This is a genomic window from Streptomyces verrucosisporus, assembly GCF_017114865.1.
Classification (GTDB): domain Bacteria; phylum Actinomycetota; class Actinomycetes; order Streptomycetales; family Streptomycetaceae; genus Streptomyces; species Streptomyces fenghuangensis.
Window position 1 is genome coordinate 1 of sequence record NZ_JADEYH010000034.1, and the last position, 49,999, is coordinate 49,999.

48 protein-coding genes are annotated in these 49,999 nt (G+C 72.5%); 14 read left to right on the forward strand and 34 right to left on the reverse strand.

Translation table 11 applies throughout. The features are described from left to right. Positions 1–163: 163 nt before the first annotated feature. The 3 genes from IQ279_RS24540 to IQ279_RS24550 form a co-directional block, all read right to left on the reverse strand. Positions 164–721, reverse strand: coding sequence for an imidazolonepropionase-like domain-containing protein (locus IQ279_RS24540; protein ID WP_206351497.1), 558 nt, complete (start codon positions 719–721; stop codon positions 164–166). 21 nt (positions 722–742) lie between these two features. Beyond that, positions 743–1,942 carry a cyclic dehypoxanthinyl futalosine synthase gene (gene mqnC / locus IQ279_RS24545; protein WP_206351498.1) on the reverse strand — a complete coding sequence of 400 codons (1,200 nt, stop codon included), beginning with the start codon at positions 1,940–1,942 and terminating at the stop codon, positions 743–745. Positions 1,943–2,112: 170 nt separating this feature from the next. After that, a complete protein-coding gene (locus IQ279_RS24550) occupies positions 2,113–2,988 on the reverse strand; it encodes a menaquinone biosynthetic enzyme MqnA/MqnD family protein (protein WP_307792518.1) in 876 nt (291 codons plus the stop codon). Between the two features lie 241 nt (positions 2,989–3,229). Here IQ279_RS24550 and IQ279_RS24555 point away from each other — a divergent pair, with 241 nt between their 5' ends. Further along, positions 3,230–3,433 (forward strand): cold-shock protein, encoded by a 204-nt coding sequence (locus IQ279_RS24555; protein ID WP_093660436.1) that lies wholly within the window; start codon positions 3,230–3,232, stop codon positions 3,431–3,433. Positions 3,434–3,723: 290 nt separating this feature from the next. On the opposite strand, the gene IQ279_RS24560 is transcribed toward IQ279_RS24555, so the two are convergent. The 6 genes from IQ279_RS24560 to IQ279_RS24585 all read right to left on the reverse strand — a co-directional run bounded on the left by IQ279_RS24560 (position 3,724) and on the right by IQ279_RS24585 (position 9,321). Then, on the reverse strand, positions 3,724–5,187 hold the full coding sequence (locus IQ279_RS24560; RefSeq protein WP_307792519.1) for a dicarboxylate/amino acid:cation symporter: 1,464 nt from the start codon (positions 5,185–5,187) through the stop codon (positions 3,724–3,726). 547 nt (positions 5,188–5,734) lie between these two features. After that, entirely contained in the window at positions 5,735–6,091 is a 357-nt protein-coding gene (locus tag IQ279_RS24565) for a DUF4229 domain-containing protein (protein WP_307792520.1), read from the reverse strand. 27 nt (positions 6,092–6,118) lie between these two features. Beyond that, positions 6,119–6,643, reverse strand: coding sequence for a GNAT family N-acetyltransferase (locus tag IQ279_RS24570; RefSeq protein WP_206351500.1), 525 nt, complete (start codon positions 6,641–6,643; stop codon positions 6,119–6,121). A 63-nt stretch (positions 6,644–6,706) separates the two neighbouring features. After that, a complete protein-coding gene (mqnE, locus tag IQ279_RS24575; protein WP_206351501.1) occupies positions 6,707–7,870 on the reverse strand; it encodes an aminofutalosine synthase MqnE in 1,164 nt (387 codons plus the stop codon). Between the two features lie 162 nt (positions 7,871–8,032). Further along, the gene (locus tag IQ279_RS24580) at positions 8,033–8,491 is read right to left on the reverse strand and encodes an Lrp/AsnC family transcriptional regulator (RefSeq protein WP_206351502.1); all 459 of its coding nucleotides are present in this window, start codon (positions 8,489–8,491) and stop codon (positions 8,033–8,035) included. 104 nt (positions 8,492–8,595) lie between these two features. Then, the gene (locus IQ279_RS24585; RefSeq protein WP_206351503.1) at positions 8,596–9,321 is read right to left on the reverse strand and encodes a UbiX family flavin prenyltransferase; all 726 of its coding nucleotides are present in this window, start codon (positions 9,319–9,321) and stop codon (positions 8,596–8,598) included. A 170-nt stretch (positions 9,322–9,491) separates the two neighbouring features. Between IQ279_RS24585 and IQ279_RS24590 the strand changes: the two genes are divergently transcribed. After that, positions 9,492–10,685, forward strand: coding sequence for a hypothetical protein (locus tag IQ279_RS24590; RefSeq protein ID WP_206351504.1), 1,194 nt, complete (start codon positions 9,492–9,494; stop codon positions 10,683–10,685). A 178-nt stretch (positions 10,686–10,863) separates the two neighbouring features. Next, entirely contained in the window at positions 10,864–11,484 is a 621-nt protein-coding gene (locus tag IQ279_RS24595; RefSeq protein ID WP_206351505.1) for a rhomboid family intramembrane serine protease, read from the forward strand. A gap of 82 nt (positions 11,485–11,566) precedes the next feature. Here IQ279_RS24595 and mqnP read toward each other — a convergent pair whose 3' ends face one another. Together mqnP and IQ279_RS24605 are read right to left on the reverse strand one after the other, a co-directional pair. Beyond that, complete coding sequence (gene mqnP / locus IQ279_RS24600; protein ID WP_206351506.1) at positions 11,567–12,487, reverse strand: menaquinone biosynthesis prenyltransferase MqnP; 921 nt, start codon at positions 12,485–12,487, stop codon at positions 11,567–11,569. Continuing rightward, positions 12,484–13,935, reverse strand: a complete 1,452-nt coding sequence (locus tag IQ279_RS24605) for a menaquinone biosynthesis decarboxylase (RefSeq protein ID WP_206351507.1) — start codon at positions 13,933–13,935, stop codon at positions 12,484–12,486. Before IQ279_RS24605 ends, mqnP begins: the two co-directional genes overlap by 4 nt. Before the next feature lie 143 nt (positions 13,936–14,078). Here IQ279_RS24605 and IQ279_RS24610 point away from each other — a divergent pair, with 143 nt between their 5' ends. Then, positions 14,079–14,516: a PLD nuclease N-terminal domain-containing protein gene (locus tag IQ279_RS24610; protein ID WP_206351508.1), complete on the forward strand. Its 438-nt coding sequence runs from the start codon at positions 14,079–14,081 to the stop codon at positions 14,514–14,516. A gap of 36 nt (positions 14,517–14,552) precedes the next feature. On the opposite strand, the gene ccsB is transcribed toward IQ279_RS24610, so the two are convergent. The 6 genes from ccsB to hemL form a co-directional block, all read right to left on the reverse strand. Beyond that, the gene (gene ccsB, locus IQ279_RS24615) at positions 14,553–15,674 is read right to left on the reverse strand and encodes a c-type cytochrome biogenesis protein CcsB (RefSeq protein WP_206351536.1); all 1,122 of its coding nucleotides are present in this window, start codon (positions 15,672–15,674) and stop codon (positions 14,553–14,555) included. Between the two features lie 5 nt (positions 15,675–15,679). After that, on the reverse strand, positions 15,680–17,515 hold the full coding sequence (gene resB / locus IQ279_RS24620; RefSeq protein ID WP_206351509.1) for a cytochrome c biogenesis protein ResB: 1,836 nt from the start codon (positions 17,513–17,515) through the stop codon (positions 15,680–15,682). A gap of 1 nt (position 17,516) precedes the next feature. Beyond that, a complete protein-coding gene (locus IQ279_RS24625) occupies positions 17,517–18,281 on the reverse strand; it encodes a cytochrome c biogenesis CcdA family protein (protein ID WP_206351510.1) in 765 nt (254 codons plus the stop codon). A 5-nt stretch (positions 18,282–18,286) separates the two neighbouring features. Next, a complete protein-coding gene (locus tag IQ279_RS24630; protein WP_206351511.1) occupies positions 18,287–18,904 on the reverse strand; it encodes a TlpA family protein disulfide reductase in 618 nt (205 codons plus the stop codon). A 232-nt stretch (positions 18,905–19,136) separates the two neighbouring features. Next, on the reverse strand, positions 19,137–19,793 hold the full coding sequence (locus tag IQ279_RS24635; RefSeq protein ID WP_241028695.1) for a histidine phosphatase family protein: 657 nt from the start codon (positions 19,791–19,793) through the stop codon (positions 19,137–19,139). 146 nt (positions 19,794–19,939) lie between these two features. After that, positions 19,940–21,271 (reverse strand): glutamate-1-semialdehyde 2,1-aminomutase, encoded by a 1,332-nt coding sequence (gene hemL / locus IQ279_RS24640; RefSeq protein ID WP_206351512.1) that lies wholly within the window; start codon positions 21,269–21,271, stop codon positions 19,940–19,942. Positions 21,272–21,398: 127 nt separating this feature from the next. Between hemL and IQ279_RS24645 the strand changes: the two genes are divergently transcribed. The 3 genes from IQ279_RS24645 to IQ279_RS24655 all read left to right on the forward strand — a co-directional run bounded on the left by IQ279_RS24645 (position 21,399) and on the right by IQ279_RS24655 (position 23,260). Then, the gene (locus IQ279_RS24645; RefSeq protein WP_206351538.1) at positions 21,399–22,019 is read left to right on the forward strand and encodes a hypothetical protein; all 621 of its coding nucleotides are present in this window, start codon (positions 21,399–21,401) and stop codon (positions 22,017–22,019) included. 58 nt (positions 22,020–22,077) lie between these two features. Continuing rightward, entirely contained in the window at positions 22,078–22,413 is a 336-nt protein-coding gene (locus IQ279_RS24650) for a YnfA family protein (protein ID WP_101256365.1), read from the forward strand. Positions 22,414–22,480: 67 nt separating this feature from the next. Further along, the gene (locus IQ279_RS24655) at positions 22,481–23,260 is read left to right on the forward strand and encodes an SDR family NAD(P)-dependent oxidoreductase (RefSeq protein WP_206351513.1); all 780 of its coding nucleotides are present in this window, start codon (positions 22,481–22,483) and stop codon (positions 23,258–23,260) included. Between the two features lie 76 nt (positions 23,261–23,336). Here the strand turns inward: IQ279_RS24655 and argS are convergent, their stop codons facing one another. Beyond that, complete coding sequence (argS, locus tag IQ279_RS24660; protein WP_206351514.1) at positions 23,337–25,112, reverse strand: arginine--tRNA ligase; 1,776 nt, start codon at positions 25,110–25,112, stop codon at positions 23,337–23,339. Positions 25,113–25,291: 179 nt separating this feature from the next. Between argS and lysS the strand changes: the two genes are divergently transcribed. Then, positions 25,292–27,040 carry a lysine--tRNA ligase gene (lysS, locus tag IQ279_RS24665; protein WP_307792521.1) on the forward strand — a complete coding sequence of 583 codons (1,749 nt, stop codon included), beginning with the start codon at positions 25,292–25,294 and terminating at the stop codon, positions 27,038–27,040. An 81-nt stretch (positions 27,041–27,121) separates the two neighbouring features. Here the strand turns inward: lysS and IQ279_RS24670 are convergent, their stop codons facing one another. Continuing rightward, positions 27,122–27,889, reverse strand: a complete 768-nt coding sequence (locus IQ279_RS24670) for an SDR family NAD(P)-dependent oxidoreductase (RefSeq protein ID WP_206351516.1) — start codon at positions 27,887–27,889, stop codon at positions 27,122–27,124. A 75-nt stretch (positions 27,890–27,964) separates the two neighbouring features. Here IQ279_RS24670 and IQ279_RS24675 point away from each other — a divergent pair, with 75 nt between their 5' ends. Next, on the forward strand, positions 27,965–28,573 hold the full coding sequence (locus tag IQ279_RS24675) for a TetR/AcrR family transcriptional regulator (protein WP_206351517.1): 609 nt from the start codon (positions 27,965–27,967) through the stop codon (positions 28,571–28,573). A gap of 94 nt (positions 28,574–28,667) precedes the next feature. Here the strand turns inward: IQ279_RS24675 and IQ279_RS24680 are convergent, their stop codons facing one another. From IQ279_RS24680 to IQ279_RS24690, 3 genes are all read right to left on the reverse strand, one after another. Further along, positions 28,668–30,074, reverse strand: a complete 1,407-nt coding sequence (locus IQ279_RS24680) for a DUF2637 domain-containing protein (protein ID WP_206351539.1) — start codon at positions 30,072–30,074, stop codon at positions 28,668–28,670. A gap of 179 nt (positions 30,075–30,253) precedes the next feature. Then, on the reverse strand, positions 30,254–30,943 hold the full coding sequence (locus tag IQ279_RS24685; protein ID WP_206351518.1) for a DUF3558 family protein: 690 nt from the start codon (positions 30,941–30,943) through the stop codon (positions 30,254–30,256). A 185-nt stretch (positions 30,944–31,128) separates the two neighbouring features. Next, a complete protein-coding gene (locus tag IQ279_RS24690) occupies positions 31,129–32,073 on the reverse strand; it encodes a hypothetical protein (RefSeq protein ID WP_307792522.1) in 945 nt (314 codons plus the stop codon). A gap of 267 nt (positions 32,074–32,340) precedes the next feature. Here IQ279_RS24690 and IQ279_RS24695 point away from each other — a divergent pair, with 267 nt between their 5' ends. Next, positions 32,341–33,534, forward strand: coding sequence for an RtcB family protein (locus IQ279_RS24695; protein WP_206351520.1), 1,194 nt, complete (start codon positions 32,341–32,343; stop codon positions 33,532–33,534). A 116-nt stretch (positions 33,535–33,650) separates the two neighbouring features. Beyond that, positions 33,651–34,241 carry a Uma2 family endonuclease gene (locus tag IQ279_RS24700; protein ID WP_206351521.1) on the forward strand — a complete coding sequence of 197 codons (591 nt, stop codon included), beginning with the start codon at positions 33,651–33,653 and terminating at the stop codon, positions 34,239–34,241. Between the two features lie 46 nt (positions 34,242–34,287). On the opposite strand, the gene hemB is transcribed toward IQ279_RS24700, so the two are convergent. The 6 genes from hemB to IQ279_RS24730 all read right to left on the reverse strand — a co-directional run bounded on the left by hemB (position 34,288) and on the right by IQ279_RS24730 (position 40,702). Then, on the reverse strand, positions 34,288–35,256 hold the full coding sequence (gene hemB / locus IQ279_RS24705) for a porphobilinogen synthase (protein ID WP_206351540.1): 969 nt from the start codon (positions 35,254–35,256) through the stop codon (positions 34,288–34,290). Positions 35,257–35,333: 77 nt separating this feature from the next. Continuing rightward, positions 35,334–36,980, reverse strand: a complete 1,647-nt coding sequence (locus IQ279_RS24710; RefSeq protein ID WP_206351522.1) for a bifunctional uroporphyrinogen-III C-methyltransferase/uroporphyrinogen-III synthase — start codon at positions 36,978–36,980, stop codon at positions 35,334–35,336. Continuing rightward, the gene (hemC, locus tag IQ279_RS24715; RefSeq protein ID WP_206351523.1) at positions 36,977–37,957 is read right to left on the reverse strand and encodes a hydroxymethylbilane synthase; all 981 of its coding nucleotides are present in this window, start codon (positions 37,955–37,957) and stop codon (positions 36,977–36,979) included. The genes IQ279_RS24710 and hemC overlap by 4 nt, the downstream gene beginning before the upstream one ends. Next, positions 37,954–39,315, reverse strand: coding sequence for a glutamyl-tRNA reductase (locus tag IQ279_RS24720; RefSeq protein WP_206351524.1), 1,362 nt, complete (start codon positions 39,313–39,315; stop codon positions 37,954–37,956). Before IQ279_RS24720 ends, hemC begins: the two co-directional genes overlap by 4 nt. A 73-nt stretch (positions 39,316–39,388) precedes the next feature. Beyond that, positions 39,389–40,180, reverse strand: coding sequence for a redox-sensing transcriptional repressor Rex (locus tag IQ279_RS24725; RefSeq protein ID WP_206351525.1), 792 nt, complete (start codon positions 40,178–40,180; stop codon positions 39,389–39,391). Positions 40,181–40,465: 285 nt separating this feature from the next. Then, positions 40,466–40,702, reverse strand: a complete 237-nt coding sequence (locus tag IQ279_RS24730; RefSeq protein WP_241028691.1) for a glutaredoxin family protein — start codon at positions 40,700–40,702, stop codon at positions 40,466–40,468. A gap of 178 nt (positions 40,703–40,880) precedes the next feature. On the opposite strand from IQ279_RS24730, the gene IQ279_RS24735 reads away from it, so the two are divergent. The 3 genes from IQ279_RS24735 (at position 40,881) to IQ279_RS24745 (ending at position 44,429) form a co-directional block, all read left to right on the forward strand. Continuing rightward, positions 40,881–41,819, forward strand: coding sequence for an HAD family hydrolase (locus IQ279_RS24735; protein ID WP_206351527.1), 939 nt, complete (start codon positions 40,881–40,883; stop codon positions 41,817–41,819). Between the two features lie 321 nt (positions 41,820–42,140). Beyond that, positions 42,141–42,920 (forward strand): ECF subfamily RNA polymerase sigma factor, BldN family, encoded by a 780-nt coding sequence (locus tag IQ279_RS24740; RefSeq protein ID WP_206351528.1) that lies wholly within the window; start codon positions 42,141–42,143, stop codon positions 42,918–42,920. A gap of 222 nt (positions 42,921–43,142) precedes the next feature. Further along, complete coding sequence (locus IQ279_RS24745; RefSeq protein ID WP_206351529.1) at positions 43,143–44,429, forward strand: DUF5667 domain-containing protein; 1,287 nt, start codon at positions 43,143–43,145, stop codon at positions 44,427–44,429. Positions 44,430–44,521: 92 nt separating this feature from the next. Here the strand turns inward: IQ279_RS24745 and IQ279_RS24750 are convergent, their stop codons facing one another. The 6 genes from IQ279_RS24750 to IQ279_RS24775 form a co-directional block, all read right to left on the reverse strand. Next, complete coding sequence (locus tag IQ279_RS24750; protein ID WP_206351530.1) at positions 44,522–45,598, reverse strand: lysophospholipid acyltransferase family protein; 1,077 nt, start codon at positions 45,596–45,598, stop codon at positions 44,522–44,524. Further along, positions 45,591–46,622: an NAD-dependent epimerase/dehydratase family protein gene (locus IQ279_RS24755; protein WP_206351531.1), complete on the reverse strand. Its 1,032-nt coding sequence runs from the start codon at positions 46,620–46,622 to the stop codon at positions 45,591–45,593. Before IQ279_RS24755 ends, IQ279_RS24750 begins: the two co-directional genes overlap by 8 nt. A 230-nt stretch (positions 46,623–46,852) precedes the next feature. Continuing rightward, entirely contained in the window at positions 46,853–46,951 is a 99-nt protein-coding gene (locus IQ279_RS24760; protein WP_003948845.1) for a 30S ribosomal protein bS22, read from the reverse strand. Between the two features lie 128 nt (positions 46,952–47,079). Beyond that, positions 47,080–47,292, reverse strand: a complete 213-nt coding sequence (locus IQ279_RS24765; RefSeq protein WP_158238993.1) for a helix-turn-helix domain-containing protein — start codon at positions 47,290–47,292, stop codon at positions 47,080–47,082. 690 nt (positions 47,293–47,982) lie between these two features. Next, positions 47,983–49,158: an acetoin utilization protein AcuC gene (locus IQ279_RS24770; RefSeq protein WP_206351532.1), complete on the reverse strand. Its 1,176-nt coding sequence runs from the start codon at positions 49,156–49,158 to the stop codon at positions 47,983–47,985. Positions 49,159–49,274: 116 nt separating this feature from the next. After that, a complete protein-coding gene (locus IQ279_RS24775) occupies positions 49,275–49,922 on the reverse strand; it encodes an HAD family hydrolase (protein WP_206351533.1) in 648 nt (215 codons plus the stop codon). Positions 49,923–49,999 lie beyond the last annotated feature (77 nt).

The following is a 49,999-nucleotide window of genomic DNA, read 5'->3' on the forward strand; positions in this document are numbered from 1 at the left end:
TGAACCTCTTTCATCCTGTACTGCAAGGGTGAAAGAGGTTCAAGGAGATCAAGAAAGCGTGAACCGGACCGCCTTTCCAGGGGCCCATCACCTGAATTCCGAAGTGCGGGGTTCCGGCGCAGCTTCAAAGGCCGGTTCGACGGCGCCTCGGAGGCCTGGTGGGTCAGGTACGGCGGTGGAGGAGGCGGCCGGCGAGGATGGTGGCGAGGCAGCTGCCGTCGGCGGCGTGGACGGCGAAGTCCGCGCGGACGCCCGCGGAGAGGGTGGCGGGACGGGGAGCGGGCAGGACGGTCAGGCCCGAGCGCTGGACGGCGGTACGAACCGAAGGGCGGGCGAAGGGGCCGACGACGGAGGTGACGCCCTCGCGCAGGAGGCGCTGCAGGCCTCGGCGGGCGCTGTGGCCCCAGCGCACCTCGTCCATGGGGAGGGCAGCCAGGGCGGGGCCCGTGAGCGGTTCGGTGTCGGGGATGCCGGGCAGGCCCACTTCTCGCGGGTCCGGGTGGTAGGCGGCCTCCAGCCACGCCACCGCGTCCACCGCGCAGCGGCCGGGGGCCAGTTCGCCGGGCCAGTGGCGGACGCGGGCGGCCGGATACGTCTCGGCGAGGGAGCCCGCGGGGCCGATCGCCGCCATCCGGTCGCCCTCGACCGCCACCGCGTGCCCGTCCAGTCGCTCGCCGTCCTCGGTGAGGCGGACGGCGAGCGGGGCGTGGATCGTCAGCACGGGATCGCGGGGCGAGGGCGGTCAGCCGGCGTCGATGAGCTTCAGTTCGGGGTGCGCGGTGCCGCCCTCGATCGCGGTCGAGGACAGGTGGGAGACGACGCGGTCGTCCACCGGGTCCTGCGCCGGGTCGTCGTGGACGACCAGGTGCTCGTACGTCGTCGAGCGCTGCGCCGGGACGCGTCCGGCCTTGCGGATGAGGTCGATCAGCTCCATGCGGTTGGAGCGGTGCTTCGCGCCGGCCGAGGAGACGACGTTCTCCTCCAGCATCACCGAGCCGAGGTCGTCCGCGCCGTAGTGCAGGGAGAGCTGGCCGATCTCCTTGCCCGTCGTCAGCCAGGAGCCCTGGATGTGGGCGACGTTGTCCAGGAAGAGCCGGGCGACGGCCAGGATGCGCAGGTACTCGAAGATCGTGGCCTGGGTGCGGCCCTTGAGGTGGTTGTTCTCCGGCTGGTAGGTGTACGGGATGAAGGCGCGGAAGCCGCCGGTGCGGTCCTGCACGTCGCGGATCATCCGCAGGTGCTCGATGCGCTCGGCGTTGGTCTCGCCGGTGCCCATCAGCATGGTGGAGGTGGACTCCACGCCCAGGCCGTGGGCGGTCTCCATGATCTCCAGCCAGCGCTCGCCGGACTCCTTCAGCGGCGCGATCGCCTTGCGCGGGCGCTCGGGGAGCAGTTCGGCGCCTGCGCCGGCGAAGGAGTCCAGGCCGGCGTCGTGGATGCGGCGGATCGCGTCCTCCACCGTCACGCCCGAGATGCGGGCCATGTGCTCGACCTCGGAGGCGCCCAGGGAGTGGATCACCAGCTCGGGGAAGCGCTTCTTGATCGCCGAGAAGTGCTCCTCGTAGTACTCCACACCGAAGTCGGGGTGGTGGCCGCCCTGGAACATGATCTGGGTGCCGCCCAGCGCCACGGTCTCCTCACAGCGGCGCAGGATGTCGTCCAGGTCCCTGGTCCAGCCCTTGTCCGTGTCCTTCGGGGCGGCGTAGAAGGCGCAGAACCGGCAGGCGGTCACACAGACGTTGGTGTAGTTGATGTTCCGCTCGATGATGTACGTGGCGATGTGCTCGGTGCCCGCGTACCGGCGGCGGCGCACCGTGTCGGCGGCCTGCCCAAGCGCGTGCAGCGGGGCGTGCCGGTAGAGCTCCAACGCCTCCTCCGCGCTGATCCGCCCGCCTCCGGCGGCGCGGTCGAGTACGGACTGGAGGTCGGCGTTATCGGTCACCGGGCGGTCCTCTCGGGCTTGGCGGTCGGGTCGGCCGGGCCGGCCGGTGCGCGGCGGCACGGCGTCCGATCCAGCGTACGCCAGCGTCCTGGCGGCCTTTCGGCAGGTCAGTTCCGCTCCGGTCGGGCGGGGCCGGGGCGATGCGGCGGCCGGGACGGCGGGGTACGGCCTCAGCTCAGGAGTTCCACGCGCACATCGGCCGGGAATCCGGTGGTGGGCCCGGTCCGGCGGGCGAACTCGGCGATGCCGCCGAGCTGTTCGGGGCCCAGCCGGAAGTCCAGGGTGGTGAAGTAGCGCTCCAGCAGCTCGGCGTCGAAGGCCTCCCAGCGGGCCGCCTGCTCGGCCACCTTGCCGACCTCCTCCAGGGACAGGTCGCGTGAGTCGAGGAAGGCCCGGTGGACCTCCCGCACGGTCTCCGGCTCGCGCTCCAGGTAGTCGCGGCGGGCGGCGAAGACGGCGAAGACGAACGGAAGGCCCGTCCACTCCTTCCACATCAGCCCCAGATCGTGGACCTGGAGGCCGAGCCGGGGCGCGTCGTGGAGGGAGGCGCGCAGCGCGGCGTCGCCGATCAGCACGGCGGCCTGGGCCTCCTGCATCATCAGGCCGAGGTCGGGCGGGCAGGTGTAGTAGTCGGGTGCGATGCCGTGGCGCTCGGCGAGCAGCAGCTGGGCAAGCCGCACGGAGGTGCGGGACGTGGAGCCGAGGGCGACGCGCTCGCCGTCGAGGGCGGCCAGCGGCACCTTGGAGACGATCACGCAGGACATCACCGGGCCGTCACAGCCCACCGCGATATCCGGCAGCGCGACCAGCCGGCCGGCGTTGCGGAGGAATTCCACGAGGGTGATCGGGCCGATATCGAGACCCCCGTTCACCAGCTGTTCGCTCAGTTTCTCCGGGGTGTCCTTGGTGAGCTCCAGGTCCAGCAGGGTGCCGGTGCGGGCGAGCCCCCAGTAGAGGGGCAGGCAGTTGAGGAACTGGATGTGCCCGACGCGGGGCCGCCTCCGCAGGGGCTCGGCGACGGGCTGGTCAGCGTCATTGGTGTCCACCTCGCGAGGCTATCCCCGCAGGTCCGGCTCGCCTCCTCGGGGGTGCTCACCCGGACGGGCGCGCCGGGACATGATCACCCTTCCACTCCGGTGGGCACCGTGCTACGCTCACAGCAAGTTGCAGTTTGGTTTCCCTTGCAGTACAGAGCCTGCGGAGCATGTGACCGCGGGCTCTCGTCGTTTTCAGAGTTCTTCAAAGGCTTCTGGAGCAGGGCAACCCTTATAGGCCCAAGGAGGGCTTATGGCTACCGGAACCGTCAAGTGGTTCAACGCCGAAAAGGGCTTTGGCTTCATCGCCCAGGACGGCGGCGGTCCCGATGTGTTCGTTCACTACTCCGCGATCAACGCCAACGGTTTCCGTTCCCTGGAGGAGAACCAGGCGGTCACCTTCGACGTGACACAGGGCCCGAAGGGTCCGCAGGCGGAGAACGTCACCGCGGCCTGAGTTGCCCGGCTCGGCCAGACGCCCTGGCCGTGACGGTGTACGTCCGCCCGTGAGGGCGGTACGGCGCCGGCAGACGACCGGATAAGCAGTACCCAAGGAGCCCCCGTCACGACGGGGGCTCCTGCCTTTTCCCCGCTCGGCTCCGGCACCGCCGGCCCGGTGGGTCCGACGCCGCTCGGTGCGGTGGCACGGGGGGCACGTGAAGAGACGCGGCGGGCCCCGGTGGGCTCCCTGATCCGGGAGCCCGCCGGGGCCCGTGCTCGTTGCGGCCGGTCGCCGCGCGGGGCCGGTCAGGCGGTGGCGGGGGCCGGCTCGCCGCTCCGGCGGTCTCCCGCGCCTGCGGCGGGAGTGGTGCCGCCGGTCCCGCCGGCACCCTCGGTGCCGTCGAGGTCGTCGATGTCGAAGCTCCGGGCTTGGCGGAAGGCGTCCAGGTCGAGGATCCTCTCCCTGGCCGCGACCACGACCGGGACCGCCGCCTGGCCGGCGACGTTGGTGGCCGTCCGGATCATGTCCAGGACCGGGTCGATCGCCAGCAGCAGACCCACGCCCTCCAGCGGCAGGCCGAGGGTGGACAGGGTCAGCGTGGTCATCACGGTGGCGCCGGTGAGGCCGGCGGTGGCGGCGGAGCCGATGACCGAGACGAAGGCGATCAGCACGTAGTCGCCGATGCCGAGGGAGATACCGAAGATCTCCGCGACGAAGATCGCGGCGAGCGCCGGGTAGACCGCGGCGCAGCCGTCCATCTTGGTGGTGGCCCCGAACGGCGCGGCGAAGGAGGCGTACTCCCTGGGCACTCCGAGCCGTTCGACGGCCTTCTGGGTCACCGGCATGGTGCCGACCGAGGAGCGGGAGACGAAGCCCAGCTGGATGGCGGGCCAGGCACCGCGGAAGAACTGCAGCGGGCTGACCCGGGCCGCCAGCGCCAGCAGCAGCGGGTAGACGCCGAACATCACCAGCAGGGAGCCGATGTAGACGTCGGCGGTGAAGGTGGCGTACTGGCCGATCAGGTCCCAGCCGTACTGGTCGATGGCGCGGCCGATCAGGCCGAGGGTGCCCAGCGGGGCCAGCCGGATGACCCACCACAGGGCCTTCTGCAGCAGGGTGAGGGCCGACTCGGAGAAGGAGAGCAGCGGTGCGGCCTTCTCCCCGATCCGCAGGGCGGCGACACCGGCGACGGCGGCCATGAAGACGATCTGCAGGACGTTCAGCTCGGTGAACGGCGTGATCACGTCGGTGGGGATGATCCCGGTGAGGAAGTCCAGCCAGGAGCCCGCCTGTTCGGGCCGGGCGCCGTCCTTCGGGGACAGCCCGGTGCCCGCGCCCGGGTTGGTGAGCAGACCGATGGTCAGGCCGATCCCGACGGCGATCAGCGAGGTGGCCATGAACCACAGCAGGGTGCGGCCGGCCAGCCGGGCGGCGCCCGAGACGTTCCGCAGGTTGGTGATCGAGACGGTGATCGCGAAGAAGACCAGCGGGCCGACGGCCAGCTTCAGCAGCTGGACGAAGGTACCGCCGACCTTGTCGAGGGCGGTGCTGAGCCAGGCGACGTCGCCGCTGCGGGCGACCCAGCCCAACAGGGCTCCCAGGACCAGGCCGAGGAGTATCTGGGCCCAGAAGGGGATTCTGGCGAGACCGGTGCGGCGCTTCGGCGCGGTGGGCGCGGTCTCGCCGGCTGTGGCGGTCCCGGCGGTCGAGCCGGACTCACCGGTCGGGGCGGACTCGCCGGGCGCGCTTGATGGCGTGTTGGAGGACACGGACACACTCCGGTGGGACATGTGGCGGGGACAGAGTTCTCTGGGTTCTCAGGATTCTGCGTTCTGCGCGTTCTGTGCTTTCCGCGCGTTCCATGCGTACGTCGAGGACTCGACGGTCCCGGAGAACTCGGGAAGAGGGAAGAGGGCGCCGGAGGAATCCGGCCGCCTTGGGTCGCGCGGGACTCAGCCGATGCGACAGGCCGCGGACAGGCAGCGGCAGAGGTCGACGTGCAGCCGGGCCACGAGCATCGTGCTCCTGACCTGGGGGATGGTGCGGGCTGCGGTCGTCATGGTCCTCACGCTAACACCGGGCCCGGGGGTTTCCCGGGCGTCGCCTGGGCGGAACGGTTTCCGCCGACGCACAACGCCCCTGCGGGGAAAGGCATTCCCGGCGGAGCGTCGTGAGGGGGTGTGACGAGGGTTACGCGGTGCGGGGCGGTGTGACGGGCGGGGAGCGGCCCGGCGGCCTGTCCAGCCCCTCCGGTCCACCTTGCCCGCCCGGCCCGCGCTCCTGGGGGCTCGGTGTCCCGGCCCCGGGAGACCGGGCTCAGTCCTCCTGGCTCTGGTTGGCGGCCAGCTTCCGCTTGGCCCGGTCCATGCGCTCGGCGATCCGCACGGACATCTCGTCGCGCTGCCGGCGCAGCAGTACCAGGCTGAGCGGCGCGGAGACGACCATGGCGAGCATCAGCAGCCACAGCGGGTTGGCCTTGCCGATGGCCTCGGGCAGTACGCCGACGTAGGCGAGCACCGCGACGACCACGAAGCAGGCGAGGAAGACGCCCAGGCGCATGGCCGTGTAGCGGAGCGTCGCGTGCGGCGTGCGGCCCGGCACCGTGCCGGACGCGGAGTCGGACGCGGCCTGCGGTGCCCTGTTCGTGTTGCCGGTCTCCGATGTGCTGGTCACGGTGGTGGTCCTTTCGGCGTGGCCGGGTCAGCTGAGCCGGAGCCACATGGTGATGTCGTCCCGGAGGTCGTCGTCCGCGACGCGGATGGCGTCGGGCACGCGCCCGACCTCCTTGTAGCCGCACGAGCCGTAGAAGTGCTCCAGCCCGAGCCCGCCGCGGCAGGTGAGCCGGATGCCGCGGACGCCGTTCATACCCCGGGCGGCCTCCTCCACGGCGGCCATCAGGGCCCGTCCCTCGCCCCGGCCCTGGCGGTCGGGGCTCAGCATCACGGTGTACAGCCACACCCAGTGTCGCATCAGCCGGTGTGTGTTCGGCATCAGGAAGGCGGTGCCCGCGACCCGGTCCTCCTCGTCGTACGCCGCCAGCAGCCGGGCCCGCCCCTCGGCCATCGCCGTGAGGTGCCGGGTCAGCTCGGGCCGCACGTCCTCGGCGGTCACCGGCGGTACGAAGCCGACGGCGCCGCCCGCGTTGGTCACCCGCGCCCACAGGTCGCAGACCCCGTCGGCCAGCCGCCGGCCGACGGGAGGGTCGAGTACGTACCGCAGCGTCATCGAGCCGTCCTCACCGATGTGTTCCGCCTCACCGATGTGTTCCGCGTCATGCCCGCCGCCGGGTCACAGCCGCATGGGCTGCGGCGAATCGCGCCGCGCCGGGTCCGGGCCGTCGTACTCGCGGACGATCTCGTAGCGGGTGTTGCGCTCGATGGGGCGGAAGCCGGCGTCGCGGATCAGTTCCAGCAGGTCCTCGCGGGTGAGCTTGTCGGGGGTGCCGTAGTCGTCCGCGTCATGGGTGATCTTGTACTCGACCACCGAGCCGTCCATGTCGTCCGCGCCGTGCTGGAGGGCGAGCTGGGCGGTCTGCACGCCGTGCATCACCCAGAACACCTTCACGTGCGGCACGTTGTCGAACAGCAGCCGCGAGACCGCGAACGTCTTGAGTGCCTCCGCGCCGGTGGCCATGGTGGTGCGGGCCTGGATCCGGTTGCGAACCTTGCCGTCCTTCATGTCCACGAAGTCGTGCTGGTAGCGCAGCGGGATGAAGACCTGGAAGCCGCCGGTCTCGTCCTGCATCTCGCGCAGCCGCAGCACGTGGTCGACGCGGTGGCGGGGCTCCTCGATGTGCCCGTACAGCATGGTGCAGGGCGTCCTGAGACCCTTCTCGTGCGCCAGGCGGTGGATGCGCGACCAGTCCTCCCAGTGGGTGCGGTGGTCGACGATGTGCTGCCGCACCTCCCAGTCGAAGATCTCCGCGCCGCCGCCGGTGAGCGACTCCAGTCCGGCGTCGATCAGCTCGTCGAGGATCTCGGAGGCCGACAGGCCGGAGATCGTCTCGAAGTGGTGGATCTCGGTGGCGGTGAACGCCTTCAGGGAGACGTCCGGCAGGGCCTTCTTCAGCTCCCGCAGCGAGCGCGGGTAGTAGCGCCAGGGCAGGGTGGGGTGGAGGCCGTTGACGATGTGGAGCTCGGTGAGGTTGTCGCCCTCCATCGCCCTGGCCAGCCGCACGGCCTCCTCGATGCGCATGGTGTACGCGTCCTTCTCCCCCGGCTTGCGCTGGAAGGAGCAGTAGGCGCACGAGGCCGTGCACACGTTGGTCATGTTCAGGTGGCGGTTGACGTTGAAGTAGACGACGTCGCCGTTCTTGCGGACGCGCACCTCGTGAGCGAGGCCGCCCAGCCAGGCCAGGTCGTCGGACTCGTACAGGGCGATGCCGTCCTCGCGGCTCAGCCGCTCACCGGCGCGGACCTTCTCCTCCAGCTCGCGCTTGAGCCCAGCGTCCATGCGTCGCCGCCTCCTTGTTCCTGTCTGCGGGGTTGCGGGTCCTGCGGGGCCGTCCGTTGCGGGCGACCCGTTGAGCCTACGCCTGCCCCGCCGCGCGCCCGGGCGGGCCCCCGGTGTGCCGGCGGGGGGCCGGCCGGGCCGGCGGGCGCGCGGCGGCAGCGGTCAGTCCTCCTCGGCGGGCAGTACGCCGACCCGGTTCTCCCACTTGGTGGAGAGCACGATGGTGGTGCGGGTCCGCGAGACGCCCTTGGTGCCCGAGAGCCTGCGGATCGTCCGCTCCAGGCCGTCCACGTCGGTGGCGCGCACCTTGAGCATGAAGGAGTCGTCCCCGGCGATGAACCAGCAGTCCTCGATCTCCGCCTGGTCCCGCAGCCGGTCCACCACGTCCTCGTGGTCGACGGAGTCCGAGAGCTGGATGCCGATCAGGGCGGTGACGCCCAGGCCCAGGGAGGGGGCGTCCACGGTCGCACGGTAGCCGGTGATGACGCCGGCCGCCTCCAGCCGGTTGATGCGGTCGGTCACGCTGGGGCCGGAGAGGCCGACGAGCCGGCCCAGTTCCGCGTACGAGGCCCTGCCGTTCTCGCGCAGCGCCTGGATGAGCTGTCTGTCCACCGCGTCCATGCGTCCTGGTGCCTTCCGTCGTTCGGCCGTCGTCCGGGCTGTCCGGCTGTCGGATACCGCAAGAGCTTTCCGTAATCGAATCTAAGGCATCCGTGCCCGCTGCCCTACGACTGCCTCTGTGCGCCCCCCAGCTCGCCTTCCCATCGGCGGTAGAGATCGTGCGGAACGCCCATTGCGTCCAGCGCGCGGCCGGCGACGAAGTCGACCAGTTCCTGGATGTGGGCCGCCCCCGCGTAGAAGGCGGGCGAGGCCGGCAGCACCACGGCCCCCGCCTCGTCCAGGGTGACCAGGTGTCTGAGGGTCTGGCCGCCCAGCGGCGTCTCGCGCACGGCGACGACCAGCGGGCGGCGCTCCTTGAGCGTGACGCTCGCCGTGCGCTGGAGCAGGTCCTTGGACAGTCCCAGGGCGATGCCCGCCACGGACGCGGTGGAGGCCGGGACGACGATCATCCCCCTGGCCGGGTACGAGCCCGAGGACGGTCCGGCGGCCAGGTCGCCGGCGGGCCAGTACCGCACGGTGCCGCCCGCCGCCTTCCCCCCGTCCCTCCCCGTCTCCGTCTCCGGGCCCCCGGGCTCGGGCACCGCCACGTCGTACGCGTCCGGGGAGCCGTCCGCCCCGCGGGCCAGCCAGCGGCGCAGGTCCTCGCGCCAGTGGGCGTCGCGGAAGGGGTGGCCGGTCTCGTCCAGCAGGGTCAGCCGGGAGGCCCGGCTGACCACCAGGTCCACGTCCTCGCCCGCCGCGAGCAGCGCGCGGATCACCGACGCGGCGTACGGCGTCCCGGACGCCCCGGACACACCGACGATCCACGGCCGTCGCACACTGTTCCTCACGGCACCGAGCCTAAGGCGTGTTCCGGAAGCGGCGCCGTCCGCCCGCACGACGCCGCCCCGCGGACGGGACTCCCGGAGCACGCCCCGGCGGCCGCCGCACCGCCCTCCCGCGCCGGCCGGGGCACCCTGGACCCTGGCCGTCTCCGCCCCCGAAGTAGTTGGATCGCCGTATGTCCCGTACGCCCCGCACCGCCCCCACTCCCGCCGAGCGCCCCGGGCGCACCCCGCACGCCCCCCGCGCCCGGCGCGACAAACACAACGGGCGCAACGGGCGCATACGCCTGGCGGCGGCCGGCTGCGCCCTCCTGACAGCCGCCTCCGCCGCCTGCCAGGCCCCCGGCAGGGCCGACGCCGCGACCAGGGTCCGCCAGGCCGTCGAGAGGCTCGGCGAGTGGGAGACGGTGTCGGCCACCGTGCGCGTCGAGGCCTCGGCCGACGAGATACACGCCTTCCTGCGGCGCGAGCACGAGCGGGGCGACGGACCGGCGGTCTCCCGCACCGACGCGCTGCTGCTGTCCCGGATGGAGACGGCGTTCGTGTTCGGCTCGGACAGGCCGCTGAAGGACCTCGGCGACAAGGACCGGCTCGACACGGCCGCGGCCGTGAACTTCGGCAACCGGGACGTGGCCGCCTACAAGTCGGTCGGCGCCGACTTCTACGTGCGCGCCGACTGGAAGCGGCTGGCGCACGAGACGAACCGGAGCCGCGAGACGGTGGTGCGGGCGGCCGGGCTGGCCCGCTCGGCGGACTCCCTGCCGCCCTCCCTCGCCGCGGCCCGGGACATGCTCGAAGGCCGGTGGGTGCAGATGGACCCCGAGGAGTTCGACCACTTCGCGCGGGCGGTGGGCGGCAAGTACGGCGAGCGCGCCCAGCGGCTGGCCAACAGTGTGGACGTCCTGCAGAGCGCCCGGGCCCAGCACCATGTGATCGGCGCGGTGCGCCGGGCGCTGGAGGACCACGCCGCCCTGCGGGAGGCCGGCCGGGCGGACGGCACCGAGCGCGTCAGGGTGACACTCCCGGCCCGCGAGGTCGCCGACGGCCTCGCGTCGGCGCTGGCCCCGCTGGAGGAGCGTTTCGACGGGATCGGGTTCTCCTGGCTGGAGCGGGCGCCGGACCGGCGGGTCACGGCGGAGCTGGCGCTGCGCGGCGGCGTCCTGTCGGGAATGACGGTGGACCTGACACAGTTCACCGGACGGACGGACGCCGGGGAGGTGGCCGGGGAGATGGAGGAGATACCGCTCACCGTGTCGTTCGCACCCGGTTCGGCGGTGCCGGTGAAGGCGCCCAGGGGCGCCAGGTGGCTGGACCCGCAGGACGTGATGGCCGCGGTGCTCTACGAGGAGCTGGGTTCGCCCCGGCCCTGAGGCGCCCCGGCCGGAACTCCCGACGCGTTCCGTGACGTTCTCAGGACGTACGCGGCGGGACGGGCGGACGGAAGGCGGCACCCGGAAGGCGGCGCCGCCCGCGACGGCGGCAGCGGCGCCGGCGGTGTTGCCGGCGGTGTTGCCGGGACCGACAGCGGTATCGAACGGGAGAGACCGGATGGTGTACGGATCGGCGGCCGGGGCGTCCCGCTCCTCGCGCGCCTCCAGGGCGATGTCGGCGGGTGTGCTGATGGTGTCCTGGGTGGCCCTGCTGTGGGTGCTGGAGGCCGTCGACGTGGCCACCGGCAACTCCCTCGACCCCTACGGCATCTCGCCGCGCGAGACGGAGGAGCTGGCCGATGTGGTGCCGGCGGCGTTCCTGCACTTTGGCTGGGACCACGTGGCGGCCAACAGTCTGCCGCTGCTGGTGCTGGGCTTCCTGGCGGCCGTGCGCGGGATAGGCCGATTCCTGGCCGTCTGCCTGACGATCATCGTCGTCAGCGGCCTCGGCGTCTGGCTCACCGCGCCGGGGAACTCCCTGACGGCGGGCGCCTCGGGCGTGGTCTTCGGCCTCTTCGGCTATCTGCTGGTGCGCGGCTTCGTCGACCGGGACGCACTCGACATCACCGTGGGCATCACGGTCGTCCTGCTCTACGGCTCGATCCTGTGGGGCGTGCTGCCCACCGCCCAGGGCGTCTCCTGGCAGGGGCATCTGTTCGGGCTGATCGGCGGAGTGCTGGCGGCCTTCTGGTTCCGCCGCTCGGCGCCCGCCGCGCGGGTCCGGCGGCAGATCCCCTGACCCGCCGGCCGGGCCCGCCGCGGCCGCGACGCCGCACCGGCACACCGCCGCACCGCGGTGCGGCCGCCCCGCGGCCGCGCTGTCACACCGTCAGGCCGCGCAGCACCAGGTCGAGCAGCGCGCAGGCGAACAGCACCATCCCGATGAAGCCGTTGACGGTGAAGAACGCCCGGTTCAGCCGGGACAGGTCGCCGGGCCGCACGATGGAGTGCTCGTAGAGGAACGCCGCCACCACGACCGCCAGCCCCGCCCAGTACGGCGCGCCGGCCCCGGTCAGCGCCCCGTACCAGGCCAGCAGCGCCACGGTGACGACATGGGAGCCGCGGGCCCCGTACAGCGCGGCGGCTATGCCGAAGCGCGCGGGGACGGACCGCACCCCGTGGGCCCGGTCGGCGGCAACGTCCTGGCAGCCGAAGATCAGGTCGAAGCCGCCGATCCACACGCCCACCGCGAGCCCGAGGACCACCGCCTCCCACGACCAGGCGCCGGTGACCGCGATCCAGGCGCCCACGGGCCCCATCGCCTGCGCGAGCCCGAGTATGGCGTGCGGGAAGTCGGTGAACCGCTTCCCGTACGGGTAGACCACCATCGGCACCACGGCGACGGGCGCGAGCGCCAGGCACAGCGGGTTCAGCAGCGCGGCGGCCCCCAGGAAGACGGCGAGCGCGACCAGCGCCCCGGCCCACGCGGTGCGCACCGACAGCGCCCCGGTGACCAGCTCGCGCCCCGCGGTGCGCGGGTTGCGGGCGTCGATCTCGCGGTCGATGATCCGGTTGGCGGCCATCGCGAAGGTCCGCAGCCCCACCATCGCGACGGTGACCAGGAGCAGCTCCCACCAGTGGACGGAGCCGTCGTCCAGGAACATCGCGGTGAGCGAGGCGATGTAGGCGAAGGGCAGCGCGAAGACCGAGTGCTCGATCATCACCAGCCGCAGGAACGCCCTGACCCGCCCGGCGGGCCGGGCGGGCTGGGGGCCCGCGACATCCTCGGCGACGGAGCTCACAGCCCGTACTCCCGCCAGCGGCGGCTGACCTTCTCGGCCGTGCCGGGGTCGGACAGGACCATGTCCGGCCAGCCCCCGTCGCGCGTGTAGCCCTCCTCGGGCCACTTGGCGGTGGCGTCGATGCCCGCCTTGCCGCCCCAGAACTGCTGGTAGGAGGCGTGGTCGAGGTGGTCCACCGGCCCCTCGGTGAGGAGGAGGTCGCGGGCGTAGTCGGTGTTGCCCAGGGCTCGCCAGGCGACCTCGTGCAGATCGTGGACGTCGCAGTCGGAGTCGACCACCACGATCAGCTTGGTCAGCGACATCATGTGCGCGCCCCAGATGGCGGACATCACCTTCTGCGCGTGCTTGGGGTACTTCTTGTCGATCGAGATGATCGCGCAGTTGTGGAAGCCGCCCGCCTCGGGGAGGTGGTAGTCCACGATGTCCGGGACGATGATCTTCAGCAGTGGCAGGAAGAAGCGTTCCGTCGCCCGGCCCAGCGGCCCGTCCTCCGTCGGCGGGCGGCCCACGACGATGGACTGGAAGACCGGCCGTCTGCGCATCGTCACGCAGTCGATGGTCAGGGCCGGGAAGTCCTCCTGCGGCGTGTAGAAGCCGGTGTGGTCGCCGAACGGCCCCTCCGGGAGCATCTTCCCCGGCTCCAGCCAGCCCTCCAGCACCACCTCGGCGCGGGCGGGGACCTGGAGCGGCACGGTCTTGCAGTCCACCATCTCCACCCGCTTTCCCTGGAGGAAGCCGGCGAACAGGTACTCGTCGATGTCGCCCGGCAGCGGCGCGGTGGAGGCGTAGGTGACGGCGGGCGGACAGCCGAAGGCGATGGCGACCGGCAGCCGCTCGCCGCGCCGTGCGGCCGTCTGGTAGTGGTTGCGGCTGTCCTTGTGGATCTGCCAGTGCATCCCGATGGTGCGCCGGTCGTGCCGCTGGAGGCGGTACAGGCCCAGGTTCCGGATGCCGGTCTCGGGATCCTTGGTGTGGGTCAGGCCCAGGTTGAAGAAGGAGCCGCCGTCCTTCGGCCAGGTGAACAGCGCGGGCAGCTTCTCCAGGTCGACGTCGTCGCCGGTGAGGACCACCTCCTGGACGGGCGCCTCCTTCACCTTCCTCGGCGGCACGTGCGCCATCGAGCCGAGCTTGCCGAACGCCTCGCGCATCCCGACGAAGCCCTGCGGCAGCTCGGGCCGCAGCAGTCCGCCGATCTTCTCGCTGATGTCGTCGTAGGAGGACAGGCCCAGCGACTTGAGCGTGCGGCGGTCGGTGCCGAAGACGTTCATCGCCAGCGGCATGTCGGAGCCCCTGACGTTCTCGAAGAGCAGCGCCGGGCCGCCGGACTTCTGGACCCGGTCGACGATCTCCCCGACCTCCAGATGGGGATCGACCTCGGCCTTGATCCGTACGAGGTCGCCGTCGCGCTCCAGGGCCCGCAGCAGCGAGCGGAGATCGTCGTATGCCATACGGGCCAGTATCCGACACCGATTACCCTGGGCCTGTCACGGGGCCTCCTCAGGCTACGGCCCGGCGCCCGGGCATCCCGGACCACGGGCCCTCGCGGGGCCCGGCACCCGCCGCACTACACGCTTCCAGGGGGCGTTGCCCAATGCTCAGGCTTCTTCCGACCGTCCTGATCCTGGCGGTATTGATCTACGCCTTCATCGACTGCCTGAACACCCCCGAGAACGAGGCCCGCAAGCTGCCGAAGCTGGCCTGGGTCTTCGTCATCCTGCTCTTCCCGCCGGTGGGCCCCATCGCCTGGCTCCTGGTCGGACGGCCGCGCAGGAACGCGCCCTACGGCGCCACCCGCCCCGCCGAGCGCCGGTGGGTGGCCCCGGACGACAACCCCGACTTCCTGAAGTCGATCAACGAGCGCGGACGGCAGCACCCGGGGACGCCGGAGCCCGGGGAGGAGCGGGAGCGGGAGCCGGAGTCCGGTGAGGAGCGGGGCCGGAAGGACGGCGGGAAGGACGACCGGAAGGCCGGCGGCACGGACAAGGAGAACGGCGGGCCGGAGGACACCACCCCGCCCGCCGCCTCCTGAGAGCGCGCCGCGTCGCATCACCTCACGCCGGGGCGGTCACACCCCACCGTAGGAGTGCAGGCCCTCGAAGAAGATGTTGACGCCGTAGTAGTTGAACAGGAAGCACAGGAAGGCGATCAGCGCCAGGTACGCCGCCTTGCGCCCCTTCCAGCCCGCCGTGGCGCGGGCGTGCAGGTAGGCCGCGTAGCCGACCCAGGTGATGAAGGACCAGGTCTCCTTGGGGTCCCAGCCCCAGTAGCGGCCCCAGGCGTTCTCGGCCCAGATGGCGCCCGCGATGATGGTGAAGGTCCAGAACGGGAAGACGGCGGCGTTGATGCGGTAGGCGAAGCCGTCCAGCGACGCGGAGCTGGGCAGCCGCTCCAGCACGGAGGTGGCGAAGGCGCCCGGCCGGCCGCCGGCCTCCAGCTTGGCCTCGTGGCGGTCCCGGAACAGGTACAGCAGCGTGGAGACCGCGCCGAGGTAGAACAGCGCGCCGCACACGATGGCCAGCGAGACGTGGATCCACATCCAGTACGAGTCGAGCGCCGGGACGAGCTGGTCGCTCTCGGTGTAGAAGACCACGATGGCCAGGCCCAGGTCGAGCAGCACGGTGGTGACCAGCGGCAGCCCGATCCAGCGGATGTCCTTCTTCGCCACCAGGAAGGCCAGGTAGGCGCCGACGACGACCATCGAGAAGGCCGTCGAGAACTCGTACATGTTGCCCCAGGGGGCGCGTTGCACCGACAGGGCGCGGGTGAGCACCGCGGCGAAGTGCAGCAGGAAGGCCAGCACGGTGAGCGAGACGGCGATCCGGCCGTACAGGTCGCCCCGCTCGTCCCCGCCGGCCGCGCCCGGACCGTCCGGCACACCGGCCCGGCGGCCCGGGGCCGAGCGGGTGACGACCCTGGGGCGCTCCAGCACCTCGGTGCCGCCGGAGGTGCGCACGGTGACGGAGACCTTGTCCGCGCCCTTGCCCGCGGCGGCGGTCCGGGCGTCCCCGGACCTCCCGGCGCCCTGGGCGGTCAGCGCGGCGGCGGTGCGGGCCACCTTGCTGCGGCTGCCGAACACCCACTCCACGATGTGCGCGACGAAGGCCAGGGCGTACACGGCCATCGCCGACTTGATCAGCAGGTTGCTGAACTCGGCGAGGCTCTCGTTCGCTGCGACGGCGATGTCCACTGGGTTCACTCGTTCTCTCCTCGTGACGAGGGGCCGGCGTCCTCGGTGGCAGCCGGTACGTCTTCTGTGCTCCCCCCGGTGTCCCGGCCGGAGCTCCGGCCGGTGTCCCCGCCGGGGGCAGGGTCCTCCCCGTCCGGATCCGCCCCGTCCGGATCCGCAGCGGGCGGAGCGTCGTCCTGGAGGGCGAAGGCCAGGTCGCCCAGCTCCTCGGGGAGCCGCGCGGACTCGCTGCGGCCCAGCCCGGCCATCTCCACCACGGTGACACCGTCCGCGCCGCGCCGGGCGCGGACCCACACCCTGCGGCGGCGGATGAACAGCGAGCCGGCCAGGCCGAGCACGGCGGCGGTGGCACCGGCCAGCGCCCAGCCCTCCCCGGGTTCCTGGGAGACCTGGAAGCTGGCCCACTGCTCGACGCGGTCGAACGTCAGCGTGCCCGCGCCGTCCGGCAGCTCCACCGACTCGCCGGGGCGCAGATCGGCCCGGAACAGGTCGCCGTCCTCGGCCTTGAACTGCTCCATCTTGTCGGTGTCGAGCTGGTAGACGTTCTGCGGGAGCCCGGCGTCGACGCCCAGGTCGCCGTGGAAGGCGTTGAGGGAGAGCACCGGGTAGTCCAGCTCGGGGAAGGTGGAGTGCGGCCCGCGCTCGGCGTCGATCCCGTAGGTGGGCGTGAAGATGCCCTGGAAGCCGAGCTGCTCCTTCTCGCCGTCCTTGTCGCGGTAGTCGGTGACCTTGATGACGCCCGTGGAGGTCAGGCCCAGGCTCTCCTGCGGCAGGAACGGCACCGGGCCCCGGTAGGCCATCTTCCCCTGCCCGTCGGTGACGGTGACGACCGGCGCGTAGCCGTGGCCGACCAGGAAGACCTTGGAGTCGCCGACCTTCAGCGGGTGGTTGACCTCGATGGAGGTCTTCTTCTCCGCGCCGTCGGCGCCCTCCCAGTACGAGACGTCGGCGCGGAAGGTGCGCGCGGTGCCGCGCTGCGGGCCGGTGCGCTCGAAGGAGGCGTGGAACTCCTCCAGCGTGAAGCCGAAGACGTCCAGGTCCTCGGTGTCGTACAGCGACCCGGAGGTGAAGTCGTCGTAGTGGACGAGCGTGTTGGAGAACCCGTCGCCCTCCACGATGAGCTTGCCGCCCTCGGAGTTCCACAGCTGCCCGGCCGCGAAGGCGATCAGCATCACGATCAGCGAGACGTGGAAGACGAGGTTCCCGGCCTCGCGCAGATAGCCCTTCTCGGCGGCGACCGATCCCCCCGGACCGGACCCGTCCGGACCGGGGGGATCGGTCGGGGAGGTGCGGAAGCGGCGCCCCTTCAGCAGTATGCGCGCCGCCCGGAGCACCCGCTCCGGTTCGGCGTCGGTGCGCCAGGTGGTGTGGGCGGGCATCCCGGTCAGCCGGCGCGGCGCGCGCGGCGGACGGGAGCGGAGCTGGCCGATGAACTGCCAGCTGCGCGGGAGGATGCAGCCGATGAGCGAGACGAACAGCAGGATGTAGATCGCGGAGAACCACACCGAGCTGTAGACGTCGAAGAGCTGGAGTCTGTCGTAGACCTCCGCCAGCGTCCCGTTGCGCTCCTTGAAGTTCCGCACGGCGAAGACGTTCGCGCCGTTCTGCGGGATCAGCGAGCCGGGGACGGCGGCGAGCGAGAGCAGGAAGAGCAGGATCAGCGCGACCCGCATCGAGGTGAGCTGCCGCCAGAACCAGCGGGCCCAGCCCACCGGTCCCAGCGCGGGGACGTCGACCGACGAGTCCTCGCGGGGGGCGGTGGAGATCCGGCCGCCCGCCTCCTGCTCCTCGGCACCGGCCCGGGTGTTCTCGAGGGCTTTCCCGACATCTGCTGTGGGCATCTCAGATCCCTACGGTGAAGCTGTTGGTCCAGGTGCGCATTTCGGTCAGCAGCAGGTCCCACGCCCCGGTGAGCATCAGGACCCCCAGCGCGACCAGCATCCCCCCGCCGATCCGCATGACCCACACATAGTGCCGCTTGACCACGCTGAAGGCGCCGATCGCCCGCCGGAAGGCCACCGCCGTCAGTATCAGCGGCAGGCCCAGGCCCAGGCAGTAGGCGACCGTCAGCAGTGCTCCCCGCCCCGCGCTCGCCTCGCTGAGCGCCAGTGTGTTGACCGCGGCCAGCGTGGGCCCCAGGCACGGGGTCCAGCCGACGCCGAAGAGCACACCGAGCACGGGGGCGCCCGCCAGGCCCACGGCCGGTCTGCGGTGGAAGCGGAACTCGCGCTGCCCGACCCCCCTGAGCAGTCCGGCGAAGAGCAGGCCCATCGCGATCAGGAACACGCCCAGGATCCGGGTGATCGTCTCCTGGTACTCCAGGAGCGTCTGGCCGAAGTACCCGAAGAGGGCACCGCCCGAGACGAAGACCGCTGTGAAGCCCGCGACGAACAGGGAGGCGCCGAGCACCATCCGCCCTCTGCGCGCCTCGGCCAGGTCGGCGCCGCCGATGCCCGTGACGTAGGAGAGGTAGCCGGGGACGAGCGGCAGGACGCAGGGGGAGAAGAACGACACCAGCCCGCCCAGCAGGGCGATGGGGATCGCCAGGAGCAGACCGCCGGTCAGGACGGTCTCGTAGATCCCCGTCCCGGAGGCGAGGTGGGGCATCCGTCTCACTTCTCCTTGATCAGGGGCTCGATCATGGAGCGGAGCTCCTCCTCGCCGAGCGGCTTCAGGGCCCGGGCCGCGATCCTCCCCTCCCGGTCGAGGACGAGGGTGGAGGGGATGGCCTGCGGGTTGAGGCTGCCCTTGGGGAAGCGCAGCAGGAGCTTGCCGGAGGGGTCGTAGAGGCTGGGGTAGGGCACCTCGTACTCGTCCTCGAAGCGCTGGGCCGGGACCCGGTCGAGGTCCCGGGTGTTGATCCCGACGAACCGCACCCCCTGGTCCTCGGTCTCGGCCGCCACCTTCACCAGGTGCGGCATCTCGGCGCGGCAGGGCGGGCACCACGAGCCCCAGACGTTGAGGACCACGACATCGCCCCGGTAGTCGGCGACGTCCAGCCGCTCCCCGTCCACCGTCTCGCCGGAGAGCTCGGGGGCGGGCTTGCGGTCGGCCGGCTCCACCTCGGTGACCGCGCCCGTCCCGTCCACGTAGTTCTTGCCGGATCCGCCGCTCTGCTCCTGGCCGCCGCCCGCGCCGCAGCCCGACAGGATCAGTGCGCAGGCAGCCGCGGCGGTGACGGCCGCGGACAGCCGGGAGCGGCCTGGGGAGCCGGTAGCGCGAAGAAACATGTGAAAAGTTTCCCATGCGCCTCGCACCGGCGTTCCCCCGCCCCCGCCAAAAGGCCCCACCGGTCGATAACCCGACAACTCCCCCCGCCGGGGTGTGACTTGAGTCACCCCGAACGGCGATCACCGGGCGGTCCCCGGGCGGCCGCGGCCGGCTGTGACCGGCCCGGTCGGCTCCGGCGCCGCCGTCTCGCGGGAGGTCGCGGGGCTTCGGCGCCGGAGCCGGCCGGGCCGGTCAGGCGCCGAAGCCGGGCCCCTTGCCGGCCTGCCCCCTGGCCGGCTTCGCCCCGGCCCTCAGATGCGGCGGCACCAGATCGCGGGCCGGCTCGCTGTAGCCGACCGAGACGATCCGGTCGCCGACGAAGGTGAAGGTGGTCAGCGACGCCAGGGTGCACTGCCGCCTGCGCGGGTCGTGCCACAGCCGGCGGCGTTCGACGAAGCTGCGCACCGTCCAGATCGGCAGCTGGTGGCTGACGCACAGCGCCTCGTGGCCGCGCGCGGCGTCCCGGGCGGCCTCCAGCGCCGCCATCATCCGCACCACCTGGTCGATGTACGGCTCGCCCCACGACGGGCGGAAGGGGTTGCGCAGGTGCGGCCAGTTCGCGACCCGCCGCAGGGCTCCGTCCCCGACGCCGAAGGTCTTGCCCTGGAAGATGTTCTCCGCCTCGATCAGCCGCTCGTCGCCGGCCACGTCCAGGCCGTGGGCCTTGGCGATCGGCGAGGCGGTCTCCTGGGCGCGCTCCAGCGGGGAGGCGACGACATGGGTGATGTCGCGCCCGGCCAGATGCTCGGCGACCCGCTCGGCCATGCGGCGGCCCAGATCGGAGAGGTGGTAGCCGGGCAGGCGCCCGTAGAGGATCCCCTTGGGGTTCTCCACCTCGCCGTGCCGCATCAGGTGGACGACGGTGCGCCTGCCGCCGCCGTGCTGCTCGCGCTCCCCCGCCGTCCCGGCGGGGAGCGCCACGTCCGCGGGGTCCGTCATGCCCGCGGGGTCCGCCGACTCCGCCGGGTTCGGGACGCTCCCGTTCGGCTCGCCGGTCATGCCCCCTCCTCCGCGGCGGTGGCCCGCGCGGCGGCGCGCGCGGCCGGCGGCAGGGCGGCGGCGATCCGCTCGACGGCCCGGTCGTCGTGGGCGGTGGAGACGAACCAGGACTCGAAGGCCGAGGGCGGCAGGTAGACGCCCCGGGCCAGCATCTCGTGGAAGAAGGCGGTGAAGCGGAACGACTCCTGGCGCCTGGCCGCGTCGTAGTCCGCCACGTCCTCGCCGGTGAAGAAGACAGAGAACATGTTGCCCGCGCTCTGCAGCCGGTGCGCCACGCCCTCCTCGGCCAGCGCCTCGGTGACCAGCGCGCGGATCTCGGCGGAGACGGCGTCCAGGCGCTCGTACGCCGCGTCGTCCAGCAGGCGGAGCTGGGCGAGGCCGGCGGCGGTGGCGACCGGGTTCCCGGACAGGGTGCCGGCCTGGTAGACGGGGCCGGCGGGGGCGAGGTGGGCCATCACGTCGGCCCGGCCGCCGAAGGCAGCGGCCGGGAAGCCGCCGCCCATCACCTTGCCGAAGGTCATCAGGTCCGGCGCGACGCCGTCCAGGCCGTACCAGCCGGCCTTCGAGACGCGGAATCCGGTCATCACCTCGTCCGAGACGTACAGCGCGCCGTTCTCCTCGCACAGACGCTTGAGCCCGGCGTTGAAGCCGTCGCGCGGCGGCACGACGCCCATGTTGCCCGGCGACGCCTCGGTGATCACGCACGCGATCTCGCCGGGGTGCGCGGCGAAGGCGGCGGCGACCGAGTCCAGATCGTTGTACGGCAGCACCAGCGTGTCCCCGGCCTGCGCGCCCGTCACGCCGGGGGTGTCGGGCAGGGCGAAGGTCGCCACGCCCGAGCCGGCGGCGGCCAGCAGCGCGTCGACGTGTCCGTGGTAGCAGCCGGCGAACTTGACCACCTTGGCCCGCCCGGTGAAACCGCGCGCCAGGCGGATCGCGGACATCGTGGCCTCGGTGCCGGAGGAGACCAGCCGCACCTGGTCGACGGGGGCGATGCGGGCGACGATCTCCTCGGCCAGCTCGACCTCGCCCTCGCCGGGCGTGCCGAAGGACGTGCCGCGCCCGACCGCCGCGCGAACCGCCTCGACCACGGCGGGGTGGGCGTGCCCGAGGACCATCGGGCCCCAGGAGCACACGAGGTCCACGTACTCACGGCCGTCGGCGTCGGTGAGGTACGGACCGGCACCGGACACCATGAAGCGGGGCGTACCGCCCACGGCGCGGAAGGCGCGCACCGGAGAATTCACGCCTCCGGGCGTCACGGCGGCGGCACGGTCGTACAGCGACTGCGATACTGGGGCATCGTACGGATAGCTCACGCAAGCCATGGTCTCAGAGCCTCGCGCGCATGTGCGGCCGGGCGTTTCACAGCCCGCCAGAAGGGGAGGTCTCTGAAAGTCTTTGGAGACGATGATCTGGTTGCGCGGCGGGGGCCGCAAGTGGTCGGGTGGTGACATGCAGCGCGGTGGCGGACTGGGCGAGGGCACGGGGGACCTGGGCCGGGGACCCAGACGGGCGCGGGGGCGCCACCGGCGGGACCGCGACGCGAGAGCGGTGAGCGAGACCGCCGAGGCCGGGGCCGGCCAGACCGGGACGGCCGGGGCCGAGGGCACGGAGACGAGGAGCAGCAAGGGTGGCCGGGTGGGGGTGACCTACAAGTACTTCGGCGCGCCGGACGGCGCCACAGCCGCCCGTGTGCCCATCACGATGCGCCCGGACGAGCTCGGCGGGGACGAGCTGGGCCACGGCATGTTCACCAGGATCAAGCCGGAGACGATGGCCGCCATGGTCCTCACCGGCATCGAGGGGGTCCCGCTGCACAAGGTGCCCCCGCTGGAACTGGTCGTCCTCCACTCCGACTACGCGGTGGTCAGGCTCCCCATGACGGTCGTCGACCCGCTGCGCGGCATCGGGGAGGAGTCGGTGGGCGCCGCCGCCTTCATCTGGTCCACCGTCCCTGACCGGGGCGGCCCGCGCGACGCCTTCGACGTCTACCGGCTCCTGCACGAGTGGCAGGACTTCAGCCACCGGCTCCACGAGGCCGGCCACCAGCCGTACTGCCTGGTCTGGCCCTGAGACTCCCCTGAACGATCCCCGGGGGCCGGTGCCGGCACCGGCCCCCTACGCTCCCGGTATGTCCGTCGCGCGCTCCGTCCTGCTGTTCGCCCTGGCCGCCCTCCTGGAAATCGGCGGTGCCTGGCTGGTGTGGCAGGGGGTGCGCGAGCACCGGGGCTGGGCGTGGATCGGCGCCGGGGTGATCGCGCTGGGCGCCTACGGCTTCGTCGCCACCTTCCAGCCGGACGCGAACTTCGGCCGGGTGCTGGCGGCGTACGGCGGGGTCTTCGTCGCCGGATCCCTGACCTGGGGCATGGTCGTGGACGGTTTCCGGCCGGACCGCTGGGACGTCGCGGGGGCACTGGTCTGCCTGGCCGGGGTCGCGCTGATCATGTACGCGCCGCGGGGCGGATGAAACCGGCCGCCTATCCTTCGAGGCGGTCCGCCCCCGGAAACGTCCACCACCCCGCGAGGAGCCCTCCATGCCCCTGCCCGCCGAGCAGCAGCCCACCGCCGTCGTCACCGGCGCGAGCAGCGGTATCGGCGCCGCCGCCGCACGCCGGCTGGCCGCCGCCGGGTACCGCACCGTGCTCACCGCCCGCCGCGCCGACCGCGTGGAGGAGCTCGCCGCCGAGCTGAACGCCGACGGGCACCGGGCCGAGGCGCACCCCCTGGACGTCACCGACCGCGCCGCCGTGGACGCCTTCGCCTCCCGGCTCGGCCCCCTCGCCCCCGGCAGCGTGCTGGTCAACAACGCCGGCGGCGCCCTGGGCCTGGACCCCGTGGCCACCGCCGACCCCGCCGACTGGCGGTCGATGTACGAGGTCAACGTGCTGGGCACGCTCCATGTGACGCAGGCCCTGCTCCCGGCCCTGACCGCCTCCGGCGAGGGCACCGTGCTGGTGCTCTCCTCCACCGCCGGCCACGGCACCTACGAGGGCGGGGCCGGCTACGTCGCCTCCAAGCACGGCGCCCACGTCCTGGCCGAGACCCTCCGCCTGGAGCTGTGCGGACAGCCGGTGCGCGTCATCGAGATCGCGCCCGGCATGGTGCGCACCGAGGAGTTCTCCCTCACCCGCTTCCGCGGCGACGCCGGGAAGGCGGCGAAGGTCTACGAGGGCGTCGCCGAGCCGCTGACCGCCGAGGACGTGGCCGACACCGTCGTCTGGGCCGTCACCCGGCCCCCGCACGTCAACGTCGACCTGCTGGTCGTCCGCCCCCGCGCCCAGGCGTCCAACACCAAGGTGCACCGCGAGCGCTGAGCCCCCGGACGCGCGGGAACGTCCGGGCGCCCACTCCGCCTCCGCGGGGCGGGCGCCCGGATGCGGTCCGTACGCCTCAGAGCCGCTCGGGGGTGCGGATGCCCAGCAGCCCCATGCCCTGCCGCAGGGTGCGGGCCGTCAGGTCACACAGGAAGAGCCTGTTCTCCCTGACCGCCTCCGACTCCGCCCGGATCACCGGGCACTGGTCGTAGAACGTCGTGTAGAGCGAGGCCAGCTGGTAGAGGTAGGCGGCCAGCTTGTGCGGCTCGTACGTCTCGGCCACGCCCGCCAGTGTCTCGGCGAACTCGTCCAGGTGCAGACCCAGCGCCCGCTCGGCCGGGGCCAGTTCGACCTCCGGGTGCGCGGCGGGCCGCGCGTCGCCGGCCTTGCGCAGGATCGACTGGATCCGGGCGTAGGCGTACTGGAGGTAGACACTGGTGTCGCCGTTGAGCGAGACCATCCGGTCCAGGTCGAAGACGTAGTCGCGCGACATGGACGTCGACAGGTCGGCGTACTTCACCGCGCCGATGCCCACCTGGGCACCGCGCTCGGCGATCTCCTCCTCCGTCAGCCCCAGGCCGCCCTGCTCCGCCTTCTCCCGCACCACGGCCGTGGCCCGCTCGACGGCCTCGTCCAGCAGGTCCACCAGCCGGACCGTCTCGCCCTCACGGGTCTTGAACGGCTTGCCGTCCTTGCCCAGCACCGTGCCGAAGGCGAGCTGCCGCGCCGCGCCCTCGGGCAGCCAGCCGACCCGGCGCGCGGTCTCGAAGACCATCTTGAAGTGCAGCGCCTGCCGGGCGTCCACCACGTACAGCAGGGTGTCGGCGCCCAGCTTCCCGACCCGGTCGCGGATGGCGGCCAGGTCGGTGGCGGCGTAGCCGAAACCGCCGTTGGACTTCTGCACGATCAGCGGGACGGGCTTGCCGTCGGGGCCCTTGACGTCGTCGAAGAACACGCACAGCGCGCCGTCGGAGCGGACCGCGACGCCGCTGTCCTCCAGCTCCTTCACGACCTGCTGGAGGTCGTCGTTGTAGGCGCTCTCGCCGACCACGTCCGCGTCGCGGACCTCCACGTCGAGCTGGTCGTAGACCGCGTGGAAGTAGATCATCGACTCGCCGACGATCCTCCGCCACATCTCCAGCGTGGCCCGGTCGCCGCTCTGCAGGAGCACCACCCGGTCGCGGGCGCGCGCCTTGAACTCCTCGTCGGAGTCGAACAGCGCCCGGGCCGCCTTGTAGAGCCGGTTCAGCCGGGACATCGCCGCCTCGCCGGAGCCGCCGGCCTCCTCGCCGGAGGCATGGTCCAGCTCGTGCGGGTGCTCGACCAGGTACTGGATGAGCATGCCGAACTGCGTGCCCCAGTCCCCGATGTGGTGCCGCCGGACCACCTTCTCGCCCCGGTGCTCCAGGATCTGCACGATCGCGTCGCCGATCACCGTCGAGCGCAGGTGCCCGACGTGCATCTCCTTGGCCACGTTGGGCTGCGAGTAGTCGATGACGGTGGTACCCGGCCGCTCCGCGTACGGCACGCCCAGCCGCTCGTCGGCCGCCCGCGCCGCCAGCGTCCGCACGATCGCGGCGTCGGAGACGGTGATGTTGAGGAAGCCCGGTCCGGAGACCTCGATGCCGGCGATCTCGTCCGTCTCCGGCAGCGCGGCGACCACACCGCCGGCCAGCTCGCGCGGGTTGCCCCCCAGCTTCTTGGCCAGCGCCAGCATCCCGTTGGCCTGGAAGTCCGCCCGGTCGCTGCGTCGCAGCAGCGGGTCTGCCGACGCGGCCTCCGGCAGGGCTGCCGAGAGGGCGTCCGCGACGCGCTGGTGGACGGTTGCGGCAAGGGAGGGGACCGAGGCCATGAAGGAGTGCCGTTCCTCTGAGTGGGGTTTACCGGATCGGTCCAGTATCCCACGCGGCCCACCGCCGGGGCGCGTGCGTTTGTCACGGGCACGCGGCCCGTACCGCGTCTGAAACAATGGAGCCGTCATCTTGGACACCGCAGCTTGGACACCACAGCCAGGAAAGGGACGTGCCGACCGTGGCTCAGAGCACAGAGGCCGACTGGGTCTCCCGCATCGCGGACGAGGTCATCGCCGAGGCGGAGCGCCGCGCCCCCGGCAAACCGGTCGTCTGCGCCTCGGGCCTGAGCCCCTCCGGCCCCATCCACCTGGGCAACCTCCGCGAGGTCATGGTGCCGCACCTCGTCGCCGACGAGATCAAGCGGCGCGGCGTGCCCTGCGAGCACATCCTGTCCTGGGACGACTACGACCGCTTCCGCAAGGTCCCGGCGGGCATCGAGGGCGTCGACGCCTCGTGGTCGGAGCACATCGGCAAGCCGCTCACCGCGGTGCCCGCGCCTCCCGGCAGCGAGCACTCCAGCTGGGCCGAGCACTTCAGGGCCGCCATGGTGCGGGCGCTGGACGAGCTGGGCGTCGAGGTGCGCGGCATCAGCCAGACGCAGATGTACACCTCCGGCGCGTACGGCGAGCAGATCCTCTTCGCCATGCGCGAGCGCGCCCGCATCGACGCCGTCCTGGACCGCTACCGCACCAAGGTCGCGCCCGAGAGCGCCGGCAAGGCCCCGAAGAAGCAGGGCGGGCCGAAGGGCGCCGAGATGTCCGCGGCGGAGGTCGAGGCCGCCGAGGGCTCGGGCGCCGCGGGCGAGGACGACGGCAGCACGGGCGACGCCGGGTACTTCCCGTACAAGCCGTACTGCTCCGTCTGCGACCGCGACCTGACGACGATCACCGCGTACGACGACGAGAGCACCCGGCTGACGTACGTGTGCCGGTGCGGCCACGAGGAGACGGTGCTGCTGTCGGAGCACCGCCGCGGCAAGCTGGTCTGGAAGGTCGACTGGCCGATGCGCTGGGCGTACGAGGGCGTGGTCTTCGAGCCCTCCGGCGTGGACCACCAGTCCCCCGGCTCCTCCTACGTCGTCGGCGGGCAGCTGGTGCGGGAGATCTTCGGCGGCGAGCAGCCGATCGGCCCGATGTACGCCTTCGTCGGCATCAGCGGCATGGCGAAGATGTCCAGTTCCAAGGGCGGGGTGCCCACCCCGCTCGACGCGCTGGAGATCATGGAGGCTCCGCTGCTGCGCTGGCTGTACGCCCGCCGCCGCCCCAACCAGTCCTTCAAGATCGCCTTCGACCAGGAGATCCAGCGGCTCTACGACGAGTGGGACGCCCTGGAGCGCAAGGTCGCCGACGGCTCCGCGCAGCCCGCGGACACCGCCGCGTACCGCCGTGCCACCACCACGGCCGGCGGAGAACTGCCCCGCACCCCGCATCCGCTGCCGTACCGCACGCTGGCGTCGGTGGCGGACATCACCACCGGGGACGAGGCGCAGACGCTGCGCATCCTGGGCGAGCTGGACCCGGACAACCCGGTGGGCTCCCTGGACGAGACGCGTCCGCGCCTGGACTGCGCGCAGCGCTGGATCAGCACCCACGTACCGGCCGAGCAGCGCACCCGGGTGCGCGAGGAGCCGGACGCCGAGCTGCTGGCCTCGCTCGACGACGACGCGCGCGAGTCGCTGCGGCTGCTGCTGGACGGCCTGGACGACCACTGGTCGCTGGACGGGCTGACCACGCTGGTCTACGGCGTGCCCAAGGTCCGGGCGGGCCTGACGCCGGAGGCCAGGCCGACGCCGGAGCTGAAGGTGGCCCAGCGCGCCTTCTTCGCACTGCTGTACAGGCTGCTGGTGGGCCGCGACACCGGCCCGCGGCTGCCCACGCTGCTGCTGGCCGTCGGCGCGGACCGGGTCCGCAAGCTGCTGGGCGCCTGACGCCGGCGCCCCGCCGTGCCGCGGCCCCGGCACTCCTCGTGAGTGCCAAGGCCGCGGCACGGCGCGTTCCGGCGGGGGTGGTCACAGCTGGGATCCTCCGGTCGCGTCGACGACCTGGCCGGTGACCCAGCGGGCGTCGTCCGATGCCAGGAAGGCCACCACGTCAGCCACATCCTCGGGGCGGCCCACCCTGCCGAGCGCCGAGAGCTCCGCCGCCGACCGTTCGGCGTCCTCGTCGCCCCGCAGCCAGGCGGCGTTCATGTCGGTGTCGACGATGCCCGGCGCCACGGAGTTGACGGTGACGCCCCGGCCGCCGAGGGCCTTGGCGAGGGTGAGGGTGAAGGTGTCGACCGCGCCCTTGGTCATGCTGTAGGCGATGATGTCGGTCAGCGCGATGCGCGTCGCCCCGGACGAGACGTTGATGATCCGGCCGCCGTCCCGCAGCCGCTTGAGCCCCTGTTGGACCAGGAAGAACGGGGCACGGACGTTGACGGCGAAGACCTCCTCGAACGCCTCGGGCGTGGTCTCCTCGATCTGCCCCCGCGGGGTGATGCCCGCGTTGTTCACGAGGATGTCCAGGCCGCTGCGGTCGCCGTGGTCGAGGACCACGCGGTCGAACTCCGACCACAGGGTCTCCACGTCTCCGCGCACACCCAGTTCGGCGCGCACCGCGAACGCCGCACCCCCCGCCGCGCGGACGGCCGCCACGGTCTCCTGTGCCGCGGTCCCGTTCCGTCCGTAGTGCACGGCCACCAGGGCGCCCTCCCGGGCGAGCCGTTCGGCCGTCGCCCGGCCGATCCCGCGGCTGCCACCGGTCACCAGAGCCGTCTTTCCGTTCAGCGAGCCCATGGCCACTCCCATTCCGTAGCGATGACTACATAAAAGATACAGCAATTACATAGCGACCGATGTAGAATTCATGCCATGACGCCACGCGTGAGAGGACGCCCGAGGAGCTTCGACCGGGAAGCCGCGCTCGCCCGGGCCACCCTGCTGTTCTGGAAGTACGGCTACGAAGGGACCTCCATCGCCGACCTGACCAGGGAGATGGGCGTCTCGCCGCCGAGCCTGTACGCGGCCTTCGGCGACAAACGCACGCTCTTCTCCGAGGTCGTCGAGCGGTACGGGGAAACCTTCGGGGCTTTCATGGGCAGGGCCCTGGACGAGGAGGACGACACGCGCGCCGCGTTCGCACGGATGCTCCGCGAGGCGGCGGCGTCCTACACCGACCCCGCGCACCCGGCCGGCTGTCTGGTCATCTCGGCGGCCGTCAACTACTCGCCGCAGACCGCCGACGTCGAACGGGCCCTGCGCGACCGGCGGGTGGCGAACGTCCGCGTCTTCGAGGAACGGCTGGCCGACGCCGGAGGACGGGGCGAGCTGCCCGCCGGAGTCGACGCGCACACGCTCGCCCACTACTTCGCCGCGGTCGTCCAGGGACTGTCCCAGCAGGCCCGGGACGGGGCGACCGCCGGAGAGCTGGAGCGGGTGGCCGGGCTGGCCATGTCGGTCTGGCCCGCCCCGGCCCGCTAGAAGACCCGCGAGAAGACCTGAGCCGCCTTCCTCCACCCCCCGGCCCCCCGGCCCGGGGCTCCCTGCCGGGCGGGGGCGCGGCCCGGGCGAGCGGTCAGCCTCCCAGGCCCGTCCGGTATCGGTCCTTGAACTCGTGCACGTAGGGGCGGAGGTAGGACTCGCTGAGGGGGCCGCCGTTGGCGTCCTTGATGCCCTCGTTCAGGAGCGTCAGAGCGAGCTGGTGGGGGTTGGGGAAGTCACTCTTCTCCACGATGTACTTGTGGTAGGCCCGGTAGTAGGCGTCCTCGCGGGGCATCCCGTCCGGTATGCCGACGGGCTCGTCGGCGACTTCCGCCTCCGCTTCCGGCCGGGCCGTGTACTGCCCCGGCACGGAAACGGAGCGGCCGTTCGACGGGGCCCCTCCCAGTGGACGGTGAGGCCCATCCGGATTGGCCGGGTCCCTCGGGATCGTGAGCCCGGCGGCGGGGGCCTCCTCCGACGCGGTCCGGTTCCGGGGCACCGTCTCCCGCGCCGAAGCGGCTTCTTCCGCCGGTGCGGCCTGCACATAGGTGACCGCCTCCCGCGTGGAGGGCACCGGCCCGTGCGCGACCTCCCTCACCGCGGCCCCTCTTTCCTCGGCGGTCCGCCAGGACGGCGGAAGCAGTTCGTGCCGCTCCTGTCCGGCCGCCTCCGCGACCGGGGCTCCGCCCGGCCCGGAGCCGGGCGCGGGCGCCCGCTCGGTGGACGTCCCCGCGGGGAGCGCCTCGGCAGCGGCGGCCTTCCCGCCCGTGACCGCAGCCTTCCCGCCCGTGACCGCAGCCTTCCCGCCCGTGGCGGGCAGTGCCTGCGGGTCGATGCCGGCGGCGGCCAGCCCGGCCGGGCCGGTCTCCGCCAGCGGCACCCCGTACCGCGCCAGCCGCAGCGGCATCAGCGCCTCCACCGGCGCCCGTCGCTTCCAGGCGCGCCCGTAGCGCGCCCGCAGCCGCGCCTCGTAGATCAGGCGGTCCTGCTCCATGCGGATGACCTGGTCGTAGGAGCGCAGCTCCCACAGCTTCATCCGGCGCCACAGCCGGAAGGTGGAGGGGAAGGCCAGCAGCCAGCGCGAGAGCCGAACGCCCTCCATGTGCTTGTCGGCGGTGATGTCGGCGATCCGGCCGACCGCGTGCCGCGCGGCCTCGACCGCGACGACGAACAGGACCGGGATCACCGCGTGCATCCCGACCCCCAGCGGGTCGGGCCAGGCGGCGGCGCCGTTGAAGGCGATGGTGGCGGCCGTCAGCAGCCAGGCGGTCTGCCGCAGCATCGGGAAGGGGATGCGGATCCAGGTCAGCAGCAGGTCCAGGGCGAGCAGTACCACGATCCCGGCGTCGATGCCGATGGGGAAGAACGGCGCGAAGCCGCCGAAGCCCTTCTGCTCGGCGAGGTCGCGGACGGCGGCGTACGATCCGGCGAAGCCGATCGCCGCGATCACCACCGCCCCGGCGACGACCACGCCGATGAGTATTCGGTGAGTGCGTGTCAGGTCCACTGCTGCGTCCTCGCGAGATCGTCGTCGGTCGTCGGCGCCGGTGCCCGCCGCCCGGCCGGACGGCGGGAGGGGCGGCGAGAGGGACGGCGGAAGGGGCGGGGAGCCGGAGGTCCCCGAGGGGAAGACAGGGTACGCGCGGTGGGTGACGGGACCGAGGGGTCCGGCCCGGTTACCTACTTGACGGCCTTGACGGCCTCCTTCGCCGCCTTCTCCGCGTTCTCGCGGATGTCCTCGGCCTTCGGCGTCTTGCCGGTCTCGAAGCCGGCGCCCTCGTAGTCCACGGTCACCACGACGTTGCCGGTGATGGCGACGACCCGCTGCTCGCGGTACTCCTCGGTCTTCTTGCCGTCCTTGCGCTCGGTCTCGAAGGCTATGGAGGTCGCCTGGTCGCCGACCCCGTCGAGCGGGGTGTCCTTGACCTTCTCGTTCTCCTCGTCCTTCGAGACGGCGGCCACCTGCTGGCCGGCGTACTCGGCGGCCCGCTCGCTGCCGCTGCCGAGCGTCACGTCGGAGTCGAACCGCTTGAGGGAGACGGTGAGCGCCCGGTACTGGTAGTCGTCCAGACCGCTCCACAGACAGGTGCCGTAGCCGTCGGCGTCCTTGGAGCCGAGGTTCTTGCCCTTCTTCTTCGCCTCGGGGACCACATCGCCGACCGTGTCCCCCGAGAGGGTCTTGCAGGGGTCGGGCAGGGTGGTGAACTTCACCGGCGCCGGGGTCGGGGACGCGCTGGAGGCGGAGGCACTGGGCGAGGGCTTGGCGGAGTCGTCGCCACCGGAGTCGGAGGAGCAGCCCGCGACCAGCAGCATGGGCACGGCGGCGCAGGCGAGGGTGCGGACGGCGGTGCGCGTGGCGTTACGGTGCATGGTTCCTTCGCTTCCGGATGTGCTGGGCGCCGGGCGCGCCCTGTCGGACGGCACGACGGTACGCCGATCGGGCGATGACACCGCAGCAGCCTAGAGCGGGCTCGGGCCCCACCGGGCGGCGCCGGGGCCGGGTGTGTCCGTCGTCTCAGTCGCGGCGGGGCGCGGGACGGGCACGCGAACGGGCTTCAGTCCTGGAACTCCCCGGCGAGCCGGCCGGCCAGCTTCAGTGCCTTCTCCTGGAGTTCGGCGCTGTCGGGCAGCCTGCGCTTGTCCGTCACCCACTGCTCGTACTCGACGGTGACGATGACGTTCCCGGTGCGGAAGACCAGGGTGATGTCGCGGTGGACACCCGAGTCCGCGGTGACCAGCTCGTCGTCGATGTACGCGGCGTCACCGACGTTCTCCAGGGGGCGCGGGGCCAGTGCCGCCGCCGCGCTGGGAGCAGGCTGCGGGACGGCCGTCTCGGGCTCGCCGCCGCCGTCCCGGGCGCCGTCCTCACCGGCACCGTCGCCGTCGTCGCCGACCCCGTCGTCGCCGCCGCTTTCGGCGGGCTCGCCGCTCTCCTCCGATGCCTCGCCGGCGTCCCCGCCGTCCCCGGCCCCGTCTTTGTCCGTCTCCTCGCCGGAGCCGGGGGACTCCTCGTCCGAAGGCGGCGAGCTGGGGATGCCCGCCTCCAGCACCATGTCCTCGTACAGGCGCACCGCCCGCTCGTCGTCGCTGACGGCGGGGTCGTAGGACACGACCCTCTCGAAGTCCACCAGGAGGTGGCGGCTGCCCATGCCGGTGGAGCTCTTCCAGCGGCAGCCGACCCGGCGGTCGTCGTCGTAGGTGACAGTCTGCTCGCCCTCGTACGCCGCCGGGGTCTCGTCACCGCCCTCCGCGCCGTCCTCGGGGGAGGCGTTCCCGGCGCCCGGCAGCATCGCCTTCAGAAGGCCGGTGTCGACCGCGCCGCAGGGCTCGGGCAGATCTCGGTAGGTGCCGGGCGGAGCCGTGGCGGCGGCGGTGCCGACCGTGCCGGGCTTGCTGTCGGCCGCGGCGCCGCCCGTGCCGGAACCGCCGGTGCAGCCGACGGTCCCGACGGCCAGCGCGGCGACGAGCGCCACGCCGGTGGCGTATGCCTTCCGCTGCACTGCCCAACTCCTCATGTACGCGCGAACACTCGAAAACACGTTGCCGTCATACGACCACAACAGAACACAATGTCTATCGCACGGTGGCCGTCACGCGCGCCGCGGGACCCTTGCTCATCGGCGCATATGCAGCAATACGTCCGTCTTCCGTGTGTGGACGTACCCGGATCGCGCACGATCCGTACGCGATTCGCACGCATGCGGCAGGGCGTGCCCGCACTTCTTCGCCAGGCCTTCGCCAGATCTTCGTCAGGGGGATGAACGAACATGTCGTACACCGAGGTTCCCGGGGCACGGGTGCCGATCCGGATGTGGGCCGATCCCTCCGGCGTCGAGGACGGTGCGATGCGGCAGCTGCGCAACACCTCGACGCTCCCGTGGATCAGGGGCCTGGCGGTCATGCCCGACGTCCACTACGGCAAGGGGGCCACCGTCGGCTCGGTCATCGCCATGGAGGGCGCGGTCTGCCCGGCGGCGGTCGGTGTGGACATCGGCTGCGGCATGTCGGCGGTGCGGACCTCCCTGACCGCGAACGACCTGCCCGGCGACCTCTCCCGGCTGCGCTCGCGCATCGAGCAGGCCATCCCGGTCGGCTTCGGCATGCACGACGACCCCGTCGACCCGGGATCCCTGCACGACGCCCCCGCGTCCGGCTGGGACGGCTTCTGGTCCCGCTTCGACGGCATCACCGAGGCCGTCCACTTCCGCCGGGAGCGGGCCACCCGGCAGATGGGGACGCTCGGCGGCGGCAACCACTTCGTCGAGGTCTGCCTGGACGAGGACGGCGCCGTCTGGCTGATGCTCCACTCCGGCTCCCGCAACATCGGCAACGAGCTGGCCGAGTACCACATCGGCGTGGCCCGCGGGCTCCCCCACAACCAGGACCTGATCGACCGCGACCTGGCCGTCTTCGTCGCCGGCACCCCGCAGATGGAGGCGTACCGCAACGACCTGTTCTGGGCGCAGGAGTACGCCAGGCGCAACCGGGCGGTCATGATGGGCCTGCTCAAGGGCGTGATCCGCAAGGAGTTCAGGAAGGCGGCCCCCTCCTTCGAGCAGGTCATCTCCTGCCACCACAACTACGTGGCCGAGGAGCGCTACGACGGCATGGACCTGCTGGTCACCCGGAAGGGAGCCATCCGCGCGGGCGGCGGCGAGTACGGCATCATCCCCGGCTCGATGGGCACCGGCTCCTACATCGTGCGCGGCCTGGGCAACGCGGCCTCCTTCAACTCCGCCTCCCACGGCGCGGGGCGGCGGATGAGCCGCAACGCGGCGAAGAAGCGGTTCACCGCGCGGGACCTGGAGGAACAGACGCGCGGGGTGGAGTGCCGCAAGGACTCCGGCGTCGTCGACGAGATCCCGGCCGCGTACAAGCCGATCGAGCAGGTCGTCGAGCGTCAGCGCGATCTGGTCGAGGTGGTCGCGAAGCTGCGGCAGGTCGTCTGCGTCAAGGGATGACGCGTCCGCGCGGTACGGCCGGCGGTACGGCTCCGGTCCCGGGCGTAACCGGTGGCCCGGACGTATCGTTGTACCGCGCGGCCGCGCATCCCGGCGCGGCGGGGAGGAGCGTCACCGTGACCGTCGAGCTGACCGACAGGATCGAGATGGCCGAGTCCGACGAGACCACCTTGGACGAACTCTTCGAGCGTCTGGAGCGGATGCCCGTCCCCGAGGGATACAAGGTCGAGATCGTCGAGGGGTCGGTCTACATGACACCGCAGCGCTGGACGCACTGGAAGATCATCCGGAAGGTCCTGCGGCAGTTGGAGGACCAGTTCGGCCTGGACGCGGAGATCGGCTCCGACGTCCGGATCGACTTCCCCGGCCACCTCAACGGCTTCGCCCCCGATCTGGTGAAGATCACCGAGGGTGCGGTGCCAGACGCGCGGGGGCACTACTCCTCCGGGGACGTCGAGCTGATCGTGGAGGTCCTCTCCCGCTCCACCGCCGCCAACGACCACGGTCCCAAGCTGAAGGCGTACGCCGCCGCCGGAGTCCCCGCCTATCTGGTCGTCGACCCGTACGGCGCCCGCTGCCACCTCCACACCCACCCCAAGGACGGCGGCTACGGCAGCGAGCTGACCGTCGACTTCGGCGAGCCCGTGAAGATCACCGAGACGTCCGTGGAGCTCACCATCACCACGGACGGCTTCCCCCGCGACTGAGCCCGGCCCCACGGGCCCGGCCCCGGGCACGCCCGGGGCCGGCGGCTCAGCGCAGCCGCCGGGCCGCCTCCGTCGCCCAGTAGGTCAGGATCATGTCCGCACCGGCCCGCCTGGCACCGGTGAGCGTCTCCATGATCGCCCGGTCCCTCTCGATCCAGCCGCGCTGCGCGGCGGCCTCGACCATCGCGTACTCGCCGGAGACCTGGTAGGCGGCCACGGGCACGTCCACCGCGTCCGCCACCCGGCGCAGCACGTCCAGATAGGGCAGCGCGGGCTTGACCATCACCATGTCCGCGCCCTCGGCGAGGTCGAGCGTCAGCTCGCGCATCGACTCCCGCGCGTTGGCCGGGTCCTGCTGGTAGGCCTTGCGGTCGCCCGTCAGCGAGGAGCCCACCGCCTCGCGGAAGGGGCCGAAGAACGCGGAGGCGTACTTGGCCGTGTACGCCAGCAGCGACACGTCCTGGTGGCCGGCCTCGTCCAGGGCTCGGCGGACGAAGGCGACCTGGCCGTCCATCATCCCGCTGGGGCCCAGCACGTGCGCACCCGCCTCGGCCTGGACGCACGCCATCTCGGCGTACCGCTCCAGCGTGGCGTCGTTGTCCACCCGGCCGCGCTCGTCCAGGACGCCGCAGTGGCCGTGGTCGGTGAACTCGTCAAGGCACAGGTCGGACATGACGACCAGGCCGTCCCCGACCTCCGCGCGCACATCGCGCAGCGCCACCTGGAGGATGCCCTCCGGATCCGTGCCGCAGGAGCCGGTGGCGTCCTTCTTACCCTCCTCGGGCACGCCGAAGATCATGATCCCGCCCACGCCCGCGGCCACGGCCTCGGCCGCCGCCTTGCGCAGGGTCTCGCGGGTGTGCTGGTACACGCCCGGCATCGAGGAGATCTCCACCGGCTCGGCGATGCCCTCCCGCAGGAAGACGGGCAGGATCAGATCGGCCGGGTGGAGCCGGTGCTCGGCGACCATCCGGCGCATCGCCGGGGTGGTGCGCAGCCGACGGGGGCGCACCACGGGGAAGTCCCCGTAGCCGCCGCGCCCCCTGTCGTAAGCACCGCCGTAGCCGCTGCCGTAGGTGCTCTCGCCGATCGTCACGATGTCCGTGCCCTCCTCCTGGTCGGACGCTTCTCGCTGGGCCGCTGCACCGCCTCGCCCGCCTCGACCATCGCGTCCCGGCGCCTGGCGCCGAACTCCGCCAGCGCCTCGGCCAGCTTGTGCACGGACGGCTCCGGCGCCATGACGTCCACCCGCAGCCCGTGCTCCTCGGCGGTCTTCGCCGTCGCCGGGCCGATACAGGCGATGACCGTCACGTTGTGCGGCTTGCCCGCGATCCCGACGAGGTTGCGGACGGTGGAGGACGAGGTGAACAGCACGGCGTCGAACCCGCCGCCCTTGATCGCCTCCCGGGTCTCGGCCGGCGGCGGCGAGGCGCGCACCGTCCGGTAGGCGGTGACGTCGTCGACCTCCCAGCCCAGCTCGATCAGACCCGCCACCAGCGTCTCGGTGGCGATGTCGGCGCGCGGCAGGAAGACGCGGTCGATCGGGTCGAAGACCGGGTCGTAGGGCGGCCAGTCCTCCAGCAGCCCGGCCGCGGACTGCTCGCCGCTGGGCACCAGGTCGGGCTTGACGCCGAAGTCGACCAGCGCCTTCGCGGTCTGGTCGCCGACGGCCGCGACCTTGATCCCGGCGAAGGCGCGGGCGTCCAGGCCGTACTCCTCGAACTTCTCGCGCACCGCCCTGACCGCGTTGACCGAGGTGAAGGCGATCCACTCGTAGCGCCCGGTGACCAGGCCCTTGACCGCGCGCTCCATCTGCTGCGGGGTGCGCGGGGGCTCCACGGCGATGGTGGGCACCTCGCTGGGCACCGCGCCGTAGGAGCGCAGCTGGTCGGAGAGCGAGGCGGCCTGCTCCTTGGTGCGGGGCACCAGCACCTGCCAGCCGAACAGCGGCTTGGACTCGAACCACGCGAGCCGGTCACGCTGCGCGGCGGCGCTGAGCTCGCCGACCACGGCTATCGCCGGCCGGGAGCCGTTCGCCGCGGGCAGCACCTTGGCGGCCTTGAGGGTCTGGGCGATGGAGCCCAGCGTCGCCGTCCAGGTGCGCTGCCGGGTGGTGGTGCCGTCGACGGTGACGGTCAGCGGAGTGTCGGGCTTGCGGCCCGCGGTGACCAGTTCGGCGGCGGTGGCGGCGACCGTCTCCAGGGTCGTGGAGACCACGAGGGTGGCGTCGCTGGCGCCGACCTCGTTCCACGCCTGGGCGTCGGCGGTCCGCGCGTCCAGGAAGCGCACGTCCGCGCCGTGGCCGTTGCGCAGCGGCACACCCGCGTAGGCGGGGACCCCGACCGCGTTGGCGATGCCCGGCACAACCTCGAAGGTGACGCCCTCGGAGGCGCAGGCCAGCATCTCGCTCGCCGCGTCCGCGTCGAGGCCGGGGTCGCCGGCGACCGCACGGACGACCCGCTTGCCGCCCCGCACGGCCCGCATGACAAGATTTACGGCATCGTCGGCACCCGCGGAGGCTGTTGACGTGTCGTCACCCGCTGCCTGCAGCGGGGTGTCGGCACCTGCCCGCACGTGCGCCCGCACGACGTCGTACACCTGCGGGTCGGCGACCAGTACATCGGCCTGCGCCAGCGCCTCGACGGCGCGAAGCGTCAGCAGTCCCGGGTCCCCGGGCCCGGCGCCGAGGAAGGTGACGTGCCCGTGGGCGCCGTACGAGTGATCGGTGGTGGGGTTCAATGTGCTCGCTCCCCCATCAGACCGGCCGCGCCCTTGGCGAGCATCTCGTCGGCGAGCTCGCGCCCCATGGCCTGGGCCAGGGAGAACAGCTCACCGTCGGACGCCGGTACGCGACCGGTGGTGGACAACTGCACCAGTGTGGTGCCGTCGGTCGTGCCGACGACACCGCGCAGACGCAGTTCGGTGACATCCTGCCCTTCCGCCGGGAAATCGGCCAGTGCGCCGACGGGCGCGCTGCAACCGGCCTCCAGAGCGGAGAGCAGGGTTCGCTCGGCGGTCACGGCGACCCGCGTGCGCGGGTCGTCGAGCTCGGCGAGCAGGGCCGCGAGGTCCGTGCGCGAGGCCGCGCACTCGACGGCCAGCGCCCCCTGGCCGGGTGCGGGGAGCACCGCGCCGGGGTCGAGCAGTTCGGTGGCCTCGCCGATCAGGCCGACGCGCCTGAGGCCCGCGGCGGCGAGGACGACCGCGTCCAGTTCGCCGGAGCGCACGTACCCGATGCGGGTGTCGACGTTGCCCCGGATCGGCACGATCTCGACGTCCCGGCCCAGCGACCGGGCCCAGGCGGCCAGCTGCGCCATGCGGCGCGGCGAGCCGGTGCCGACCCGCGCCCCGTCGGGCAGCTCCTCGAAGGTGAGGCCGTCACGGGCGACCAGCGCGTCACGGGGGTCCTCCCGTACGGGCACGGCCGCCAGCGCCAGCTGTTCCGGCTGGCTGGTGGGAAGGTCCTTCAGCGAGTGAACGGCGAAGTCGATCTCGCCGCCGAGCAGCGCGTCGCGCAGCGCGGAGACGAAGACCCCTGTGCCGCCGATCCGGGCGAGGTGCTCACGGGAGACGTCGCCGAAGGTGGTGATCTCCACCAGTTCGACGGGCCTGCCGGTGAGCCGCCGGACGCGCTCGGCCACCTGCCCGGACTGGGCCATGGCGAGTCGGCTGCGGCGGGTGCCCAGCTTCAGCGGCTGGGGTGCGTTGGTGCTCATTGCCGCTCCTGTTCGGGGTTACTGACGGCCGCCACGGTCTGCGGGTCGAGGTCGAAGAGCTCTCGCAGCGCGTCGGCGTATCCGGCGCCGCCCGGTTCGCCGGCGAGCTGCTTGATGCGCACGGTCGGCGCGTGCAGCAGCTTGTCGACGACCCGGCGCACGGTCTGGGTGATCTCGGCGCGCTGTTTGGCGTCGAGTCCGGGGAGGCGCCCGTCCAGGCGCGCCATCTCGGCCGCGACGACGTCGGCGGCCATGGCGCGCAGCGCGACCACGGTGGGCGTGATCGTCGCGGCCCGCTGGGCCGCACCGAAGGCCGCGACCTCGTCGGCGACGATGCCGCGCACCTTGTCGACGTCCGCGGCCATGGGCGCGTCGGCGGAGGCCTCGGCCAGCGACTCGATGTCCACCAACCGTACGCCTTCCAGGCGGTGCGCGGCGGCGTCGATGTCGCGGGGCATGGCCAGGTCGAGCAGCGCCATCGGCTCCTCGCCGGAGCCGCCGGAGCCGCCGGAGCCGCGGGTCCGCGCACGCGCGGTGAGCGCGGCCGACAGGTCGCCGGCCGTCAGCACCAGCCCGGCGGCCCCGGTGCAGGAGACGGCGACGTCCGCGTGCGGGAGCTCGGCGGGCATCTCGTGGGCGGGCACGGCGCGCGCGGTGAGCCCGTCGCCGTGGAGTCCGGCGGCCAGGCGGCGGGCGCGCTCCAGCGTCCTGTTGGCGATCACCAGTTCGGTGACACCGGCGCGCGCGAGCACCGTGGCGGCCAGGGAGGACATCGAGCCGGCGCCGACCACCAGGGCGCGCCGGCCGCGCGCCCACTCGGCGACCGGGCGCCCGGCCGCGAGCTGCTCCAGGCCGAAGGTGACCAGGGACTGCCCGGCCCGGTCGATGCCGGTCTCGCTGTGCGCCCGCTTGCCGACCCGCAGCGCCTGCTGGAACAGGTCGTTCATCAGCCGCCCGGCGGTGTGCTGGTCCTGCGCCACGGCCAGCGCGTCCTTGATCTGGCCGAGGATCTGCCCCTCGCCGACGACCATCGAGTCCAGCCCGCAGGCCACCGAGAACAGGTGGTGGACGGCCCGGTCCTCGTAGTGGACGTACAGGTACGGGGTCAGCTCCTCCAGGTCGGCGCCGCTGTAGCGGGCCAGCAGGGAGGACAGCTCGGCGACACCGGCGTGGAACTTGTCGACGTCGGCGTAGAGCTCGGTGCGGTTGCAGGTGGAGAGCACCGCCGCCTCGGAGGCGGGTTCGGCCCCGACCGCGTCCTGCAGGAGCTTGCCGCGCACCTCGGGCGCCAGCGAGGCCCTCTCCAGGACGCTCACCGGCGCGCTGCGGTGGCTCAGCCCCACTACCAGCAGACTCATGCCCCTCCCCCGCTCCGCTCGGACCACGCGGCGCGCGGTGCGCGCGTGACGCGTCTCACGGTCGCTCGTTCGTTCATGCGGGCATCACGGCGGGCACGTCCCCGTCAGGCCCCGGTTCGGTTCCCTCGCCGCGGCGGCGCACGGCCGCGGCGGGAGGCGCCGCGGGCGGGGTGGTGTCGGCGCCGCCCTCGCCGGGCGTCTCCTCCCCGGCCTTGCGCTGCTCGTGGAAGGCGAGGATCTGCAGTTCTATGGAGAGGTCGACCTTGCGCACATCCACACCGTCGGGCACGGACAGCACGGTCGGCGCGAAGTTGAGGATGGAGGTCACCCCGGCGGCCACGAGCCGGTCGCAGACCTGCTGCGCCGCTCCGGCGGGGGTGGCGATGACACCGATGGAGACGCCGTTCTCCTCGATGATCATCTCGAGGTCGTCGGTGTGCTGCACCGGTATGCCCGCGACCGGCTTCCCGGCCATCGACGGGTCCGCGTCGATCAGCGCGGCGACCCTGAAGCCCCTGGAGGCGAAGCCGCCGTAGTTGGCGAGTGCGGCGCCCAGGTTTCCGATGCCGACGATCACGACGGGCCAGTCCTGTGTCAGGCCCAGCTCACGGGAGATCTGGTAGACGAGGTACTCGACGTCGTAGCCCACGCCGCGCGTGCCGTACGAGCCGAGGTAGGAGAAGTCCTTGCGCAGCTTGGCGGAGTTGACGCCGGCGGCGGCCGCCAGCTCCTCCGAGGAGACCGTGGGCACCGAGCGCTCGGAAAGCGCGGTGAGCGCCCGCAGGTACAGCGGAAGCCGGGCGACGGTGGCCTCGGGGATCCCTCGGCTACGGGTCGCCGGTCGGTGTGTTCGGCCAGTTGCCACGGTGCTCCTGCCGTCTGAGCGAAACGGTGAGCGGCCCCGCTGGACACCCGCTGGACATGCGTCCGGACCGCTCCGTCCCGCCCAGGCTATGTCTTTGTGAACGCGTGCACAAAGACGGTGTCCGCTTTGTCCGGCCAAAGTGACCGGTGCCACACGCGCCGGACGGAACCGGATCCCGCCCGGAACACCTCCTACGTATACGCCCGTCGGCCGTGGAACGCCTCGAGGGGTGGTCGAGACGCGACCGGTCCTCCGCCGCGGACCCGTCGGCGGCGGCCCCGCGGATCACCCCTCCAGCGCCGCGCGCAGCCGCCGCGGGTCCACCCGCCAGAAGTCGTGCTGCGCGCCGTCCACGAGCACCACCGGGATCTGCTCCCAGTAACGGCGGTACAGCTCCTCGTCCCGCGTGATGTCCTTCTCCTCCCAGTGCGCGCCCAGTTGCGCGCACACCTCGCTGACCACCGCACGGGCGTCGTCGCACAGATGGCACCCGGGTTTGCCGATGAGAGTGACGGTCTTCATGACCGCCATTGTGCCGCCGCGCCCGGCCCTCCCCGCGCCCGGTCCCCGCGGCCTCCCGCCACGTCCCGGCCCGGCCCCGACCCGGCCCGGAACGCGCTTTCCCCGGTTGGCGCAGTCACCGCCCTGCCGACACCCCTCCGTCACCGGAACCCCACGGAACACTGGCTATGCTCGCGGCATGGCCGCACTTGGATGGCTCGTCCCCCGCAGGCGTTCGGCGACGGCTCGCAGCGTTCTCGCAGGCGAGGCCGCCGCCGAGGCGGCGCGCAAGACCTCGCGGGAGGTCGACGCGCTCGCCCCCGGCGAGGCGGGGAAACCGGCGGAGCCGGAGTTCCCGGTCCACGGGGACACCAGGGCCGCGGCCTTCTTCGACCTGGACAACACGATCATGCAGGGCGCGGCCCTGTTCCACTTCGGCCGCGGCCTGTACAAGAGGAAGTTCTTCCACAAGCGCGAGCTGTTCCGCTTCGCCTGGCAGCAGGCCTGGTTCCGGCTCGCGGGCTCGGAGAACGCCGAGCACATGCAGGACGCCCGCGACAGCGCGCTGTCCATCGTCAAGGGTCACCGCGTCTCGGAACTGATGGAGATCGGCGAGGAGATCTACGACGAGTACATGGCCGGCCGGATCTGGCCCGGCACCCGCGCGCTGGCCCAGGCGCACCTGGACGCGGGCCAGAAGGTGTGGCTGGTCACCGCGGCCCCCGTGGAGACCGCCACGATCATCGCCCGCCGGCTGGGACTGACCGGCGCCCTGGGCACGGTCGCCGAGTCCGTCGACGGCGTCTACACCGGGCGCCTGGTCGGTGAGCCGCTGCACGGCCCGGCGAAGGCGGAGGCGGTGCGCGCGCTGGCCGCCGCCGAGGACCTGGACCTCTCCCGCTGCGCCGCCTACAGCGACTCGGCCAACGACATCCCGATGCTCTCGCTGGTCGGGCACCCGTACGCCATCAACCCCGACAGCAGACTGCGCGCCCACGCACGCGAGCGGGGCTGGCGGCTGCGCGACTACCGGACCGGCAGGAAGGCCGCGAAGGTGGGCATCCCGGCCGCGGCCGGGATGGGCGCGGTGGCCGGAGGCGCCGCCGCGGCCATGGCGATCCAGCGCCGCCGCCGCTGAAGCCGGGCCGAAGCCGCGCCCGACCCGCACCCGAGCCGCCGCACCGGTCGCCAGTTCGGACGGAAACCGCCCCCGGCCGCAGGCGAACCGCCGATTCGATCGGAAAGCGACACGAACCGATCGCATCGGTACCCCGGTTCGCCGCCCGGGCAGCCGCAAACGCATAACAGAGCAAACCTAACCGGCGATTTCGGCAACTAGGTGTAGCACGGTCTGCACGAAGCGTTATTCTCCTCAGACGCAATCCGGTGTCCACACGCCCTTGTGACGGGCGGACGGTCCCGCACTGCACGTGATGGAAGCTCTGCCTCTGGGAGTCCCGTGTACCCACACGTCGGGGTTGACGCCTCGGGCCTGGCTGCGCTGCGCACGCTGGTCATCGACCAGCTGCGCGTCCTCGTCCCCCCCGCGCAAGCCGTCCCCGCCCTCGCCGCACCTGTCCCCGCAGGCCCCGTCTACGCCCTGGCCGAGGGAGCCGCCGGCACCGCCGCGGTGGGCCGGCGCACGCGCGCCGCGGCCGCCCCGGGCGCCGCCCGGCGCCCGGTCGACGGCGACAGCCGCCGCATGATGGACCTCGTCGAACGCGCCCAGGGCGGCGAGGCCGAGGCCTTCGGACGCCTCTACGACCAGTACTCCGACACCGTCTACCGCTACATCTACTACCGCGTCGGCGGCCGGGCCACGGCCGAGGACCTCACCAGCGAGACGTTCCTGCGCGCCCTGCGCCGGATCGGCACCTTCACCTGGCAGGGCCGGGACTTCGGCGCCTGGCTGGTCACCATCGCGCGCAATCTGGTGGCGGACCACTTCAAGTCGAGCCGCTTCCGCCTCGAGGTGACCACCGGCGAGATGCTCGACGCCAACGAGGTGGAGCGCAGCCCGGAGGACTCGGTCCTGGAGTCCCTCTCCAACGCCGCCCTGCTGGACGCCGTCCGCCGGCTCAACCCGCAGCAGCAGGAGTGCGTGACGCTCCGCTTCCTGCAGGGTCTCTCGGTCGCCGAGACCGCGCGGGTCATGGGGAAGAACGAGGGCGCGATCAAAACCCTCCAGTACCGGGCGGTACGGACCCTGGCCCGGCTGCTGCCGGAGGACAGCCGATGACGTGTGGTGACGTGCGGTGACCTTCCGTTCCGCGGTGGCCGGCAGGGCCATCGCGCCCCCGTCGGGGCGTAACCCCGTCGGCCGGTGGTCGTTGTGCGGTTTGCAGACTCCCCGCGGCCCGTCGCGTCCGGACTGCGGCGCCCGAGCCGCCGCCCCCGTACGGCCGTGCAACCCTCCTGTGGGGCAGGGAGTCGACTGTGCTGACGAGAGGAGGTGCCGCCCGTGATGGGAGCCGTATCGCCGAGCCGGCGGGCAAACGCCTTCGCCCAGGCCCTCGACGAGCGCGAGTTCGAGGGTGCGGCGGCCGAACGGTCCGGGGGCGGGGCCCCCGAAGTCCCGGCCGGGAAGGCGGAGAAGACGAAGGCCGGGCCGACGGGCGGGCCGTCCGACGAGCGCACGGCGCTGCTGTCGCTGGCCGGCAGGCTCGACGCCCTGCCGAAACCGGCGATGGACCCCGACGTCAAGGCCGCCCAGCGGGCACAGCTCCTCGCCGCCGTGGAGAACGCCTTCGCCGGGAGCCACGAGGGCGCCTCGGTCCCCGCACCGCGCTCCGCCCGCACGGAGCGAGGCGGAGCCCACCGGGCCTCCCCGCTGAGCCCGTTGAGCAGGCTGCGCCCGAGAACGAGACTCACCAAGGGGCTGGCGGCGGGCGGCCTGAGCTTCGGCATCGCGGCGGGCGCCCTCGGCGGAGCCGCCGTGGCCAGCACCGACGCCCTGCCCGGTGACACCCTCTACGGCCTCAAACTCGGCATGGAGGACCTCAAACTCGGCATGGCGGGCGACGAGGCCGACCGCGGCGAGGTCCACCTCGACCACGCCTCCACACGGTTGAACGAAGCCCGGCGCCTGCTGGAGCGCGGCCGGTCGGGCCCGCTGGACCACGAGTCGCTCGGCGACATCCGCAGGACGCTCTCCCACATGCGCGACGACGTCTCCGAGGGCCACCGGCTGCTCAGCCAGGCCTACGAGCGCGAGGGCGAGATCGCGCCGATCCGCTCACTGTCGTCCTTCTCCCGGTCCCACCGCGCCAAGTGGGACGAGGTGCGCGCGGGTCTTCCCGTCCAGCTCACCGACGTGGGGGACGAGGTCAGTTCGCTCTTCGACGCCATAGAGGACGAAGTCGGCCCGCTCAGGCCCCTGCTGGACTCCGCGCGGGAGGACACGGACTCCGCCGCCGACACCGGCCGCGGCGACCGGCCGGACGCCGACCGTACGGACCGGCCGCCGTCACCCGCGCCCGGCGAGAGCGGTGCGGACGGCACGGAGGAAGGCGACCGGGACGGCGAGCGGCAGCCCAGCCCGTCCGGCTCGCCCGGCTCCACCGACCCGGACGGGGAGGGGCTTCTGCCCGACCCCGGCGATCTGCTGGAGCCCTCCCCCGGCGAGGGCGGCGCGTCGAAGACACCCGACGGCGCCCCCCGGCTCCCCGAGCCGGACATCACCATCCCGCCGCTCCTCCCGAACCTCCTGCCGGGACTGGGGATCGAGGCGGGCGACGACTCCGAGTAGCGGACGGGCGGCCGGCGCCCGCAAGGGCACCGGCCGCCCGGAACGCGTACCGACGGAACTCGTACCACGGCGCGCACCCACGGGAACACCGCTCAGAAGAACACCGAACGCCGCCTCACCAGCAGTCGGTAGAGGGTGTGCTGGATCGTCTCGCGCACCTGGTCGGTGAGGTTGAACATCAGCATCGGATCGTCGACCGCCTCCGGCGGATAGTCGTCCATCGGAACCGGCTCGCCGAACTGGATCGTCCACTTCGTCGGCAGTGGCACCATCCCCAGCGGCCCCAGCCAGGGGAAGGTGGGCGTGATGGGGAAGTACGGGATGCCCAGCAGCCGCGCCAGCGTCCTGAAGTCGCCCACCATCGGGTAGATCTCCTCCGCCCCGACGATCGAGCACGGCACGATCGGCACCCCGGCCCGCAGCGCCGTGGAGACGAAACCGCCGCGTCCGAAGCGCTGGAGCTTGTAGCGCTCGGAGAACGGTTTCCCCAGCCCCTTGAAGCCCTCGGGCATCACGCCGACGATCTCGCCCCGCTCCAGCAGCCGCTGGGCGTCCTCCGTGCACGCCAGGGTGTGCCCGGCCTTCCGGGCCAGCTCGTTGACGACCGGCAGCATGAAGACCAGATCGGCCGCCAGCAGCCGCAGGGCCCGCTCGGCCGGGTGGTGGTCGTGTACGGCGACCTGGAGCATCAGCGCGTCCAGCGGCAGGGTCCCGGAGTGGTTGGCGACCACCAGCGCGCCCCCCTCGGAGGGGATGTTCTCGATGCCGAGCACCTCGACCCGGAAGTACTTCTCGTACACCGGCCGGAGCGCCGACAGCAGCACGTTCTCGGTGAGGTCGGCGTCGTAACCGAACTCGTCGATCTCGTACTCCCCGGTGATCCGCCGCCGCAGGAAGGCCAGCCCCTCGGCGATCCTGCGGTCCCAGTCGCCCCGGTCCGCCCGGTCCCCCCGCCGCGTCCCCGGGCCGTCCTGCGAAGCGGCCTGTGAATCGGCCCCGGGCACGGCCGTGAGCGGCGGCTGCGCGCCGCCCCGCTCCTCCTCCTGGCCGGTACGGCCGCCGTCGCCCCCCGTGTGGCGCCCGCCGCCCGCCGCCCGTCCCCGGGCGGTCCGTCCCGGGCCGCCGCGCGACCGGTCGTCGTCGAACGGAATGACCTTGGCGTCAGCCATGGCGGACGACCTCCTCGATACGGTCCACCGCGTGTGCGAGTCTCTCCGGCGGCAGCAGCCCCGGGCCGCCTGCGCGCGCGAAGTCGGCGAAGGCTCCGGCCGTGGTGTACCGCGGCTCGAAACCGAGGACCTCGCGCATCTGCGTGGTCTCCACGACCCTGCCGTGTGTCAGCAGCCGGATCTGCTCGGCCGAGAAGTCCGTGACACCGACCGTGCGCAGCGCCGTACCCGTCCACCGGATCGCCGGCAGCAGCAGGGGCAGCGTGGGCCGTCCCAGCCGCCGCGCGGCCTGGGACAGCAGCAGTACCCCGTCACCGGCGATGTTGAACGTCCCCGCGTTGAGCGTGCCGCGCCGCGGCTCCCCGGCCGACAGCCGCAGCACCTCGACGACGTCGTCCTCGTGGACGAACTGCAGCCGCGGGTCGTATCCGAGGACGGTCGGCAGCACCGGCAGCCGGAAGTACTCCGCGAGCGGGGTGTCCGCGCCGGGGCCGAGGATGTTGGCGAAGCGCAACACGGTCACCGCCACGTCGGGGCGGCGGCGGGCGAACCCGCGCACGTACTCCTCGACCTCCACGATGTCCTTGGTGAAGCCGCCGCCGGGCAGCGCCTTGGCCGGCGTGGTCTCGGCGAACACCGCCGGGTCGCGGGACGAGGAGCCGTAGACGTTCGTGCTGGACTTCACCACCACCCGCCGCACGGAGGGCGCCTTCTGGCACGCGCCCAGGAGCTGCATGGTGCCGATGACGTTGGTCTCCTTGACCGACGCCCGGGTACCGGGCAGGAGCTGCACCCCGCTGACGTCCAGGTGCACGACAGTGTCCACCCCGTGCTCGGCCAGCACCCCGGCGACCGAGGGCTGCCGGATGTCGGCGCGGACGAACTCCGCCCCGCCGAGGTGGTGTCCGGGCGGCACGGCGTCCACCCCGACGACCCGGTCGACATCGGGCTCGCGCAGGATCCGCCGTACGAAGCGCCCGCCGAGCCGGCGGGCGACGCCAGTGACGAGCACGACCTTGCCCAACGTTGCTCCCTCTCAGCGTGCGGTGGAGCGCCTCCGGGAGACCTGCCACGGGCCCCGGCGGCCCTCCGTGTTCCTCGCCGTTCCCCACCGTTCCTCACGGCCTGGTCCCGGACCGGTTGCGGGCGGTCCGCGGCCACCGTATCGGCTGGCCGCCGCTTCACGGCGGAACGCCACCGCCCTCCCACCGACGCGGCGGTGGGAGGGCGGTGATCAGTGTGCGGCGCGCCCGCTCACTTCTTGTTGCGGCGCTGAACGCGCGTGCGCTTGAGCAGCTTGCGGTGCTTCTTCTTGGCCATCCGCTTGCGCCGCTTCTTGATAACAGAGCCCACGACTTACCCTCGCTCACTTCGTCACTCGGTGCGGGGCGTCCGAGCCCACACGACCTACGTCGGCCCAGCCTACCCGGCGCCGGGTAGTGCTCGTGACACAAGGGGGCCACAAGCCCGTCGTTCCGCGGTTACGCGCTCTTCTCCGCCTCCACGTACGACTCGCGGAGGTACTCGTGGACGGCCTGCTCCGGCACCCGGAAGGACCTGCCCACCCGGATCGCCGGCAGATGACCGCTGTGCACCAGGCGGTACACGGTCATCTTGGACACTCGCATCACCGAGGCGACTTCCGCCACGGTCAGGAACACGACCTCGTTCAGAGGCCTCTCGGCAGCAGCCATGTCACACCTGAACCTTCCGCACATGTCGGGCACCGGCTTCCCCTCCGGTGTCTCCTGCTCGCATGCGCGCTCCTCCCCAGATTAGGGGCGGGTGATGCGAGTGGGGAAGAGGAGTAGCCATCGGTCTCCTAATGCGACAGACGGGAATGATTGAGCACATAGCGCGCAGGTGTTTGGTGACCGCACGACGCCGAGGAGTCACGCACCGGAACAGCCGCCGACGCCGCCGGTCGGGCCGGCCGATGGACACCGCAGGGCCGCCCCCGTCCACCGACCCGCTACCCCGGCACCCGGCTGACCTGCCCCGCTTCCCGTTCACGGCCCCCGACCGCCGGCTCCGCCGCGGTTCCGGCCGCCGCCGCGGCGATGAGGACCGTACGTCCGGGGAAGGGCCAGTGGGAGCGTGCGCCCGGCGCACCGGGCGACAGGTGCGCTCCCTCCCCGCGGGTCAGCGCGACCCCAGCAAGCACCCACGGAACCGGTGGACGTACCCCGAACCGGGTCGCCATGTCGACACATCTCCCCCGCGCCGATACGAGAGCGGGAGGCCGTCCCGCCGACAGGGCACCGGACGGGGAGCGTAGGAGCCCCGTGAGCCGACCGGATGCGCCCGGCAGGCCCGACTGTGCCGGGACACGGCTGCGAGTCCCCGGTTTCGGGGCCCGGCCCGCGGCCATGTCCCGCGACGGCTCAGGGCAGCAGCCCGTGCGCCGGGTACACCGAGCGCCGCGCGGCCAGCACCGCCTGGTCCAGGGCGCTCGCCGGGTCGTAACCCGCCTCCCACTCCGACCACACCGGCTCGCGCCCGTCCGTCATCCGCCGCGGCGCGTCCTGCCGGGTACGTGCGTACACCTGCCGCCGCCAGTCCTCCGGGATCATGGCCTTCGGCGCGATCGGCTCTCCCGCCGCGATCGCCACCAGATGCGTCCAGGCGCGCGGTACGACGTCGACCACCGCGTAACCGCCCCCGCCGAGCGCGACCCAGCGCCCCTCCGCGTACTCGTGCGCCCAGTCGTGACAGGCCTCGGCGGCCGCCCGCTGCGCGTCGACGGTCACGGCCAGGTGCGCCAGGGGGTCCTCGATGTGCGTGTCGGCGCCGTGCTGCGTCACCAGCACCTGCGGACGGAAGGAGCGCAGCAGCTCCGGTACCACCGCGTGCAGTGCCCGCAGCCATCCGCCGTCGGACGTGCCGGGCGGGACGGCGATGTTGACCGCGCTGCCCTCCGCCTTCTCCCCGCCGGTCTCCTCCGGCCAGCCGGTGCCGGGGAAGAGCATGCGGGGATGCTCGTGCAGCGACACCGTCATCACCCGCGGATCGTCCCAGAAGGCCGCCTGGACGCCGTCCCCGTGGTGGACGTCGATGTCCACGTAGACGACGCGTTCGGCGCCCAGCTCCAGCAGCCGGGCGATGGCCAGGGAGGCGTCGTTGTAGACGCAGAAGCCGGCCGCGCCGCCCGGCATGGCGTGATGCAGCCCGCCGGCGAAGTTCACGCCGTGGAGGACGTCCCCTCGCCACACCGCCTCGGCGGCCCCGACCGACTGCCCGGCGATCAGCGCCGAGACCTCGTGCATCCGCTCGAAGGCCGGGTCGTCCTCGGTCCCGATGCCGTACGACCCGTCCGCCGCCCGGGGGTCCGCGGAGATCCGGCGCACGGTGTCGATGTAGTCGGAGCGGTGCACGAGCCCGAGCGTGGAGTCGCCCGCGGACACCGCGGCGACCACCTTCAGCCCGGGCGCGCGGGGCAGCCCGAACGCCTCGACGAGTTCCATGGTCAGCTTCAGGCGCACCGGGTCCATCGGATGCCCGGGCCCGAAGTCGTATCCGGTGACCGCCTCGTCCCACATCAACTGTGCGCCGCCGCTCATACCGGCCACCGTATCGGGCGGCCCGAGGAGCCACACGGCCGCCCACACCGCCGCGAACGGGTAGTCCGGCCGCCCGGGCTCCTCTCCCGTCCCGCCTCCCGTCCCGCCCGGCCGTCTCAGGCCAGGAGCAGTGCGGGCAGTTCGTCCATGGTGGAGAACAGCGCCACCGCACCCGGCAGCCTCTCCGCCGGCGTCATGGCGGTGAACCCGTACACGTCCATCCCCGCCGCGACGGCCGCCCGCACTCCCAGTGGACTGTCCTCGACCACGGCACAGCGCCCGGGCGGCACCCCCATCACCTCCGCGGCGTGGAGGAAGAGATCCGGCGCGGGCTTTCCCCGCCCGACGTCCTGCGCGCTGAAGACACGCTTGTCCCCGAACCGCTCGCACAGCCCGGTCCTCCCCAGCGCCACCCTTATCCGCTCATGACTGCCGGACGAAGCCACGCAGTACGGCACGCTTTCGGTGCCGAGGTTCCGCAACACCTCACCCACACCGGGTACGGGCAGCAGATCACGCCGGAAGGCCTCGAAGACCCGGGCGTGGAAGACGGCGTCGAAGTCGTGGGGCAGGCGCTGCCCCGAGCGCTCCAGGATCAGATCGTGAATCCGGTGCATAGCGGAGCCCATGTAGTCCCGGATGGAGTCCTCATAGGTGGTCGGATGCCCCAGTTCCGTCAGGTAGGCCGCGAGAATCCGGTTGGACATCGGCTCGCTGTCCACCAGGACACCATCGTTGTCGAAGATCACCAGGTCATAACGCATAGGCCACCCAACCCGAACACACGAAAGGTCCCGTAAACGCGAGAATGCCCTGCCGGGAACCCGGCAGGGCATTCTCA

What these genes read in the sequence shown, in the direction of transcription:
- IQ279_RS24650 (WP_101256365.1), top strand. Translation starts at nt 22,078, where the DNA reads ATGTCCGTCGCGCGCTCCGTCCTGCTGTTCGCCCTGGCCGCCCTCCTG.
- IQ279_RS24770 (WP_206351532.1), bottom strand. Translation starts at nt 49,158, where the DNA reads ATGAGCGGCGGCGCACAGTTGATGTGGGACGAGGCGGTCACCGGATAC.
- mqnE (WP_206351501.1), bottom strand. Translation starts at nt 7,870, where the DNA reads ATGGACGCTGGGCTCAAGCGCGAGCTGGAGGAGAAGGTCCGCGCCGGT.
- IQ279_RS24605 (WP_206351507.1), bottom strand. Translation starts at nt 13,935, where the DNA reads ATGGCATACGACGATCTCCGCTCGCTGCTGCGGGCCCTGGAGCGCGAC.
- argS (WP_206351514.1), bottom strand. Translation starts at nt 25,112, where the DNA reads ATGGCCTCGGTCCCCTCCCTTGCCGCAACCGTCCACCAGCGCGTCGCG.
- IQ279_RS24685 (WP_206351518.1), bottom strand. Translation starts at nt 30,943, where the DNA reads ATGCACCGTAACGCCACGCGCACCGCCGTCCGCACCCTCGCCTGCGCC.
- hemL (WP_206351512.1), bottom strand. Translation starts at nt 21,271, where the DNA reads ATGGCTTGCGTGAGCTATCCGTACGATGCCCCAGTATCGCAGTCGCTG.
- IQ279_RS24635 (WP_241028695.1), bottom strand. Translation starts at nt 19,793, where the DNA reads ATGCGGCACGGCGAGGTGGAGAACCCCAAGGGGATCCTCTACGGGCGC.
- IQ279_RS24695 (WP_206351520.1), top strand. Translation starts at nt 32,341, where the DNA reads ATGTCGTACACCGAGGTTCCCGGGGCACGGGTGCCGATCCGGATGTGG.
- IQ279_RS24670 (WP_206351516.1), bottom strand. Translation starts at nt 27,889, where the DNA reads ATGGGCTCGCTGAACGGAAAGACGGCTCTGGTGACCGGTGGCAGCCGC.
- IQ279_RS24590 (WP_206351504.1), top strand. Translation starts at nt 9,492, where the DNA reads ATGTCCCGTACGCCCCGCACCGCCCCCACTCCCGCCGAGCGCCCCGGG.
- IQ279_RS24580 (WP_206351502.1), bottom strand. Translation starts at nt 8,491, where the DNA reads ATGGACGCGGTGGACAGACAGCTCATCCAGGCGCTGCGCGAGAACGGC.
- IQ279_RS24730 (WP_241028691.1), bottom strand. Translation starts at nt 40,702, where the DNA reads ATGAAGACCGTCACTCTCATCGGCAAACCCGGGTGCCATCTGTGCGAC.
- IQ279_RS24610 (WP_206351508.1), top strand. Translation starts at nt 14,079, where the DNA reads ATGCTCAGGCTTCTTCCGACCGTCCTGATCCTGGCGGTATTGATCTAC.
- IQ279_RS24645 (WP_206351538.1), top strand. Translation starts at nt 21,399, where the DNA reads ATGCAGCGCGGTGGCGGACTGGGCGAGGGCACGGGGGACCTGGGCCGG.
- IQ279_RS24630 (WP_206351511.1), bottom strand. Translation starts at nt 18,904, where the DNA reads ATGTTTCTTCGCGCTACCGGCTCCCCAGGCCGCTCCCGGCTGTCCGCG.
- IQ279_RS24570 (WP_206351500.1), bottom strand. Translation starts at nt 6,643, where the DNA reads ATGACGCTGCGGTACGTACTCGACCCTCCCGTCGGCCGGCGGCTGGCC.
- IQ279_RS24625 (WP_206351510.1), bottom strand. Translation starts at nt 18,281, where the DNA reads ATGCCCCACCTCGCCTCCGGGACGGGGATCTACGAGACCGTCCTGACC.
- resB (WP_206351509.1), bottom strand. Translation starts at nt 17,515, where the DNA reads ATGCCCACAGCAGATGTCGGGAAAGCCCTCGAGAACACCCGGGCCGGT.
- IQ279_RS24655 (WP_206351513.1), top strand. Translation starts at nt 22,481, where the DNA reads ATGCCCCTGCCCGCCGAGCAGCAGCCCACCGCCGTCGTCACCGGCGCG.
- IQ279_RS24735 (WP_206351527.1), top strand. Translation starts at nt 40,881, where the DNA reads ATGGCCGCACTTGGATGGCTCGTCCCCCGCAGGCGTTCGGCGACGGCT.
- IQ279_RS24595 (WP_206351505.1), top strand. Translation starts at nt 10,864, where the DNA reads ATGGTGTACGGATCGGCGGCCGGGGCGTCCCGCTCCTCGCGCGCCTCC.
- IQ279_RS24750 (WP_206351530.1), bottom strand. Translation starts at nt 45,598, where the DNA reads ATGGCTGACGCCAAGGTCATTCCGTTCGACGACGACCGGTCGCGCGGC.
- IQ279_RS24675 (WP_206351517.1), top strand. Translation starts at nt 27,965, where the DNA reads ATGACGCCACGCGTGAGAGGACGCCCGAGGAGCTTCGACCGGGAAGCC.
- IQ279_RS24765 (WP_158238993.1), bottom strand. Translation starts at nt 47,292, where the DNA reads ATGGCTGCTGCCGAGAGGCCTCTGAACGAGGTCGTGTTCCTGACCGTG.
- hemC (WP_206351523.1), bottom strand. Translation starts at nt 37,957, where the DNA reads ATGAGCACCAACGCACCCCAGCCGCTGAAGCTGGGCACCCGCCGCAGC.
- IQ279_RS24555 (WP_093660436.1), top strand. Translation starts at nt 3,230, where the DNA reads ATGGCTACCGGAACCGTCAAGTGGTTCAACGCCGAAAAGGGCTTTGGC.
- IQ279_RS24720 (WP_206351524.1), bottom strand. Translation starts at nt 39,315, where the DNA reads ATGAGTCTGCTGGTAGTGGGGCTGAGCCACCGCAGCGCGCCGGTGAGC.
- IQ279_RS24775 (WP_206351533.1), bottom strand. Translation starts at nt 49,922, where the DNA reads ATGCGTTATGACCTGGTGATCTTCGACAACGATGGTGTCCTGGTGGAC.